This is a genomic window from Pseudomonas shirazensis, assembly GCF_050496565.1.
Classification (GTDB): Bacteria; Pseudomonadota; Gammaproteobacteria; order Pseudomonadales; family Pseudomonadaceae; genus Aquipseudomonas; species Aquipseudomonas shirazensis_A.
Genome location: NZ_JBNWAE010000009.1, coordinates 171919 through 227652, shown reverse-complemented (window position 1 = coordinate 227652; position 55734 = coordinate 171919). Strand labels below are relative to the sequence as shown.

Annotated in this window: 52 protein-coding genes, 2 tRNA genes and 2 pseudogenes (1 of these 56 only partly in view); 25 read left to right on the top strand and 31 right to left on the bottom strand. The window is 59.8% G+C overall.

The features are described 5' to 3' along the window. The first annotated feature begins 61 nt into the window (after nt 1-61). On the top strand, nt 62-502 hold the full coding sequence (lysM, locus tag ACQZ2L_RS15460; RefSeq protein WP_430326843.1) for a peptidoglycan-binding protein LysM: 441 nt from the start codon (nt 62-64) through the stop codon (nt 500-502). Between the two features lie 165 nt (nt 503-667). On the opposite strand, the gene ACQZ2L_RS15455 is transcribed toward lysM, so the two are convergent. The 3 genes from ACQZ2L_RS15455 to yrfG all read right to left on the bottom strand — a co-directional run bounded on the left by ACQZ2L_RS15455 (nt 668) and on the right by yrfG (nt 2343). Beyond that, nucleotides 668-940, bottom strand: coding sequence for a DUF3077 domain-containing protein (locus ACQZ2L_RS15455; protein ID WP_314876439.1), 273 nt, complete (start codon nt 938-940; stop codon nt 668-670). Further along, nucleotides 937-1200, bottom strand: a complete 264-nt coding sequence (locus ACQZ2L_RS15450) for a hypothetical protein (protein ID WP_430326842.1) — start codon at nt 1198-1200, stop codon at nt 937-939. Before ACQZ2L_RS15450 ends, ACQZ2L_RS15455 begins: the two co-directional genes overlap by 4 nt. 480 nt (nt 1201-1680) lie before the next feature. Beyond that, on the bottom strand, nt 1681-2343 hold the full coding sequence (yrfG, locus tag ACQZ2L_RS15445) for a GMP/IMP nucleotidase (RefSeq protein ID WP_186700522.1): 663 nt from the start codon (nt 2341-2343) through the stop codon (nt 1681-1683). 64 nt (nt 2344-2407) lie between these two features. Between yrfG and nudE the strand changes: the two genes are divergently transcribed. Together nudE and cysQ are read left to right on the top strand one after the other, a co-directional pair. Continuing rightward, on the top strand, nt 2408-2974 hold the full coding sequence (gene nudE, locus ACQZ2L_RS15440) for an ADP compounds hydrolase NudE (protein WP_430326841.1): 567 nt from the start codon (nt 2408-2410) through the stop codon (nt 2972-2974). Continuing rightward, nucleotides 2971-3798: a 3'(2'),5'-bisphosphate nucleotidase CysQ gene (gene cysQ, locus ACQZ2L_RS15435; RefSeq protein ID WP_430326840.1), complete on the top strand. Its 828-nt coding sequence runs from the start codon at nt 2971-2973 to the stop codon at nt 3796-3798. Before nudE ends, cysQ begins: the two co-directional genes overlap by 4 nt. Here the strand turns inward: cysQ and ACQZ2L_RS15430 are convergent. Genes ACQZ2L_RS15430 through ACQZ2L_RS15420 form a run of 3 tightly spaced genes read right to left on the bottom strand, consistent with a single transcriptional unit; the run spans nt 3787 to nt 7462 of the window. Then, the gene (locus ACQZ2L_RS15430; RefSeq protein ID WP_430326839.1) at nt 3787-4242 is read right to left on the bottom strand and encodes a YiiD C-terminal domain-containing protein; all 456 of its coding nucleotides are present in this window, start codon (nt 4240-4242) and stop codon (nt 3787-3789) included. The genes cysQ and ACQZ2L_RS15430 overlap by 12 nt on opposite strands. Further along, on the bottom strand, nt 4239-5651 hold the full coding sequence (locus ACQZ2L_RS15425; RefSeq protein WP_430326838.1) for a sigma-54-dependent transcriptional regulator: 1413 nt from the start codon (nt 5649-5651) through the stop codon (nt 4239-4241). Before ACQZ2L_RS15425 ends, ACQZ2L_RS15430 begins: the two co-directional genes overlap by 4 nt. Further along, nucleotides 5648-7462 (bottom strand): sensor histidine kinase, encoded by a 1815-nt coding sequence (locus tag ACQZ2L_RS15420; protein ID WP_430326837.1) that lies wholly within the window; start codon nt 7460-7462, stop codon nt 5648-5650. The genes ACQZ2L_RS15425 and ACQZ2L_RS15420 overlap by 4 nt, the downstream gene beginning before the upstream one ends. A 192-nt stretch (nt 7463-7654) precedes the next feature. On the opposite strand from ACQZ2L_RS15420, the gene ACQZ2L_RS15415 reads away from it, so the two are divergent. Both ACQZ2L_RS15415 and aguA read left to right on the top strand, forming a co-directional pair. Next, complete coding sequence (locus ACQZ2L_RS15415; RefSeq protein ID WP_430326836.1) at nt 7655-10555, top strand: aminotransferase; 2901 nt, start codon at nt 7655-7657, stop codon at nt 10553-10555. Between the two features lie 318 nt (nt 10556-10873). After that, on the top strand, nt 10874-11980 hold the full coding sequence (aguA, locus tag ACQZ2L_RS15410; protein WP_430326835.1) for an agmatine deiminase: 1107 nt from the start codon (nt 10874-10876) through the stop codon (nt 11978-11980). A gap of 456 nt (nt 11981-12436) precedes the next feature. On the opposite strand, the gene ACQZ2L_RS15405 is transcribed toward aguA, so the two are convergent. Continuing rightward, nucleotides 12437-14527 (bottom strand): TonB-dependent receptor, encoded by a 2091-nt coding sequence (locus ACQZ2L_RS15405; protein WP_430326834.1) that lies wholly within the window; start codon nt 14525-14527, stop codon nt 12437-12439. Nucleotides 14528-14999: 472 nt separating this feature from the next. On the opposite strand from ACQZ2L_RS15405, the gene ACQZ2L_RS15400 reads away from it, so the two are divergent. The 3 genes from ACQZ2L_RS15400 to ACQZ2L_RS15390 all read left to right on the top strand — a co-directional run bounded on the left by ACQZ2L_RS15400 (nt 15000) and on the right by ACQZ2L_RS15390 (nt 18366). Then, complete coding sequence (locus ACQZ2L_RS15400; protein ID WP_430326833.1) at nt 15000-16319, top strand: OprD family porin; 1320 nt, start codon at nt 15000-15002, stop codon at nt 16317-16319. A 107-nt stretch (nt 16320-16426) separates the two neighbouring features. Continuing rightward, entirely contained in the window at nt 16427-17779 is a 1353-nt protein-coding gene (locus ACQZ2L_RS15395) for a Fic family protein (RefSeq protein ID WP_430326875.1), read from the top strand. 335 nt (nt 17780-18114) lie between these two features. Next, a complete protein-coding gene (locus ACQZ2L_RS15390) occupies nt 18115-18366 on the top strand; it encodes a helix-turn-helix transcriptional regulator (RefSeq protein WP_430326832.1) in 252 nt (83 codons plus the stop codon). Nucleotides 18367-18380: 14 nt separating this feature from the next. Here the strand turns inward: ACQZ2L_RS15390 and ACQZ2L_RS15385 are convergent, their stop codons facing one another. The 3 genes from ACQZ2L_RS15385 to ACQZ2L_RS15375 all read right to left on the bottom strand — a co-directional run bounded on the left by ACQZ2L_RS15385 (nt 18381) and on the right by ACQZ2L_RS15375 (nt 19300). Beyond that, entirely contained in the window at nt 18381-18599 is a 219-nt protein-coding gene (locus tag ACQZ2L_RS15385; RefSeq protein WP_430326831.1) for a DUF3079 domain-containing protein, read from the bottom strand. Nucleotides 18600-18744: 145 nt separating this feature from the next. Then, complete coding sequence (locus ACQZ2L_RS15380) at nt 18745-19029, bottom strand: DUF3077 domain-containing protein (protein WP_430326830.1); 285 nt, start codon at nt 19027-19029, stop codon at nt 18745-18747. Nucleotide 19030: 1 nt separating this feature from the next. Then, complete coding sequence (locus ACQZ2L_RS15375; RefSeq protein WP_430326829.1) at nt 19031-19300, bottom strand: hypothetical protein; 270 nt, start codon at nt 19298-19300, stop codon at nt 19031-19033. 534 nt (nt 19301-19834) lie between these two features. On the opposite strand from ACQZ2L_RS15375, the gene ACQZ2L_RS15370 reads away from it, so the two are divergent. From ACQZ2L_RS15370 to ACQZ2L_RS15350, 5 genes are all read left to right on the top strand, one after another. Continuing rightward, a complete protein-coding gene (locus tag ACQZ2L_RS15370; protein ID WP_314874719.1) occupies nt 19835-20026 on the top strand; it encodes a type II toxin-antitoxin system HicA family toxin in 192 nt (63 codons plus the stop codon). Between the two features lie 15 nt (nt 20027-20041). Continuing rightward, complete coding sequence (locus ACQZ2L_RS15365; RefSeq protein ID WP_430326828.1) at nt 20042-20449, top strand: type II toxin-antitoxin system HicB family antitoxin; 408 nt, start codon at nt 20042-20044, stop codon at nt 20447-20449. Between the two features lie 849 nt (nt 20450-21298). Beyond that, the gene (locus tag ACQZ2L_RS15360; RefSeq protein ID WP_430326827.1) at nt 21299-21616 is read left to right on the top strand and encodes a type II toxin-antitoxin system MqsR family toxin; all 318 of its coding nucleotides are present in this window, start codon (nt 21299-21301) and stop codon (nt 21614-21616) included. A 2-nt stretch (nt 21617-21618) separates the two neighbouring features. Next, nucleotides 21619-22068, top strand: a complete 450-nt coding sequence (locus ACQZ2L_RS15355; protein WP_430326826.1) for a type II TA system antitoxin MqsA family protein — start codon at nt 21619-21621, stop codon at nt 22066-22068. A gap of 65 nt (nt 22069-22133) precedes the next feature. Continuing rightward, entirely contained in the window at nt 22134-22346 is a 213-nt protein-coding gene (locus tag ACQZ2L_RS15350) for a hypothetical protein (RefSeq protein ID WP_430326825.1), read from the top strand. A gap of 137 nt (nt 22347-22483) precedes the next feature. Here ACQZ2L_RS15350 and ACQZ2L_RS15345 read toward each other — a convergent pair. From ACQZ2L_RS15345 to ACQZ2L_RS15290, 12 genes and pseudogenes are all read right to left on the bottom strand, one after another. Further along, nucleotides 22484-22767: pseudogene (locus ACQZ2L_RS15345) on the bottom strand (IS5/IS1182 family transposase); the annotation flags it as partial. 175 nt (nt 22768-22942) lie between these two features. After that, the gene (gene drt3b, locus ACQZ2L_RS15340; protein WP_430326824.1) at nt 22943-24991 is read right to left on the bottom strand and encodes an antiviral reverse transcriptase Drt3b; all 2049 of its coding nucleotides are present in this window, start codon (nt 24989-24991) and stop codon (nt 22943-22945) included. Further along, the gene (gene drt3a / locus ACQZ2L_RS15335) at nt 24984-26330 is read right to left on the bottom strand and encodes an antiviral reverse transcriptase Drt3a (RefSeq protein WP_430326823.1); all 1347 of its coding nucleotides are present in this window, start codon (nt 26328-26330) and stop codon (nt 24984-24986) included. Before drt3a ends, drt3b begins: the two co-directional genes overlap by 8 nt. Before the next feature lie 212 nt (nt 26331-26542). Beyond that, entirely contained in the window at nt 26543-26818 is a 276-nt protein-coding gene (locus ACQZ2L_RS15330) for a hypothetical protein (RefSeq protein ID WP_430326822.1), read from the bottom strand. After that, nucleotides 26815-27796: pseudogene (locus ACQZ2L_RS15325) on the bottom strand (integrase domain-containing protein). The gene ACQZ2L_RS15330 and the pseudogene ACQZ2L_RS15325 overlap by 4 nt, the downstream one beginning before the upstream one ends. Before the next feature lie 1317 nt (nt 27797-29113). Continuing rightward, nucleotides 29114-29189, bottom strand: a tRNA-Thr gene (locus ACQZ2L_RS15320). Nucleotides 29190-29286: 97 nt separating this feature from the next. Beyond that, nucleotides 29287-29496: a hypothetical protein gene (locus tag ACQZ2L_RS15315; protein ID WP_430326874.1), complete on the bottom strand. Its 210-nt coding sequence runs from the start codon at nt 29494-29496 to the stop codon at nt 29287-29289. Nucleotides 29497-29837: 341 nt separating this feature from the next. After that, a complete protein-coding gene (locus tag ACQZ2L_RS15310; protein ID WP_430326821.1) occupies nt 29838-31037 on the bottom strand; it encodes a methyltransferase in 1200 nt (399 codons plus the stop codon). A 7-nt stretch (nt 31038-31044) separates the two neighbouring features. Further along, nucleotides 31045-31734 carry an ABC transporter permease gene (locus ACQZ2L_RS15305; protein ID WP_430326820.1) on the bottom strand — a complete coding sequence of 230 codons (690 nt, stop codon included), beginning with the start codon at nt 31732-31734 and terminating at the stop codon, nt 31045-31047. Beyond that, a complete protein-coding gene (locus ACQZ2L_RS15300) occupies nt 31734-32426 on the bottom strand; it encodes an ABC transporter permease (RefSeq protein ID WP_430326819.1) in 693 nt (230 codons plus the stop codon). Before ACQZ2L_RS15300 ends, ACQZ2L_RS15305 begins: the two co-directional genes overlap by 1 nt. A gap of 55 nt (nt 32427-32481) precedes the next feature. Continuing rightward, nucleotides 32482-33237: an ABC transporter substrate-binding protein gene (locus ACQZ2L_RS15295; protein WP_430326818.1), complete on the bottom strand. Its 756-nt coding sequence runs from the start codon at nt 33235-33237 to the stop codon at nt 32482-32484. 11 nt (nt 33238-33248) lie between these two features. After that, complete coding sequence (locus ACQZ2L_RS15290; protein ID WP_103435287.1) at nt 33249-34022, bottom strand: ABC transporter ATP-binding protein; 774 nt, start codon at nt 34020-34022, stop codon at nt 33249-33251. A gap of 603 nt (nt 34023-34625) precedes the next feature. Between ACQZ2L_RS15290 and gabP the strand changes: the two genes are divergently transcribed. Continuing rightward, nucleotides 34626-36023: a GABA permease gene (gabP, locus tag ACQZ2L_RS15285; RefSeq protein ID WP_430326817.1), complete on the top strand. Its 1398-nt coding sequence runs from the start codon at nt 34626-34628 to the stop codon at nt 36021-36023. A gap of 216 nt (nt 36024-36239) precedes the next feature. Here gabP and ACQZ2L_RS15280 read toward each other — a convergent pair whose 3' ends face one another. From ACQZ2L_RS15280 to ACQZ2L_RS15255, 6 genes are all read right to left on the bottom strand, one after another. Next, complete coding sequence (locus ACQZ2L_RS15280; RefSeq protein WP_101322508.1) at nt 36240-36683, bottom strand: hypothetical protein; 444 nt, start codon at nt 36681-36683, stop codon at nt 36240-36242. An 81-nt stretch (nt 36684-36764) separates the two neighbouring features. Then, nucleotides 36765-37784: a polyphosphate kinase 2 gene (gene ppk2, locus ACQZ2L_RS15275; protein WP_430326816.1), complete on the bottom strand. Its 1020-nt coding sequence runs from the start codon at nt 37782-37784 to the stop codon at nt 36765-36767. A gap of 147 nt (nt 37785-37931) precedes the next feature. Further along, nucleotides 37932-38007 (bottom strand) — tRNA-Phe (locus ACQZ2L_RS15270). Nucleotides 38008-38098: 91 nt separating this feature from the next. Then, complete coding sequence (locus ACQZ2L_RS15265) at nt 38099-38371, bottom strand: oxidative damage protection protein (RefSeq protein ID WP_430326815.1); 273 nt, start codon at nt 38369-38371, stop codon at nt 38099-38101. After that, nucleotides 38368-39435 carry an A/G-specific adenine glycosylase gene (mutY, locus tag ACQZ2L_RS15260; protein WP_401183995.1) on the bottom strand — a complete coding sequence of 356 codons (1068 nt, stop codon included), beginning with the start codon at nt 39433-39435 and terminating at the stop codon, nt 38368-38370. Before mutY ends, ACQZ2L_RS15265 begins: the two co-directional genes overlap by 4 nt. Then, nucleotides 39432-41678 carry an AsmA family protein gene (locus ACQZ2L_RS15255; RefSeq protein WP_430326814.1) on the bottom strand — a complete coding sequence of 749 codons (2247 nt, stop codon included), beginning with the start codon at nt 41676-41678 and terminating at the stop codon, nt 39432-39434. The genes mutY and ACQZ2L_RS15255 overlap by 4 nt, the downstream gene beginning before the upstream one ends. Nucleotides 41679-42057: 379 nt before the next feature. On the opposite strand from ACQZ2L_RS15255, the gene ACQZ2L_RS15250 reads away from it, so the two are divergent. The 6 genes from ACQZ2L_RS15250 to hisF all read left to right on the top strand — a co-directional run bounded on the left by ACQZ2L_RS15250 (nt 42058) and on the right by hisF (nt 46962). Then, complete coding sequence (locus ACQZ2L_RS15250; RefSeq protein ID WP_430326813.1) at nt 42058-43713, top strand: OFA family MFS transporter; 1656 nt, start codon at nt 42058-42060, stop codon at nt 43711-43713. A gap of 209 nt (nt 43714-43922) precedes the next feature. Then, nucleotides 43923-44516 carry an imidazoleglycerol-phosphate dehydratase HisB gene (hisB, locus tag ACQZ2L_RS15245; RefSeq protein ID WP_101323128.1) on the top strand — a complete coding sequence of 198 codons (594 nt, stop codon included), beginning with the start codon at nt 43923-43925 and terminating at the stop codon, nt 44514-44516. Continuing rightward, complete coding sequence (gene hisH, locus ACQZ2L_RS15240) at nt 44517-45155, top strand: imidazole glycerol phosphate synthase subunit HisH (protein WP_101322501.1); 639 nt, start codon at nt 44517-44519, stop codon at nt 45153-45155. Next, on the top strand, nt 45156-45416 hold the full coding sequence (locus ACQZ2L_RS15235) for a DUF2164 domain-containing protein (RefSeq protein ID WP_101322500.1): 261 nt from the start codon (nt 45156-45158) through the stop codon (nt 45414-45416). A 27-nt stretch (nt 45417-45443) separates the two neighbouring features. Then, on the top strand, nt 45444-46181 hold the full coding sequence (gene hisA, locus ACQZ2L_RS15230) for a 1-(5-phosphoribosyl)-5-[(5-phosphoribosylamino)methylideneamino]imidazole-4-carboxamide isomerase (protein ID WP_314874655.1): 738 nt from the start codon (nt 45444-45446) through the stop codon (nt 46179-46181). Between the two features lie 10 nt (nt 46182-46191). Continuing rightward, nucleotides 46192-46962: an imidazole glycerol phosphate synthase subunit HisF gene (gene hisF / locus ACQZ2L_RS15225; RefSeq protein ID WP_101322498.1), complete on the top strand. Its 771-nt coding sequence runs from the start codon at nt 46192-46194 to the stop codon at nt 46960-46962. Nucleotides 46963-47148: 186 nt separating this feature from the next. On the opposite strand, the gene choV is transcribed toward hisF, so the two are convergent. From choV to ACQZ2L_RS15210, 3 genes are all read right to left on the bottom strand, one after another. Then, on the bottom strand, nt 47149-48327 hold the full coding sequence (choV, locus tag ACQZ2L_RS15220) for a choline ABC transporter ATP-binding protein (RefSeq protein ID WP_430326812.1): 1179 nt from the start codon (nt 48325-48327) through the stop codon (nt 47149-47151). Next, nucleotides 48324-49172 (bottom strand): choline ABC transporter permease subunit, encoded by an 849-nt coding sequence (gene choW / locus ACQZ2L_RS15215; protein WP_178080849.1) that lies wholly within the window; start codon nt 49170-49172, stop codon nt 48324-48326. The genes choV and choW overlap by 4 nt, the downstream gene beginning before the upstream one ends. An 81-nt stretch (nt 49173-49253) precedes the next feature. Then, nucleotides 49254-50201 carry a choline ABC transporter substrate-binding protein gene (locus ACQZ2L_RS15210; RefSeq protein WP_430326810.1) on the bottom strand — a complete coding sequence of 316 codons (948 nt, stop codon included), beginning with the start codon at nt 50199-50201 and terminating at the stop codon, nt 49254-49256. 452 nt (nt 50202-50653) lie between these two features. Between ACQZ2L_RS15210 and ACQZ2L_RS15205 the strand changes: the two genes are divergently transcribed. From ACQZ2L_RS15205 to ACQZ2L_RS15185, 5 genes are all read left to right on the top strand, one after another. Then, nucleotides 50654-52030 carry an L-serine ammonia-lyase gene (locus ACQZ2L_RS15205; RefSeq protein ID WP_430326809.1) on the top strand — a complete coding sequence of 459 codons (1377 nt, stop codon included), beginning with the start codon at nt 50654-50656 and terminating at the stop codon, nt 52028-52030. A 605-nt stretch (nt 52031-52635) separates the two neighbouring features. After that, complete coding sequence (locus tag ACQZ2L_RS15200; RefSeq protein ID WP_101322493.1) at nt 52636-53742, top strand: GlxA family transcriptional regulator; 1107 nt, start codon at nt 52636-52638, stop codon at nt 53740-53742. A 120-nt stretch (nt 53743-53862) separates the two neighbouring features. Beyond that, nucleotides 53863-54363, top strand: a complete 501-nt coding sequence (locus ACQZ2L_RS15195; RefSeq protein ID WP_430326808.1) for a sigma-70 family RNA polymerase sigma factor — start codon at nt 53863-53865, stop codon at nt 54361-54363. 100 nt (nt 54364-54463) lie between these two features. Beyond that, a complete protein-coding gene (locus tag ACQZ2L_RS15190; protein WP_430326806.1) occupies nt 54464-55441 on the top strand; it encodes a FecR family protein in 978 nt (325 codons plus the stop codon). 166 nt (nt 55442-55607) lie between these two features. Next, nucleotides 55608-55734 carry the 5' end (the start) of a TonB-dependent receptor plug domain-containing protein gene (locus ACQZ2L_RS15185; RefSeq protein WP_430326805.1) on the top strand. It continues 2714 nt past the right edge of the window, so 127 of the gene's 2841 nt are visible here — the first part of the coding sequence; it begins with the start codon at nt 55608-55610; its stop codon lies beyond the right edge, outside the window.

Sequence of the window (55734 nt, the reverse complement as noted above, 5' to 3'; positions counted from 1 at the left end):
CGGGTTGGGCAAACCTGTCCTAGACTTGCCGTTCCGAGGATTTATCAACAAGGAGCGCGCAATGAGCCTATTCAGTTTCGTGAAGGAAGCCGGCGAGAAGTTGATCGACCTGCTCACGCCTGGCAATGCCAATGCCGAAGAGCAGATCAAGGAGCACGTGAGCAAGGTGGGGCTGGGTAACCCCAACATCACCGCTACGGTTGATGGGGACAAGATCACGCTCAAGGGCGAAGTAACCAGCCAGGAGGAGAAGGAGAAGATTATTCTGGCGGCGGGCAATATCCATGGCGTGGCTAGCGTTGACGACCAGATTACCGTGACCGGGCCGGTGGTTAAGGCGGCTGTTTTCGTAACGGTCGTGAGCGGCGATACGCTGAGCGCGATTTCCAAGCGGGTTTATGGTGACCCGAACAAGTACAACAAGATTTTTGAGGCTAACAAGCCGATGTTGTCGCATCCGGACAAGATTTATGTTGGGCAGGTGTTGCGGATTCCGGAGTAAGGAATTCAGGTCGGCGTATTGGGGCTGCTTTGCAGCCCTTTCGCGACACAAGGCCGCTCCTACACCGACCGCGTCGTCTGGGAGTGCGCGGTCCCCTGTAGGAGCGGCCTTGTGTCGCGAAAGGGGCGCAAAGCGCCCCCAGGATGTCAAATACCAGTGCTCCCGTCAGTGCACCCGATTCCGCGCTATCTCAATGTCATCCATGATCGCCTTGGCAAACGCACTCAAATAATCCGCCGCCCCCAGCAGCTTGTGATCATTCTCCATATCGCCCTCGCGAACCAGGTGCTTGATATAGCCAAGCAGCACCGACACTTGCTCATAGGCATGCTCGAACGGCACCCCCGGCATCACCCGAAAAATATGACAGGGCTTTTCGCCCGCCTCGAAAAACGTCTCGACGCCGACAGTGACGTCTGTGCGTGGGTGATCGCTCATGGCAGTGCCTCCTGGCGTGCCTGCAGCCGGTGGAATACGTGCTCGACCAAAGCGCGTGCGGTGTCGGTGCAATGGCTGGCGTTGGCCAGCATGCAGGTGCCCGGCTGGCCCGGGTGGTTGCGGCAGTGTTGTTCCAGGGTCGCCGACACGCCGCGCAGCAGTTCGCTGGTGTGGGCGAGAGCGTCAGGTGGGTACAGGTCGGGGTGGATGGAGGCGTAGAAGAGGGTTGTAGTGGGTGGGTCGGGTACGATTTTCTTCATGGCTGAGGTCCTTAGCTTCTCGAGGAAACCACCACCTGAACCTTTCTCACGAGTTTGGGTGGCAGCCGTGCGTGGGGTGAGAAAACCGAGGAAGCAAGGAAACTCGGCCAGACCGAAGTCTGCCCGCGCACGGCCGCCATTACTGACTTGCCAATTTGCTTTCGAATCGGGTTTCTCACACCCGGTCACCTTGGAACGGCGACCCAAGGACGTTATCCCTGAGGCATTTCCCCGACAACAGCGAAGGTTCGGCAAGGCGCGTAGGATAGTTCCGAAGCGACGCCGATTTGAAGCATTTGGTTGCAGTTTGGGAAATGTCTTACGGGGTTGGATCGGTGGATTGGGGCCGCTTTGCGGCCCTTTCGCGACACAAGGCCGCTCCTACAGGGGACCGCGCAAGTCAACACGACGCGGTCGGTGTAGGAGCGGCCTTGTGTCGCGAAAGGGGCGCAAAGCGCCCCCGGCAATCTCGCGCCAGGCTCAGAGCCCAGCCAACAACTCCCGATAATCCTCAACCGCCGCAAACTCCTGAGTATCCCGCGGCGCCGCCTTGCTGTCCGGCTGCCGCACCGCCAGCAGATGCCCCACCCCATACCGCTGCGCACTGCGCAAAATCGCCAGAGTGTCATCAATGAACAAGCTGCGCGCCGGATCAAAACCAATATCGGCCTGCAGCGCATCCCAGAACAGCGGGCTTTCCTTGGGGTAACCGTAATCATGCGAGCTGATCAATCGCTCGAAATACCCCGCCAACTCCACCCGCTCCAACTTCAACGACAACGAGTCACGGTGGGCATTGGTAATCATCACCACCCGCTTGCCCGCCTTGCGAATCGCCGCCAGAAACGTATCGGCATCCGGTCGCAGGGCAATCAGGTCGGCGATCTCTTGCTTCAGCTCGCGGATCGGCAGGTTCAGCTCCTGGCTCCAGAAGTCCAGGCAGTACCAGTTCAGTGTGCCCGCATTGCGCTCGAACAGCGGTTGCAGCTCGAGCTCGGCCATCGCCCGGCTGATACCGTGCAGCTCGGCGTAGCGCTGGGGCAGGTGCTGCAGCCAGAACTGGTTGTCGTAGTGCAGGTCGAGCAGGGTGCCGTCCATGTCGAGCAGAACGGTGTCGATGGCAGACCAGGGAAGAACAGGCATGGGAAACTCTCGATCAGTCGGCTAGCCACGGTATAGTAACCCGTTCACGCCAAGGAGCTGCCCCATGCGCCAGAAACCCACCGTCCTCAGCCGCGAAATCGTCGCCAGTAGCCGTTTGTTCCGGGTCGAATCCGTCGAGCTGCGCTTTTCCAACGGTGTCGAGCGGACCTACGAACGGTTGGTCGGGCGCGGTAATGGCTATGGCGCGGTGATGATCGTGGCGATGCTCGACGCCGAGCATGCAGTGCTGGTCGAGGAATACTGCGGCGGCACCGACGAATACGAGCTGTCGCTGCCCAAGGGCCTGATCGAACCGGGCGAGGATGTGCTGGCAGCGGCCAACCGCGAGCTCAAGGAAGAAGCCGGTTTTGGCGCACGTCAGTTGGAACATTTGACCGAGCTGTCGCTGTCGCCGGGCTACATGAGCCAGAAGATCCAGGTGGTGCTGGCCACCGACCTCTTTGAGGAACGCCTGGAAGGCGACGAGCCGGAGCCGATGGGGGTGGACAAGGTCAACCTGCGCGAGCTGTCGGCCCTGGCGATGCACCCGCAGTTCAGCGAAGGCCGCGCCCTGGCGGCGCTGTACCTGGTACGTGACATGCTCACCCAGCGCGGGTTGCTCAGCGTATGAATGATCAACAACTGATGCACGAAGTGGTCAAGCTGGCGCTGGCTGCCGGCGAAGCGATCCTGCCGCACTGGCGCGCTGATGTGGCGGTGATGTCCAAGGCGGATGATTCGCCGGTCACCGCTGCCGATCTGGCAGCCCATCACGTCATCGCTGCAGGCTTGCAGGCGCTGGCGCCGCAAATCCCGGTGCTGTCGGAAGAAGACTGCGACATTGCCCTGGCCGAACGCGCCGGCTGGAGCCGCTGGTGGCTGGTCGATCCGCTGGACGGGACCAAGGAATTCATTGCTGGCAGCGAAGAGTTCACCGTCAACATTGCCCTGATCGAGCAGGGCGAAGTGGTGTTTGGCGTGGTCAGCATGCCGACCAACAACCGCTGCTACTTTGGTGGTCACGAGTTGGGCGCCTGGCGTGCCGATCAGGACGCGCCAGCTGAGCCAATTCAGGTGCGCACTGCGCCACCTGCCGACGCCCAATTCACGGTGGTCGCCAGCCGCCGTCACTCCAGCCCAGAGCAGGAAGCACTGTTGGCTGGCTTGAGCGGTGCGGTGGGTGAGCTGGACCTGGTCAGCGTCGGCAGCTCGCTGAAGTTCTGCCTGCTGGCCGAAGGTGCGGCCGATTGTTATCCGCGCCTGGCGCCGACCTCGCAGTGGGACACCGCTGCCGCGCAAGGCGTGCTCGAAGGCGCTGGCGGTGAGGTGATCGGCCTGGATGGCCAGCCGTTCCGTTACCCGGCGCGGGAGTCGCTGCTCAACCCATTTTTCCTGGCCTTGCCCAGCGCCGCCCCATGGCGCCAGGCACTGATCAAACTCGCCTCAACGATGTAACACGTACTGCCCGCTGAACGTGACGGCGGGCTCAATGCTGCCGCTGTTGCTGACCACCGTATCCAGCGTCAGGCGCGCACGGCCGCGGCGCTGGTACATCGTCACGAAGCGCTCCCAGGCTTTGTCTTCAGGCGGCTGACAACGGGCAACCGCAGCGCCGGTGACCGGCAGCGGATAGCTGATCTGGCCTTCCTGAATGACGATATGACCGTCAGCAATACCCGCCTCGCGCAAGCGCAGGTGCAACCAGCCCCAACCGACCAGCACCGCTGCGCAATACAGGCTGCCACCAAACATGGTGCTCTTGTGGTTGACGTTGGCCTCCAGCGGCAGCTGCAGTTGCAGGCACTGGTCTTGCCAACTGAGCACTTGCAGGCCCATCTCGCGGGTCAGCGGGATGTCGCTGTGCAGTACGTCTTGCAGGTATTGGCGGTCGTCGCTCATGGGCGCGAGTCCTCGTGATCGTCAGCGCCGCCGGCATGATCAGCAAAGCTCAGGCCGTGCTTGCGCAGCTTGTCGTGCAGGGTTTTGCGCGGCACGCCCAGCGCTTCGGCGAGGCTGCGCATGGAACTGTGTGGCTGGGTCAGTTCGGCGGCAATCAATGACCGCTCGAACTGCTCGACCTGATCGCTGAGGTTGCCGCTGAGCAGCGGCTCGGCGCTGGCCGTGGCGGGTGCCTGCTGGCCGTCGAGAGCAAGTTCCAGGCCGAGGGCAAAGCGTTCTGCGGCGTTTTGCAGCTCGCGGACGTTACCGGGCCAGTCATGGCGCAGCAGCAGCGCCCGTTGCGCCGGTTGCAGGCTGTGCGGGGCCAGGCCGTGGCGCTGGCTGGCGGCATCGGCAAAGTGCTGGAACAACACCAGAATATCGTCGCCGCGCTCGCGTAGTGCCGGGATACGTAGCGGCGCGACGTTCAGGCGGTAATACAGGTCAGCACGGAAGCGGCCCTGGTCAGCGGCCTGGCGCAGGTCTTCCTTGGTGGCGGCAATGACGCGGATATCCAGCGGGATCAGCTGATTGCCACCGAGGCGTTCGACCACCCGCTCCTGCAGCATGCGCAGCAGTTTTACCTGCACATCCAGGCTCATGCTCTCGATCTCGTCGAGGAACAGCGTGCCGCCATTGGCGAATTCGAACTTGCCGATGCGGCGCTTCTGCGCGCCGGTAAACGCGCCGGGCTCGTGGCCAAACAGTTCGCTCTCGACCACTGATTCGGCCAAAGCGCCGGCGTTGATCGCCACAAATGGGCCATCGCGGCGGCTGGACAGATCATGCAGGGCGCGGGCGACGACCTCTTTGCCGGCGCCGGTTTCACCCAGAATCAGCACATCGGCGCGGGTGCCGGCGAGAGCGCCGATCTGGTCGCGCAGGCGCTGCATCGACGGCGACTGGCCCACCAGACGGGTCGACAGTTGCTGGCGGTCACTCAAGGCCAGGCGCAGGCTGCGGTTGTCCAGCACCAGCCGGCGCAGGGCCAGGGCGCGGCGCACGCTGTCGAGTAGGGCGTCGCTGGCGAAGGGTTTTTCGAGGAAGTCGTAAGCCCCGGCGCGCATCGCCTGCACCGCCAGCGGCACGTCGCCGTGGCCGGTGATCAGCAAGACCGGCAGCTCCTGATCGCGGCCGCGCAGGTGTTCGAGCAGTTGCAGGCCGTCGATCCCGGGCATGCGGATATCGCTGACGACCACGCCCGGCCAGTCTGGCTCGATGCGCTCGGCCAGGCCCTGGGCGTCGGCCAGGGTGACCACCTTGAGCCCGGCCAGGTCGAGGGTCTGGCCCAGGGCCTGACGCAGGTGCGGGTCATCGTCGACCAGGATCACCTGGGTACGGCTGTCGATCAGTGTCGTCTCGGGCGTCATGCCGAGGGGTCCTCCGAAGTGGGCAGGGTCGCGCCGGGCTTGGCCACGCGCATGCGCAAGGTCAGCAGGGCGCCACCTTCAGGGTGGTTGCCGAGCAGCAGTTCACCGTCCAGCGCGAGCATCAGGCTCTCGCAGATCGCCAGGCCCAGGCCGAGGCCTTGGGTGCGGGTCTTGGTGGTGAAGAACGGCTCTTTGGCGCGCTCCAACGCCTGGCGGGTAAAGCCTGGGCCGTTGTCGCGAATGTACAGGTAGACGTGCTCGTCGCGCCGTTCGGCACTCAGCCACAACTTGCGTGGGTTGGCTTTTTCGGTGAGCGCATCGAGGGCGTTGGCGAGCAGGTTGCCGAGCACCTGGCGCAGGCGCGTTTCGCCGGCCTGAACCCACAGCGGCGCGTCCGGCAGGTCGCGGATCAGCTCCACCGCCATCGCCCGGCGACGCTTGGCCAGCAGGGCCAGGGCGTCGTCCAGCGCGGGCTGCAGGGCGACGCTTTCCGGCGCATGGCGATCACGCCGGGCAAAGGCGCGCAGGTGGGCGATGATCGAGGCCATGCGCCCGGTCAGCTCGCCGATCAGCTTGAGGTTGCCCCGAGCGTCTTCGGTGCGCTCATGATCGAGCAGCACTTCGGCGTTTTCGGCGTAGCTGCGGATCGCCGCCAGCGGCTGGTTGAGCTCGTGGCTGATGCTTGCCGACATGGTGCCGAGCACCGACAGCTTGCCGGCCTGGACCAACTCGTCCTGAGCGCGGACCAGCTCCTGCTGGGCGCTCTCGCGCTCGAGCACGGCGCTTTTCAGCAGGGCGTTAAGGCCTTCGAGGTCGGCGGTCCGGGCCACCACGCGGTTTTCCAGGTCTTGCCGGCCGCGGGCTTCGAGATCGATGCGGTCGATATAGTGGCGCCGGCGCTGCATCACCAAACCGGTCAGCAGGATCAACACCAGCAGCGCGCCGGCGCCAATCGCCATGACCGTCTGCACCGAGCGGTCGATGAGGATGTGCGGGGCAAGGATGCTCACCTGCCAGCCGGTTTCCTGGATGTCACGGGTCTGGATCAGCCAGGCCTCGGGGTTGAGGTTGAGCGGCTGCGGTGCCTGGGTCGGGTAGGGTTGAATGGCGAGCATGGCCGAGCGCTCGGCCGGGGTCAGCGGGCGGGTGGCACGGAAGCGCCAGTCGGGGCGCGAGGTCAGCACCACCACGCCGTTCTGGTCGGTCAGCAGCAGTTGCTCGGGGGTATTGCCCCAGAGGGTTTCGGTGTGGTCGAGGTCGACCTTGACCACCAGCACGCCGATCACCCGCTCGCCATCGCGCACCGCAGCCGCGAAGAAGTAGCCGCGCTTGGCCGAGGTGGTGCCCTGGCCAAAGAAGCGCCCCAGGCGACCCTGCATGGCTTCGATGAAATAGGGGCGGAAGGCGAAGTTGCGACCGACGAAACTGTCGCGTTTATCCCAGTTGGAACCAGCCAGGGTGTTGCCGCTGACGTCCATCAGGTACATCACCTCGGCGCCGGTCTGGCGGGTGATGTCCTTGAGCACGCGGTTGGCGTTAGTGATCGCCTCGATCTTGAACGGATCGGCCAGTGCCTGGCGCAGCGCCGGCAGCTCGCCGAGGATCTGCGGCAAGGTTTCGTAGCGGTGCAGGGTGCCGAGCAGGTTGGCCACGTACAGGTCGAGGGTCTGGCGATTCTGCGAGGCGAGCTGGTCCTGGTAATAGCGTTCGGCCAGGTGATGCAGCGGCCACAGCAGCGGCGCCAGGCACACTGCCAGAAGGGCCAGGCTGCGCCAGCGGGGGCGTCGCGGGGAGGTCGGGGTGTGCATCATGTGCCAACTGCGCCAGAAGAGTCTGGCGCAATTATGCGCTAGTTCTGACGCTCAATCAGCGTGGTTGCTCATGGCAACAGCTCGCGCAAGTGCAGCCCTGCTGATCTTTTGTCGTGTTGTTGCAGCTGCCCCTTGTATATCCGCCGCAGCAGTGGCGATATAAGCGACAAAAAAACCGAGGTCACACGCAAAATGCCCCTCAGCACCCTGATTCAGCGTTCCAGCCAGCCAAGCCCTTCGCTCAGCGAAGCGCAGGCGCATGCTTTGCTCAGGGCGCATTTTGACCTCGGCGGTGAGCTGCAGGCGCTGGGCAGCCAACAGGACCTGAACCTGCTGCTGGACAGCGACCAGGGCCGCTTCGTGCTCAAGGCCTGCCACGGCAGCTATGCCGAGGTCGAGCTGCAGGCGCAGCACGCGGCGCTGGCCTATCTGGCCGAGCAGGGCGTGCCGGTGCCGGGTGTGCGCGCTGCGCGCAACGGCGAGACGCTGCTGGCACTGGACGTCGACGGCCAGCCACTGCGCGTACGCGTGCTCGACTATATCGAAGGGCAATCGCTGACCCGCCTCAAGCATATGCCGGCCAGCCTGATGGCCGAACTCGGCGCCCTGTGCGCACGGGTTGACGTGGCCCTGGCCGACTTCGACCACCCGGGCCTTGCGCGCACCCTGCAGTGGGACCCGCAACATGCCCAGGCGTTGATCGAGCACCTGTTGCCGGTGCTGGGCGATACGCCGCGCCGCGCACAACTGCAGGCGGTGGTTGCGCAGGCAGTTGAGGTATTGGCCAAGGTGCAGGCGCAACTGCCGAGCCAGGCGGTGCATCTGGATATCACCGATGACAATGTGGTCTGGCAGCGCGATGCCCAGCGCGAGTGGCAGTTGCAGGGTGTGATCGACTTTGGCGACCTGGTCCGCACCTGGCGCATCGCTGACTTGTCGGTGACCTGTGCCGCGCTGCTGCACCACGCCGAGGGCGACCCGCTGCGGATTTTGCCGGTGGTCAGTGCCTATCACGAGGTCAATCTGCTCAGCGAGGCAGAGTTGCTGGCGCTGTGGCCGCTGGTGTTGATGCGTGCTGCGGTGCTGGTGCTGAGCAGCGAGCAGCAACTGACGGTCGATCCGGACAATCAATACATCCGCGACAACATCGCCCACGAGTGGGAGATCTTCGAAACCGCCACCCGTGTGCCAGCAGCGTTGATGGAGGCGGCGATTCTGCAAGCTGCTGGTCAGCAATTGCCGGCGCTGCAATTGACCGACTGCGCGCCTTTGCTACCGGCGCTGGCAGGCCAGGCGGTTACCCGGGTCGACCTTGGCGTGCTCAGCCGGCATTGCGAGGCAGGCAACTGGCAGCAGCCTGGCTTCGATCAGGCGGTACTGGCCGCAGAACCGGGCGCGGCGTGCAGCCTGCATGGGCAATATCGGCTGTCGCAAACCCATATTGATCGCCCCGACGAGCCGGCCACCTGTGCCCTGGGTGTTGAACTCAAGCTGCCTGAAGGCAGCCAGCTGCAAGCGCCGCATGCCGGTGTATGGCAGCGTGTGAGCGGCAACCATGGCTGCCTGCGCTGCGAGCATTTCAGCCTGTGGCTGCAGGGCTTGCAGAGCATGCCGGAGGATGGCCAAGCGCTGAATCTGGGTGAGGCGCTCGGCACTGCCGGCAGCCTGCTCAGCGTGCAGCTGTGCCGTGATAGCAGTGTGCAGCCGCCGTTCTTTGCCACGCCTTCTGCGGCGGCCGCCTGGCTGGCGCTGTGCCCGTCGCCGCAAGCCTTGCTTGGCTTTGCCTGCGACGCCGAGCCGCTGCCCGATGCGCAGGCGTTGCTGGCGCGCCGCGACGCCAGCTTCGCCCGCTCGCAAAAGCACTATTACGCACAGCCGCCGCATATCGAGCGCGGCTGGCGCAACTACCTGATCGACATGCAGGGCCGCTCGTATCTGGACATGCTCAACAACGTCGCGGTGCTTGGCCACGGTCACCCGCGCATGGCCGCCGAGTCGGCGCGGCAGTGGTCGCTGCTCAACACCAACTCGCGCTTCCACTACGCCGCTGTCGCGGAGTTCTCCGAGCGCTTGCTGGAGCTGGCGCCGGAAGGCTTTGATCGAGTGTTTCTGGTCAACAGCGGCACCGAGGCCAATGACCTCGCCATCCGCCTGGCCTGGGCCTACAGCGGCGGGCGTGACCTGATCAGCGTGCTGGAGGCTTATCACGGCTGGTCGGTGGCTACCGATGCGATTTCCACCTCGATCGCCGACAACCCGCAAGCGCTGCAAACCCGCCCTGACTGGGTGCATCCGGTCGAGGCGCCGAACACTTTCCGCGGTCGCTATCGCGGTGATGACAGCACGGCCGACTACCTGCGTGACGTCGATGCCAAACTGGCCGACCTCGACGCCCGCGGCCGTCAGCTGGCGGGGATGATCTGCGAGCCGGTGTACGGCAACGCCGGCGGTATTTCGCTGCCGCCGGGCTACCTGCGCGAGGCATACGCCAAGGTCCGTGCCCGTGGTGGGGTGTGCATCGCCGATGAAGTGCAGGTCGGTTATGGTCGCCTGGGCGATTACTTCTGGGGCTTCGAGCAACAGGGCGTTGCCCCGGACATCATCACCATGGCCAAAGGCATGGGCAACGGCCAGCCGTTGGGTGCAGTGATCACCCGTCGTGAGATCGCCGAGGCGCTGGAAGCCGAGGGTTACTTCTTCTCGTCCGCTGGCGGCAGCCCGGTCAGTTGCCGGATCGGCCTGGCCGTGCTCGACGTGATGCAGGAGGAGGGCCTGTGGGACAACACCCGCAAGGTCGGCGGCTACTTCAAGGCGCGCTTGCAGGCATTGGTCGATAAACATCCGCTGGCGGGTGCTATCCATGGCTCGGGGTTCTATCTGGGGCTGGAGCTGGTGCGTGATCGTCATACCCTTGAACCGGCCACTGAAGAGACCACCACCTTGTGCAATCGCCTGCGCGATCTGGGCATCTTCATGCAGCCAACCGGCGATTACCTGAACATTCTCAAGATCAAACCGCCGATGTGCACTACCCGGGCCAGCGTTGATTATTTTGTCGATTGTGTGGATCGGATTCTGCAAGAGGGGCTCTAGCGGTCAACCCTTCAAGAGCTTGGGCCCGCTGCGCGGGCCTTTCGCGACACAAGGCCGCTCCTACCCTGACCGCGTACGGCAAGACTGACGCGGTCCCTGTAGGAGCGGCCTTGTGTCGCGAAAGGGCTGCACAGCAGCCCCAACGCACTCATACACGACGCAAATCAACGAATTTAGTTACCGATTATTATCGGTATTAATGCCCACCATCTGTCTTGAATTTTATGTTACTCACTATATTTATAGATAATTATCGATTATAACTATTCCCAGTGCACGCCACCCGCACATACCTCAACCGTACCGCAGAGGACACCGATGAAAACCCTCACCTCGACTCCCCGCGCCGATGGCTTCCATATGCCTGCCGAGTGGGCGCCACAGACCCAGGCCTGGATGATCTGGCCCGAGCGCCCGGACAACTGGCGCCTGGGCGGCAAGCCGGTGCAGGCAGCGCATGTGACCCTGGCCAAGGCGATCGCCCGCTTTGAGCCGGTGACGGTTGGGGTGTCTGCTGCTCAGTACCAGAACGCCCGACGCCAGCTCGACGTACCCAACATCCGCGTGGTCGAGCTGAGCAACGACGACGCCTGGGTGCGTGACACCGGCCCGACCTTCGTGATCAACGACCACGGCGAAGTCCGCGGCGTCGACTGGGCCTTCAACGCCTGGGGCGGTTTTGATGGCGGCCTGTATGCGCCGTGGAACCGCGACGAAGACGTCGCCACCAAAATCCTGGAAATGGAACGCTGCCAGCGTTACCAGACCGAGGGCTTCGTGCTTGAGGGCGGCTCGATCCACGTAGACGGTGAGGGCACCCTGATCACCACCGAAGAGTGCCTGCTCAATCGCAACCGCAACCCGCACCTGAGCCGCGAGCAGATCGAACAGATCCTGCGCGACCAGTTGGCGGTCGACACCATCGTCTGGCTGCCGGATGGCCTGTTCAACGACGAGACCGATGGCCACGTCGATAACTTCTGCTGTTACGTCGCCCCGGGTGAGGTGTTACTGGCCTGGACCGATGATTCCAACGACCCCAACTACGCGCGCTGCCACGCCGCATTGGAAGTGCTGGAAAACACCCGTGACGCCAAAGGCCGCACCTTTGTAGTGCACAAGATGCCGATCCCAGGCCCGCTGTACGCAACCGAAGAAGAGTGCGCAGGCGTCGACCAGGTGGCCGGTAGCCAGGAGCGCAGCCCTGCCGAGCGCCTGGCAGGGTCGTACGTGAATTTCCTGATCGTCAACGGCGGCATCATCGCGCCGAGCTTCGATGACCCGGCAGATGCCGAAGCTAGAGCCATTCTGGCGAAGATCTTCCCCAACCATGAGGTGGTGATGATCCCAGGCCGCGAGCTGCTGCTGGGTGGCGGCAATATACACTGCCTGACTCAGCAACAACCGGCGCCGTATAAGCGCTAACGCCCTGATAAAAAACAAGCCCGTCGATTGACGGGCTTTTTTATGCGCGGCTGACGACAAACGCACTAAATGGCACACCTCTTGTATCGTTTCCCATTGTGTTTCAAACAGATAGGTATAAACCAATCTGTCACAAACTCAACGTAAGTTAGCCGCTCACGGGCCCAGGGAGTACGTGTTGAAATGAATGCAGCAAGTGAGTTGGTTTTGCGCCCATCGGCAGTAAATCACCAATCGCTCAAAATGCTGACGCAGTGGTTGAAGCACCATGGAAGCAAGCGGGTCAGGACGACCGATACCCGACGTCTGTTGCATGAGCGCTACCCACGAGGACTGATCAGCGATGCTGAGCTAGAGGCGCTGGTAGCCATCTGGCATTGAGCAGGCAGTGCTCCCCGAGCAGTTGAACAAGAACGCCACCGCTGACCGCGGTGGCGTTTTTATTGGGCGGGTGAATCAGAAGTTGTAGGTGCCGGTCACGACCAGGCTGCGCGGGTCCCCGAACTGGATCTGTGCGGCGCTGGTGGCGGAGGCGTAGTAAGTCTTGTCGGTCAGGTTGTTCAGGGCGGCGCGCACATCCCAGTCCGTGGTGCGCAGGCCGACCAGCGCGTCCCAGCGGCCATAGCCTGGCAGCAGGGTGGTGTTCTGGTTGTCGGCGTAGCGCTCGCCAACCATGGTCAGGCCGGTCTCGGCGTACCAGCCCAGTTGCGGCTTCCAGCTGATAAACAGGCTGCCGTTGCGCTTGGCCACATCGTTGATGCGGTTGCCTTCCAGGCCATTGTTGTCTTTGACGATAGTTGCATCCTGCAGGCCGATGCCACCGCGCACATACCAGTTGCCGACGATGTTGCCGGTTGCGGTCAGCTCTATCCCTCGCGAGCGTTGCAGGCCGCTGAGCTGGATCAGCTCGGGGTTGATTGGGTCGCGGGTGCGGCGGTTGTACAGCTCCAGTTCATAAATGGCCAGGGTGGTGCTCAGGCGTTCGTCGAACCAGTCGCTCTTGACCCCGATCTCCTTCTGCCGGCTCAGCTCAGGGTCGGTGTCGTTGGTGTTGCCGGCGGCGTCCGGGGTGATGCCGATCAGGCCACCGCCGACTGGCGAAAAGGTCTTGCTCCACGACGCGTAGAACGAGTGCTCGCGCCACGGTGAGTACACCACGCCGATGCGCGGGCTGGTGCTGGTACTGGTTTGTGGCTCGCTGCGGTTGGTCAGGCGGTTGGTGGTCTCGACTTCGAAGCGATCGAAGCGCAAGCCTGCGAGGATCTGCCATTGCTCGTTCAGGCGGATCTGGTCTTGCAGGTACAGGCCGCGGCTGTCGACCACGGTGTGGTTGTTGCTCGACACGCGCATGCGGCCATTGTGTTGCAGGCCGCGGTCAGGATTGTCCAGGTCCAGACGCGGTACTGAGTTGGGCACCGCAGCGGTTCGCAACAGCGGGTCGCGGCGCTGGTGGCCCAGTTCCAGGCCGACCAGTACAGTGTGGTGCAGTCCCCAGGTGGCGAACTCGCCTTCGGCTTCGAGGTTGTTGAACAGGTTGCGGGTTTTCAGATCCTGCTGCCAACGCTGGCGAGTCACCGTGTTGCTGGCGGCGTTGTAGCCGGTGGCGTAGGTGTTGTCGAACTGGCTGTCGAGCTGGAACAGGCCCAGCGTGTGACGCAGCTGCCAGTTATCGCTGAGCTGGTAGTTCAAGCGCGAGCGCAGCGACTGCGCCTGGTCGTCGATGAAGTCGCGCTGGGTGTCGCTGTAAGTCGTGCCGCGGTCAACGTCGGCCGGGCGGCCATTGACGCCGGGGATGCCGCGATCCGGGGTGCGGTTGAAGCGGCTGTATTCGTACTGCACCAGCCAGTTCAGGTCTGGCGTCAGCTGCCAGCTCATCGACGGCGCGAACAGCTGGCGGTTGCCATCGATGCCATCGCGAAAGCTGTTGTAGTCGAGGTTACCCATGTTCAGGCGCAGGCTGACGGTGTCACTCGGGTCGGCACTGAGGTCGGCGTACAGGCTGCGCATATCTTCGCTGCCCGCCTGGACTTCGATGCTCGAACGCCGGCCCTGCTCTGGCGCCTTGCTCACCCGGTTGACGATCCCGCCCTGGCCGCCACGGCCATACAACACCGCAGCCGGCCCCTTGAGCACCTCGACCCGCTCAATGTTGTGCAGATCGCGTATGTATTGGCTGTCGTCGCGAATGCCGTCCAGATAGAAGTCGTTGCTGCTCTCGAAGCCGCGGATACGCACGCTGTCGAAACGCGTGTCGGCGCCGCTGCTGACGTTGGGGATGCCCTCCAGCGCCTTGCCCAGGTTGTTACTGCCGTAATCCAGCAGGTTACTGGTTTTAACCGTGTCGATGGCTTGCGGTACGTCGCGCACCGGGGTGGAGGTGCGAGTTGCCGTGCTGACTTCCTTGACCCGGGGGTTGTCCCGTTCACGCTCGCCATCGGCGGTGACTGAAAGCTCTGGCAGGGTGGTGGTGGCGGCAGTGGCAACGCCCGCGCTGCATAGCAGCGACAGGCTCAGGGACAGGGGCGAAAGGCGGCGAGGCACACGCATGACGGCATCCAAACAAGCGGTTAATGAAAAATGGATGCGGATGGTAATGCTTGCTATTAACGCCTGCTTGGCTAATTTGTAAAGCCCTGTCTTTACATGTGTATCTGGATGTAACAGAGTCGGCGGCGCTGCCCGTTGGGGCCTTTTATTGCTGTACGCAGGTTGAATTAGTGCTCGTGCGAGACAAAATGCCCCACACAACGGCAGATACGCATTGAAATGCACTATTGCGAGGTGTTTTTTTGGTTATATACACCTGCCTTTCACGATTTTTTGACATTTAGAAGCAGGGGCGGCTAGGATTCGCCATCGCTTGCTGGCCATAACATGGCCATGCGGCTGCGAAAGCCCGCCAGTTGAGCATCGGCACGGCTTGTCAGTTGGATCCGCATAACGTCGAACCTACGAAGGGGCGTTGGTTTCCGGGCGTAAAAATGCACAGTGTTTTTGATTAAAAATAAAGGAAAAGAAAATGTTGAAAACCAGGATCAGCCTGATCGCCCTGGCACTCGTTGCCGCGACCCAGGCCCAGGCCAATGACCAGGCCGAGAGCAAGGGCTTTGTTGAAGACAGCCACGCCAACATCCTGCTGCGCAACGGTTTCATCAACCGTGACAAGAAACACGGCACCAACGACCAGTCCCAGTGGGGCCAGGCCTTCATCGGTAACTTCTCCTCCGGCTTCACCCAAGGCACCGTCGGCGTAGGCGTTGACGCCTTCGGCCTGTACGCACTGCGCCTGGACGGCGGCAAAGGCCGCAACGGCGGCGGCGGTATCGACTTCTTCAAGCGGGAAAACACCGTTGACACAGATGGCCAGAGCGCTGCTGCCAACGACCTCGCCCGTGCTGGCGCTGCGGTCAAGTTCCGCATCTCCAACACCGTGCTGAAGTACGGCGACCAGATGCCGGCCCTGCCAGTTCTGCAGTACGACGATTCGCGCCTGCTGCCAGAAAGCTACACCGGCACCATGATCACCTCCAAGGAGATCGAAGGCCTCGAGCTGAACGCCGGTCGTTTCACCCAGGAAGCCCGCAAGAGCGCCCAGGGCCGCGATAGCGGTGGCCTGAAGTCGATCAACGTGTTGGGTGGTAGCTACAAATTCACCGACAACTTCACCGCGTCGCTGTACAGCGCCGACACCGAAGACGTCATGAAGAAGCACTACCTGGGCTTGAACTACGTCTTCCCGATCGCTGCTGACCAGTCGCTGACCCTCGATTTCAACGGCTACAAGTCCGACATCGACAAGAAGTACGTCCAGGCTGCAGGCCTGAACGGCGACTCCAACACCATCTGGAGCCTGGCCGCTACCTACGCCTACGGCGCGCACTCGTTCACCCTGGCGCACCAGCGCAGCACTGGCAGCACCGGCTACAACTACGGCTGGTACCAGAACGAAGGCGGCGTGGGTGACGGTGGTTCGACCATCTACCTGGCCAACTCGTACTGGTCTGACTTCAACGCTGAAGACGAACGCTCCTGGCAGCTCGGCTACGGCCTGGACTTCAGCACCTTCGGCGTGCCTGGCCTGACCTACAAGCTGGCCTACGTTGTCGGCGACAACATCAACACCCGCAACGTCGATAACCCACAAGGCTTCGGCGAAGGCAAAGAGCGCGAGATCTTCAGCCAGGTCCGTTACGTCGTTCAAGACGGCCCGGCCAAGGACCTGTCGGTCAAACTGCGTGGCTCGTTCCTGCGTACCAATAACGCGGTACAGCAGAACGGCTACAACGACGACGGCAACGAAGTACGTGTGTTCGTTGAGTATCCGATCAGCATCTTCTGATTCTGGTTGGGTGACGGAAAGGGCCGCTTAGCGGCCCTTTTTGCGTTTTTAGGGAGTTGGATTAGTGCTGTAGTCTCATTCCAAATCGAGGGACATCTGGAATGAGCATGATCAAGCGCCCACCCGAGGTCATCGCGGACCCGCTCGCGCTCATTAGCGCACAGCACCAGGACCAGGCCGCGCAATATTTTGCGCTGGCCCATCCGCTCGATCCGAAAGGCAGTTATCTGCACTTTGACGAGTGGCGGTTTCGGCTTCCTGCTGGGCTGGATGCCACATTGGCTTGGTCCCTCATAAAGCATGCGAGAAGCGATCATCTCACCCCAGCGCTGATTCTCGGCGAGCCTGCTTATCAGTGCTGTTATCTGCACACGCCTGCCATGCATATGGCCGTTTCAGAATGCGACCGACACACAACCAGAAGTCAGCTGGAGTTGATGGGCTCGAAGGTTGGCGAAGGCAATCACCTCCAGTATTTGCTCACTGACCTGATTGAAGATGAGGCGATCAGCAGTAGTCAGCTTGAAGGTGCGGCCATCGCTACAAAGGCTGCGAAGGACTTGCTGAAGAGAAGCAGGGTGCCACGCTCCGCCGATGAGAAAATGATCATCGGTAACTACAAGATGATGAGTTTCGCTTGGGAGAACAGGGACAAGGAGCTAAGTGAGGAGCTGATCACCGAGCTGCACAAGATCGGTGTCGAGGGCATCGATGATGACAAATACCATCCCGGTGCATTCAAGAATACCGACGACGTCGTAGTTGGGGATGGCGGCGAAGTGGTGCATCAGCCGCCTCCGGTCGCCGGGCTGCCTCAACGGATTGGCCAGTTGTGTGACTGGATCAACACCGACCACACCGACGGGCTGAGCAAGGCCTACATGCATCCGTTGATCAAAGCGATCATTCTGCATTTCGCTATTGGCTACGAACACCCGTTTCACGACGGCAACGGCCGGGTTGCCCGATCGCTGTTCTACTGGTTCATGTTCAAAAAAGGCTTCAGCGCGTTCCGCTACATCGCCATCAGCACCCTGCTGAAAAAAGCCCCGATCCAGTACGGCAAAAGCTATCTGTATACCGAAACCGACGGTATGGACCTCACCTATTTTCTCGACTACCAGTGCCGAGTGCTGGCCAGAGCGATCAGCAAATTTACCGAGACCTATGAGAAGACGGCCCAGTCGATCATGGAATTCAACGCGTTCCTGTTTCAGTCCGGGCTTTATAACAAGCTCAGCGAAAAGCAACGGGTTGTGCTCAATGTCGCCAAGCAAGGCGTGGCTACCGAATTTACGGTTAGTCAGGTCAAGGACAATCTTGGGTGCGCTTACAACACCGCAGCGACTGTGCTGAATGGCTTGGTTGAGCTAGGGATCTTTCAGAAGCAGAAGGTGGGCAGTGAGTGGGTCTACTGCATGTATGACAGCGACCGGATCATGAAGACCTGGAAGGGGTGATCTGCGGCTTCGATACTGGTTTGAGATCGCTGGGTCCGCTCCCACAGGCATAGGCCATGATTGTTGCGCTACACGCGAAAAATTCTGCACGGCACCGTCCATGTAGGAGCGGCCTTGTGTCGCGAAAGGGTCGCGCAGCGGCCCCCGACGATCCAACGACAAGTGCAATTCCTAACACCTCGAAAGGGATGACGCTCAGGGCGAGGATCGCCGTCTCAGCAACCCGAAAAACGCTCCGGCATAAAGCCGAGGCCATCCATTGACTCCAGATCGTTTGATTTATGAGCTGGTCGCGTATACGTTACATTTCAATCAAATTGTCGCGTATTCGAAACATGGACTATGAGTTACTGACCCAACGCCTAGGGCAACAAATACGCACGCGGCGCCGTCATCGAGGGCTCACCCAGCAGCAGCTCGCAAAGCTGGCCAACCTCACTCGGCAAAAGATCATCGCTGTGGAAAAAGGTAGCCTGTCCGTTGCTATCGCTGCCTACGCCAAGGCCCTTGGAGCAATGGATTGCGAGTTGCAAGTGATTACTGCGGTCATGCCTACCCTGGAAGAGGTCCAGGGTATGTTTGAATGAGCTATACGGCACGGTCAGGTGCTTGAATTTTGCGTCAGATTCTCACCGCTCTGAACGTCCGTCTCTCGCGACCACGCCTCATGCTCGTACCAATCCTCACCAAACAACTCAGCTGGGTGCATCGTCCGATCTGCACCATTTCCGCAGGCCAGCGCTTTGGCCGGGCAGTACAGGTCGCATCCCCAGCAAATGCGTTCGGGATGGCTTGGGTTGAGGGGGAATTTCTTGGCCATGGAGCGCTCTCGTTGTAGCGGTCATTGCGCTTAGGTTACTGCTGCGGTGAGTACGGCTTTTGATCGGCATCAACTTGATGCTGCTTACCCTGTGCCTCGTCTAACTGCGCAGTGTGAGGGCCGCCGAGCGACCCTTGCTGCGCGCCTATGGCGTTGTGCGTTGAGCTCGGTTTCGCGCGATCTCGATGTCGTCCATGATCGCCTTGGCGAAGGTGCTCAGGTAGTCCGCTGCGCCGAGTAGCTTGTGGTCATTCTCCATATCGCCCTCGCGGACCAGATGCTTGATGTAGCCCAGCAGCACTGACACGTGTTCATAGGCATGCTCGAACGGCACTCCGGGCATGACCCGGAATATGTGAGAGGACTCCGCTCCCGATTCGAAGAACGTTTCGACACCGGCCGTGACGTTGGTTTTTTGATCATCGCTCATTTCAGCATTCCTCCGGCTTGGCGGGCAGGCAGGTCACTGCGTAGTCAATCAGCGCGCGTGAGGCATCGGCGGTATGGGCAGCGTTCGCCAGCATGTTCAGCCCTGCCTGGTAAGGATGGGCGCGGCGGTGTTGGTCGATGGTTTCGGCTACGCCGAGCAGCAGTTCGCTGGCATGGGCAAGGATTTCAGAAGTAGTGACGTTTGGATGGAGGCTGAAGGAAGACAGCCGGGTGAAGTCTTGGCGGGGAGGATCGGGGACGAGTTTCTTCATGGTGGATCTCTCATTTCGTGACAGGAGCCACCAGCTCGACCTTTCTCACGGATCAAGGTGGCAGCCGTACGCAGGGTGAGAAACCGAGGAAACGAGCAAAACCCGGCCAGACCGAAGTCTGCCCGCGCACGGCTGCCATAACGACTTGCCGCTGCATTTCATGCGGGTTCTCACACCCGGTCACCGGAAACTGGCGACCCAGAGACGTTATCCCTGAGGCATTTCCCCGACAACAGCGAAGGTTCGGCAAGGTGCGTAGGATAGTTCCGAAGAGGGCTTGGCTGAAGCATTTGGTTGCAGGTTGGGAAATTTCCTACCTGAGCGTTGCAGCTGGAATGTGCGTCTCATGGCTAGTACTCAAGCGCATTAGCTTCTCTGTAGTCATGCAAGATCCGGTATCACATCGAGCCCTGCACTCATCCAGCTACCGGCCTAGGCTTGGCCAAGCCCCTGCCAGCTAAAGGTGGGTATAGTGTTGATTGATGATGCGCTGGTGGTTATAGTCTCTACCGGCGCAGCGACCAAGGAAAGGTCATGCAGAGCCGCGAATTGATATCGGTAATCGAAGCGGATGGTTGGTACCTCGTGCGCACGCGTGGCAGCCACCACCACTTCAAGCATCCTCAGAAACCAGGGCTGGTCACTGTCCCGCACCCGAAGAAGGATCTGCTGCCCAAAACTGCGGCAAGCATCCTGAGGCAGGCGAGGATTGGCTACGTCAGCTAAACACGGAGAACGCCCATGCTGTTCCCAATCGCAATCCTCCCCGGCGACGACACCCATGCCTGGTGTGTGGAAGTGCCGGATATCCCCGGCTGCTACTCGGCTGGAGATGACCTCGACGACGCCATGGCAATGGCGCGCGAAGCTATCGAGGGCCACCTTGAGTTGCTTGCTCAGGATCAGCAGGAAATACCCAAAGCCAGCAAAGTGACCGTGCATGCTGCCAATCCAGACTACCTCGGCTGCACCTGGGCACTGATCGACATCGACATCACTCGCTATCTAGGCAAGGCGGAGAAGCTGAACATTACCTTGCCGGCATATCTGCTGAGCCGGATCGATGCGTTTGTGAAAAACCATCCAGAGCACAAGAGCCGCTCCGGATTTTTAGCTGAGGCGGCGCTGAAGGTTCTCCAAGGCAACTAAGGGGGGCGTTTCCGAGAAAAAATACATGTGGTGAACCGAAAGTATTTCAGGGCAGCTAAGGTGCGGTGTTTGCGAGGAGATGTGCATGCGGTGATTGCGGGTTCTGCGGTTTAGGTTGAGATTTCCGGGGCCGCTTTGCGGCCCTTTCGCGACACAAGGCCGCTCCACAGGGGGGAGGTGGTGTTGCTGAGGGTAGAAACGAAAAAACCCGCCAGAAGGCGGGTTTTTCGTGTGTGTATGGTGCGGCACCAGGAGTCGAAAAAACGTACAACTACCTGAATTTTCTGAATATTGATACTAACAAGCACACCTGATATCTCTAAAAATACCTTTTTGGCCTCTCGGTGCGTCGTTAACTAAGATTCCATCTAATGCGGCCTAGCTGCCTATGCTGCCAAGCGTTGGGGGGCGGCATCTGCCTCCTAGGTCATCATTGTCCCCAATGCCAATCCGTTATGGCACAGCCACCGTCGCTTTGCCACACCCACGATCTTTCAGTCGGGTAACGATGACCATGCGCAGTTGCTAGGCTGACGGATGTGATCTTGGCGGCTCTCCCGCAATCTGGAGGCTTGAATCCCTCAGGTCTTCCCCTCAGGTCATCCTTTCGACCAGCGCTGGTAGCGCAGCCTACCTAGCATCCTGCTATTGCCGATTGCGCCAGAGCGCTGATCACTGGGCAGCATCGAGCATCGAGCATGAAAGCTTCGCCTGCCCATGGTTGTGGGCCGATTACCCTTTCTGGGTAATTTTTTGCTTGACCAGATTACCCAAAAAGGGTAATTTTGAGTCTCTAATCTATTTAGCTGAGGTGACTTATGGAAATTCTAATGACTAGGAGCGCGGTGCATGAGCATGAAAAGCAAGCCATCTCACGATTTGGACGATGTTAAACAGCGGGTTTCAGTAAATAAGGCACCTGCGTTTACCAAGTCTGCTCTGGATGGCATTAAAGACTTGGATATGGTGTTAAGCACTGCGATCGATATAATTTGTGGTCTTTCTATTCGGCAAAATTTTTATAAGTCCATGAGTACTTATACAAATTCTGCTGTTTGGCAAGACGTGTACTACGCGAAGGCTGCTGATGGCACCCCGCTGTACATTAAGTTCACTTTGCACAATGATCGCACTGTTACTGTTATCTCCTTCAAGAGAAGAGAGTAAACATGAGCGAAAAAGTTTGTCATTGCTGTGGTGCAGCTAGTCTGCACCCCTTCAAAGACAGGAGCTATGAAATAGGCCGGGGGTCCCTCAAAAGGGACCTTCAGGGGCTTTCTGGCTTTGAATGCCTTGAATGTGGCGAAATTGAGTTTGATGCTGATAGTGCAACGCGCTATTCAAATGCTTCCGATGAATCTGTTATAGATACGCAAAAAGCAGTAGGCGCCTATATAAGACATGTCAGAAGTAATTTGAAAATCACACAGAGAGTTGCAGCGGAAAAGATTTCCGGCGGTGGGCATAACGCATTTTCTAGATATGAAAAAGCTGAGGTGGCTCCGGCAAAATCTTTAATCTTATTAATATACCTGCTTGATAAGTATCCGAATCTAATTAACGATATAAATTCTTTTTCATTAGACGAATTAGTCGCTGGAGTTAGATCTAAGACTTGATCTAGTACTCATGCTAGTAAGTCTTAGTGGTTAATTGGATTTGCGGTTATTTGGAGGAGTTTTTAATGGGTAGTGAGGAAGCTGTTAATAACCTTATTAAGATTATGCAAGATGGACTCAAGCCGAAACTTCTTCGAGCAAGTGCTGCTGAAGGATTGGGTTATGCTGGAGGGCCAGTGGCTCGTAAAGCGCTATCTAAAATTATGAATGATGGATTGAAACCTGACTTAATTCGGATTGCTGCGGCTAAAGCGCTTGGGTTTGCTAGCAAAGAATAATCTTCTTTAGACAAGATTTGTCGATTTTTGTCTACTGAATGCTATCTTCTAATGTATGCAGTTAGCCCGCTTTGGCGGGCCTTCTGTATTCTTTGGAATGCCAGGTCCTTGGCGACTAATCTATGCTAGGCTCTGTGCTAAAAGGCATGTCGCAAACGCCGCATGGAACAAGCCAGTGAGAACTTGGCGGCATAGCTTTTTGCGAGCTTGTCGAAGCGTGTCACGATGCGGCGGTTCTCTTTCATCTAGCCAAACATGCGCTCGATGATGTTGCTCTGTCGGTACTTGGGTCGACCAAAAAGTCTGGGTAAGCCAGGCTTGGGTTTGCGCTTCATTGAGCGCATCGGGATGACGGGCTTAATTCGATATTGGTCGCAGTAGCGGCATAGCCCTTGTCAGCAAGCAACCATTTGCAGCGTTTAATCGAGCATCCTTCACTTTCCTGGTAGGCCTTAAGCTAAGAGGAAAGTGAAGGAGTCAAGACCGGAGAACTCACGAGGATTCAACGAGGCAAAGCTTTCGTGCATAGAACAACCTTGCCATGATGCTGGTGTGTGCGACCGCAAACGGTCTTCAATGTGCGTGAAGCATCCGAATCAGTATACTTCCTGACTGACCTTAGCGTCTAGCTCCTTAGAGAAATCAAAATCGCCCCATTTGGTGAACCAGTACTCGCTATATTTTTGAACTCTTAGCAGATAGTTTTTGGGCAAGCCATATTGTTCCAGGATTCTGATTTTAGTTTCATTGCTTACGAAGGGACACGCTGTAAGGTCCAATGCCATATGAAGCATTTCAGAATCACCGATCAACGAATCTTGCTTCAACCTGAATCTCTCTAATATATGCTTTTCCAAAGCAGTTCTTAAAAGCGAGTAACGGGTCTTTTTCTCTATGTAGAAAAAAAGAGTGACTATGGAGAAATAGTCGAGGCTAGATTTTGTTTGAAACTGTCCATCTGAAAAGTCAAAGCCAAAGCTGTATCCGAGAACTTTTTCATCTATGCGATAGTTTTTGCCAAGTTGACGCATTAACACCAGTAAATACATCGTCTCGATTTTTGCGCTTTTGCCATCGGAGTTGCGATCCATGATGCTTCGGCATCTCTCATAAATTACCTGTGAGATTGATGCCTCATAACTTAAGCCGATTGGGTCGGACTTATAAAATGACAAGATACGTTGGCATATACGGCAAAGTTTAATAGTTGTGTTTACTTTTGGCGATACGGCATAGATAAAAAAGACAAAGCCTAGGAGGGCTTCTATTGACTTTGAAAAGCTCTTGTCGGTACCGCTAAGATTTTCTATCTTCTTATAAGCTTCAATCAAGGAGCCTACTTTGCGCTCTACCACGGAAAGAGAATAATTTAATAGTTCCCCGTAATTAACTCCTGAGGTCGCCAGGATTGACTTAAAGTCCGTGATTAATGAAGATCTTCCAATGTAAATTTCTCCCCTTGGAAGTTTCTCTCCATCCTTGATTTCTGAAGAAATTTCATAAGCTAACGTACGATCAAAAAGATCAGAGATACGCTTCTTTGCAATGGATATAGGCGTAATTATAGGGCGTTGTAGTGTTTCTTCTTTGCCCTTGTTTAAAGATAGCTTGTATAACTTCAGGCTTTCTTGCAATATCATTTTTATCTGATGGCAGACTTCTTCGTTATTGTAAAAGACAAAATAGTCATCTACATATCGATAAATCTTGAAATCTGAATTGTGTACATACCCTTTCTCAAGTAGTTTTCCAGAGATTTCAGTATCAACAGCTTGGAGTATTATTTCCGCGAAAATCCTTGAAACTTCAGGGCCGATCAAAATTCCGTTTGTTTCGTTATGATTCAACTTTTGCATCAGCGAGTCAAATTTCCCCGCAAATGAGCCTAGTATGGTTTTAAGGTTTTGCTTTGCGAAGTCCTTTCCATATATTGCCCACGCTAGGGAGTGCGTGTAAATGCTATCAAAACAACCTGACACGTCAAACTTTGTAAGGTTCTTGAAATCGCGCTCGCTACGCAGGTGCTCCCTCGATTCGTAAAACTTAAAAACATTGCTAAATCGTTCATATACAAAAAACGACTTTAAATTCTCATAGTTTTCGCCGTCTACTTCTACCAAAGCATCAGATTTATCTTGTCTTTCTATTTGCGAGCGATAATCTATATAAGTACATCCAGCAACTCTCTTGGGTGATCGCAGGCTGAACTCACTTCTGCCAGTGTAATAAATCATCAGGTCTTTATATTGATCATAGAAATCTACTACGAGCACTTGACCTTTGGGGTGCATTAGCGACAATTGTCTTAACTGGTCCTGCTTATGTGTCGTCGAAAAAATGAAGGGGACAGTGTGGGCGAAATCCGATTTTTCCAGAATAATTAGAGATTTAGATTCGCTGTCCTCGGTGACATGTTTGACAACTTTACTTGGTTGAATGCCAAGAATCATTCTTACAAGATTATCTAGAACTTCATCTTTTGTAGTCCATGAGATTGTATTTCCATTGATTTTTATGTTGTGTTCGCATAAGAATCTGTAGAAGTACCTATTTGAGAAAACTATAGGCACTTCGTAGGGAAGTACATCTGATAATACAACTCGCTCTATTGGGAAATTTATGGATAGTGCTTTTTTTCTAGACATGCTTCCAACCTCGCGAAAGCTCTGAAAGCTGTTTTGGGTCAAAATTTCTAAACAATTTGTCTTTGAAACCTTGCGCGAAAGATAGTTTCGAGAGCTTTCTCGATAGTGATGGGCTGGTAATGCTCTTGATTTTATTGATGTAATAGTTATCAAGCCCAGAAAGCTGAGCGGTCTCAGTTATGAACTTGTTACTAAAGTAGACTCCAATGAATGCGTCGCTTTTTCTATTGAATAAGCGCATGTTTCCGGTTAAGAACAGACATCTGAGCATTAGTTCTTGCTCAGATTTCTTGGGGATAAATAAAGATTTTGAAGCATAGTCGGAAAATGCTTTGTCGATGCGTGATTTATATTTGTCAAATTTTCTTTGGCTCAGTCTTACGGCCGGACTGCTCTTAGAAACATCAAATGTATATCCGAGGTAGTCAAATTTACCTTTTTGCTCAACCAGTAAATCAATAACTTTTGTTTTGGCGTTAAATTTCAGTCCCTTTGCCTCAAGTATTTTACTGAGAGTAGGTAGGTACTGATCTGCGAGTTCTTTTCGCTGGGGGGCATACATGAGAACCATGTCGTCAACGTATCTTGCATAATAAAATATATCTTCTTGCCGTTTGATTTCGGCATCAATGCTTGAGAGATATATTTCGGATAGATACGCACTTATACCTATGCCGCGCGGTAGTCCGTTCACGTCCCCAGATACAACGACATAATCTTTCATGAGTCGTGTTATAATTCTTTTAATTAGCACCGATAGCTCAGGAGCTTGGTGAATTCCATCGAGCAGCTCCTTATGCCTTACAGACTCATAAAATGATTCTACATCTGATCTAATGATGTACTTGGGTACGCCATCTAAAGCCAGTGATTTTATTTGGCTGACTAGAATGTCACGCGGAGGCATACGAAGCTCATATAAAGTCTTTAGCGCTTGCTGAACAAACCTCATCGCGAGTATTTGACCTAAGCAATTCCCTGCGCCGTAAACATTTTTACCTCCAACCGGAGCCGGTAGAAGCGTGATATTTATTCTGAAGTCTTTGCTGCTAACTGCTTTGCTAACCCTCTCTAACTCAGACTCAATCAAAGTTACATGCTGAGACTTGCGTTTTTCTATAACAGTAGTCAATCGTGACATGCGTTTTTCGTAGAACGCGAGCGTAGTTTTCCCCGTGCGCAAGCGGTAGCGTGCAAATGATCTTAGCTTGTTCAGCTTGTAGAGTTTTACTCTTATAGCGAAAGCGCTTGGGATATACCGCTCTTCTAAATCCCCACCCTTTTCTCTATCAGCCTTTAGTAGCTTATTAAGATTTTTTATCGAGAAGGACTGATCCATAGTTAAGGTTAACCTTCCATGTTTTTCTAGGTGTGTGCTAAGTATGGCTAATAAGCGATTTTACCCGATTTTCGAGCAAGGCTACGCTCCAGTGACAGATTTTGCGTAAAGATGTTTTTTCTATTTCTGCGAACGTTTTGTAATTCTTTATTGATCCAATGGCCGTTTTTAGTCGATCACTGTTCGTCCAGACCACTAGGACCAGATCCCATTCAGCGCTTGAATGCCCATGACGTTTCTAAGCGCCGCGTGATCAGTCGGATGGTTAACACGTAATAGTACCGTGTCGCCTCACTCCGCCGGCTAATGCAATGTTCGAAAAACCAGTCCACGTGCTTTTTCTGCCAACCCCACGGTGTTTCTCTCTGCCAGCGTTCTGCAATTTCAGCCTGAATGATTTTGGCCTGGCGAACGTGGTGTTGCCGCGTTGCGTGTGAGCCGGTCAGAACGCCAGCTAAAAACAGCTCCATATCGAATGGTTTACTCATACCCGACCACCAATGTAGGCGGCGACCACGTCGATCCGCCCGTGCCCCAGTTCGCAGCTGATTTGCCACCGGGCCTCAAGATCAAGGTTTCCTATCTACCTGGCAACATTGGCCGCCGTTGATTGGCGCGGGGTATTGGGTGATCTGCTCGTAGCGCTTACATGCGTACGCCGCTCGTAGCTCATGGAAGCCCTTGAGGTTGTGTGCATGAAGGATGACACGCGCAGGGTGGATGATTTCTTGCAGAAATGTCAGGTAGCTTTCGTGTCGCGCAATCAGATTGCGGCTACCCATAGGTGATACCTGCCGTGCAAACTCAAGCGCCTCGCGAACATGATCGTCCACTGTAATCCATCGCGGCGCCGAGGCTCCGGAGCGACCGCCTTTGGTGCCATCCTGAATGTTGATCCTGCCAAATTCGTTAGCCTCACGGCTCAGCCGTGGCAGGTCAGCCAAGATGGCCTCACGCAAGCGCATGCCGGTGGCTCGCGCCAACAGAACGATCGCGGCGGCCCGCTGCTGATCATGGCGGCAAAGCGCATCAACGATTTTCTTAAGCTGTTCGCGGTCCTGGCCTTGTGGGGCCAATTGACGAACCCCGATGCGCTGCATACCCAATGCCATGCTCGGACTAGGCAATTTCACGTACTGATCACCGCGAAGCGCTGCCATAGTTCTGTTAACGCTGGATAGCCGGTTTTGTGCGGTGCTGACAGCGAGGTCACCGCGCCTAACCACGTCGCGCAGATACGCCGCATAGTCGGCCAATACCTTCCGATCAATCTGCCGCGCATCACTAATACCGGGCCCCTGTTCGGAGCGGCACCACTTCACGAAGGCCTGCCACTGATCGCACTGCGCCTTGACCGTGCCGTAGTGGCCACCGCCGAACATGTTTTTTAGCGCCTGCGGCTCTGCATAGCTCAATTGTCTGCCGTAACCGAAATTGCGGCCATCGCGTCTACCTATCAATGCCATGTCGATCACCTCATCTGCCGTTCTCTGATCCTCGCCCCACGTCATCCCGCCAAGAATGCTGAGTGTTATCAGGGATCAAGGTCCCTGCGACCTGTGGGGATGTCCTCTAACGCGGGACTGGCGGCTCCTTACGTCCGGGGGCAAGGGCATCTCATGATCTGGCCTCCTGAGCACCGTTACCGGTGGGCGGGTGGAGGCTGCATTGGCTGACGAGACCAGTGCCGCGAGATCCTGAGCCGGGTGAACGCAGCGAGGCGATGACCGGGGCATACCTGACTGTCAGTCAGGTGCAGTCCATTCCCTGGTCTGCGGCACCATCATCTGCATGGCTGTTGCTGGTGACATCGGCGTTTGTCACGCCGATTGTCACGAGGGGAGTTGCCGCTGAGCCATGTGCGATCAGGGCTGCAGCAGTGTCAGGAGCGCCCGTCTCTTTCCGGTGAAAGAGACGGGCGCAGGTTGGCGCACGCGAAATGGCCAAGCGGATAGGTTGCTGCTGAGCAGATGGGTAGGGTGGTTGCCGCAGGGGCAACGATATTGAGTTGGCATCCATCACATGGGTAGTGACCGTACGAGCTGCCGGACGCGAATCGTACTTGCGGGTGATCCACCGCCATCTCGGCATGCCGATAGAGCGCACCGCCTTCAAAGGACTCCTTGGACTGCTTGATTACTGAGGCCGGCCAAGTCACGGCGCATTCCACCATCCGGGTAATCTCGGTTGCGCTTGGGTAGTGAGCGATATCGATATCACTCTCTATGCGGGCAGGGTGGAGAACTCAACATCACCTTGCCGGTGTATTTGCTGAGTCAGATTGGTGCTTTTGTAAAAAGCCATCCGGAACACAAAAGCCGATCTGGTTTGTTGGCTGAGGTTGCTCTGAAAGTTCTTCAGAACAGCTGAGGTGGGGTGTTTGCGAAAAGATGTGTATGCGGTGGTCGTGGCAGTAGGGGGGGGCTATTTGGCGGGCTCTGCGGTTGGGGTTGGGATTGCTGGGGCCGCTTTGCGGCCCTTTCGCGACGCAAGGCCGCTCCTACGCCGATCGTGTTTGGGCTGGATTAAGTGGGTGGGCTTGGGGCGTTTTGAGAGAAGTGTAGGGATCTCACGTTGGGCGTGATTATGAGCGGGATGGGCGGAGCGGCGGGATGGTTGGGAAGGGGGGGCGTAGTGGGCTTGCAGTTTTGGCATTGTTGCTGAAACCGCTGGGGCCGCTTTGCGGCCCTTTCGCGACACGAGGCCGCTCCTACAGCGGGGCGGCGGTGTTGCTGGGGTGGAAACGAAAAAACCCGCCAGAAGGCGGGTTTTTCGTGTGTGTGTGGTGCCGGCACCAGGAATCGAACCCGGGACCTACTGATTACAAGTCAGTTGCTCTACCATCTGAGCTATACCGGCACAGGGGCGCATTATAGCTATCCGAGCAGCCGTGTAAACCACTTCCTTGCAATCAATGCAAAAAGCCGTAACTCACCGGCCTGAAAGGAGAAATTTCCTACCAGCCGCGGTGGATGGTGTTTATGCCTGGCTCGGCCTTGGCGGGGTTGAAAAACAGCTTGTCGTTGTCGCAGCCGCGCTTGCGGCAGGGCTGTTCGACGTGCAGCGGCAGGCCGCGGTCGCCGCCGAGTTGCATGGCGGGGGTGTCCCAGCCCAGGGCTTTGTCGGGGGTGTGGCTGGTGGTGTTGGTGCAGCCGGTTAGGGCCATGGCGAAGCTGAGCAGGGCTGTGGATTTGATCGGGATCACGATGTCGAAGTCCGTTCGGTGACAGTCTTTGTTGCGGGCAATTGTAACTCAGTAGGCGCGGGCGAAGGCGGGTGGCCATCACGCTTTCGGACAATTCTGAAAATGCTTATGCACAAGCGGCATGCCAGGATTGCCGTTCGGGCATACCGTTGGTCGTAACCGCCGGTCTTTGCGCAAAGTGCTGTTTTTGCTGGGCTTGAAGGTTTAAGCGAATAAGCAGGCGGCCCTAAATAGCCAGTTGGATCCACCAATCCGGCAATTTCATCAAAAGCTTGTGCACAGACTTATCCACAGGTTGCTCATCACGCGCGCTCGGCCAAAAGTAGCAAATTGCGGGGTGTAAGGGCGTAGTCGCAGAACAGTCCAAGGCGCACGTTGTAGCCTTGTTCCTGCATGTATAGCGCTCGATCGAGCACCAGCCATAACTCCAGCGGGCGGCGGAACAGGTTGCGTACGCGCTCGAGGTTGCGCACCTGGGCGAGGCGTTGCCAGCCGGCGGCTTCGAGTGCCTCCCAATCGGGGTTGCCTGTTAGGCGCACCTGTTTGAGCGCGGCGAGGTCCTGGCAGTACTCGGAGAAGGTCTTGTCCAGCCAGCTGACGGGCAGCGATGGCGTCGGCAGATAGCTGTCGCTCTGGCGTTGCTCGCGTTGCAGCAGGTCGAAGCCGAGGCGGCGGGCCATCGAGGTGTCGCGCTGACGGCGGACGCGGGCGCCGGCGGTGACGGTTTCGCTCAAAGGGAGGCCGAGATCGTCGAGGTCGAGTTGCAGGGTTGAAGCGCGGGCTGGGCTGGACAGGGCCTGGTAGGTGTCAGCCTGGATACGGTTGTAGCAGCAGGGTGCCAGTGCGATGTGTTGGCAGCCTTGGCTGGCGGCTAACTGCAGCAGGCGCACGTGCAGATCGCCGCAGGCGTGCAGGGCGACCACGCTTTTGCTCTGGTCGAGGCAGCGAGCGCTGTCGGCGGCCATGACGTCTTGGTGCAGGTGCTGGGCGGGCAGCTTGTGGTGGTCGCTGAGGGCCTGGCCGGCGGCGACCAGTTCGGGGTTGTACTCGAGGCAGGTCAGTTGCTGGCCGGGCTGCAGCAGGCGGCGGCCGAGGTGGCCTTTGCCGGCGCACCAGTCGAGCCAGTGGTGGGTCTGTTGACGAAAGCCGAGGCGGCGGCTGAAGGCTTCGATCTGCTGCCACTTGCGCCCGGGCACGTTGACGTCGAGGCGGTGGCCGGCGGGTGGCAGGCCTGCGTCGGGCAATTCATCCAGTGCGGTCAGTTGTTGGGCTTGGGTGGCCAGCTGTGGATAAGGTGCGGGCGCGAGGTGCGGGTCGAGGCTGGCTTCGGCGTCTTCGAGGGAGCGTTGGCGCAGCCAGCTGGCGAGTTCTGGGTAATGCTGTTCCCAGTCGATCTGCAAGGCGGTGAAGGGCCTGGGCTTCCACAGCGCTTGATGCTCGACCAGAAACTGGTCGAGGGCGTGGAAGCGGGCGAGTAGCTGTTCGGTTTCGAGGATGGCCATGGACGCCTTAGCGCCCTTGGCAGGCGTCCACCCGCAACCAGCGTTCTAGCAGCTTGAAGCCTTGCACCAGCAGGAACGAGATGACCAGGTAGAACAAACCGGCCGCGAAGAAGATCTCCACCGGCAGGTAGGTGCGGGCGATGATCGTGCGGGCCATGCCGGTCAGTTCGAGGAGGGTAACGGTGCTGGCCAGGGCGCTGGCCTTGAGCATCAGGATCACTTCGTTGCTGTAGGCCGGCAGGCCGATGCGCGAGGCGCGTGGCAGCATGATGTAGAACAAGGTCTTGGCGCGGGACATGCCCAGCGCCCGCGCTGCTTCGATTTCACCCTTGGGGATCGCCTGCAGTGCGCCACGCAGGATCTCTGCGATGTAGGCGGCGGTGTGCAGGGTCATGGTCAGCACGGTGCACCAGAACGGATCGCGCAGGTACGGCCACAGCACACTGTTGCGCACGGCTTCGAACTGGGCGAGGCCGTAATACACCAGAAACAGCTGCACCAGCAGCGGCGTGCCGCGGAAGAAGAAGATGTAGCCGTAGGGCAGGGCGCGCACGTACCAGTGGCGCGAGGCGCGGGCGACGCCCAGCGGGATCGCCAGGATCAAGCCGGCGATCACGGCAATGGCCACCAGCTCCAGGGTCAGGGTCGCGCCCTGGGCCAGGCGTGGCAGCCATTTGATGATGACTTCCCAGTTCATTATTCAGCCCTCACGAAGCCGCGAGCGGCGCGTTTTTCCAGGAAGTACATGCCGGCCATCGCCACTACGGTGAGGCTCAGGTAGATGCACGCGGCAACCATGTAGAAGGTGAACGGCTCCTTGCTCACGGTCACGGCGATCTGCGAGTGACGCATGATTTCTTCAAGGCCGATCACCGACACCAGCGCGGTGTCCTTCATCAGGATCATGAACAGGTTGCCCAGGCCCGGCAGGGCGATGCGCCACATCTGCGGCAGGATGATCCGCGAGAGGATGCGGCCTTTGGACAGGCCCAGGGCCATGCCCGCTTCGCGGTGGCCCTTGGGGATCGCCAGGATCGCGCCGCGGAACACTTCGGTGGCGTAGGCGCCAAAGCACAGGCCCAGCGCAATCACGCCGGCGGCAAATGCGCTCAGCTCGAGGCCGGGCATGTTCAGGGCTTCGCCGAGGCTGTTGACCAGGCCGACAGTGCCGAAATAAATCAGCAACACCCACAGCAGCTCGGGAATCCCGCGCACCAGGGTCGAATAGAAGCCGCCAAGCCATTGTAGTGGCTTGATGGCAGAAGTCTTGGCAAGGGCGCCGAGCAGGCCCAGGATCAGCCCCAGCAGCAAGGCGCAGAGCGCCAGTTTTACCGTCATCAGGGTGCCAGCCATCAAGGCCGGACCGAATCCGTGCAGGTCAATATTCATTGATTAGGTGCGTTCTAGGGACCGACACGCCGCAAGGGCGTGCCGGTCGGGCGAATCATTCGATGCTGAACGGGAAGTACTTGTCGTTGATCTTCTTGTACGTACCGTCGGCTTTGATTTCTTTCAGGGCAGCGTTGAGCTGGTCGCGCAACTTGTCGTCACCCTTGCGCACGGCAATGCCGATCTTGTCGCTGTCCATCACTGGCTCGCCTTTGAACTCATAGGCTTTGCCGTCGTTGGATTTGAGCCACTCGTACTGCACGTACTTGTCGGCGAGGATGGCGTCGACGCGGCCGGAGATCAGGTCGAGGTAGGCGTTTTCCTGGGTGTCGTACAGCTTGATCGTGATGTCATCGCCGTAGTTGTCTTCCAGCCAGGTGCCGGCCAGAGTCGCGCGCTGGGTGCCGATGGTCTTGCCCTTGAGCGAGGCCTTGTCGGTCTTGAAGTCGACGTTCTTCGGCGCGATGAACTGCAGCTTGTTCGAGTAGTACGGGTCGGTGAATTCTACCGCTTGCTTGCGCTCGTCGGTGATCGACAGCGACGACACCAGGAAGTCGAACTTCTTCGCGTTCAGGGCAGGGATGATGCCGTCCCAGTCGGAGGTGACGACCGAGCAGTCGACTTTCATCTTGGCGCACAGGGCGTCGCCGATGTCCTTGTCGAAGCCGACCACGTTACCGCTGGCATCCTTGTTGTTGAACGGCGGGTAAGCCGCTTCGATACCCATGCGCAGTTTGTCTGCGGCCAGGGCATTGGCCGAGAACACCAAAGTGGCGGCAGCGGCCAGGAGAAACTTCTTGTAGGTCTGCATGTATTGCTCCGTTAGCGGTGGCTGGACATGAATTGCTTGCAACGCGCCGAGTTCGGGTTTTCGAAGACCTGCTGCGGCGTTCCTTGCTCTTCAACCAGGCCCTGGTGCAGGAAAACCACTTCACTGGACACCTGGCGGGCAAAGTTCATCTCGTGAGTTACCAGCAGCATGGTACGGCCTTCGTCGGCCAATGCGCGGATAACGTTAAGCACTTCCTGGACCATTTCCGGATCGAGCGCCGAAGTTGGCTCGTCGAACAGGATCACCTTGGGCTTCATGGCCAGGGTACGGGCAATGGCGGCACGCTGTTGCTGGCCACCGGAAAGCTGGGCGGGGTAGCTGTGGCGCTTGTCGAAGATGCCGACTTTGTTCAGCAGTGCTTCGGCATGTTCAGTGGCTTCGGCCTTGCTCTGGCCAAGCACGCGACGCGGCGCCTCGATGATGTTGTCGAGGATCGACATGTGCGGCCACAGATTGAAATTCTGGAAGACAAAACCGATTTCGCTGCGCAGGCGGTTGATCTGGCGGTTGTCCGACGGGATCAGGTCGCCGTTCTTGGCGGCCTTGAGCTTGAGCTCTTCACCGGCTACGAGGATCTGCCCTTGATGCGGGTTTTCCAGCAGGTTGATGCAGCGCAGCAGGGTGGACTTGCCGGAACCGGACGATCCGAGGATCGAGATCACGTCACCATCGCGCGCGGTCAGGGAAATGCCCTTGAGAATTTCCTGGGTGCCGTAGCGCTTGTGCAGATTGCGGATTTCCAGCGCGGGCGTGGCCTGGGCCATGTGCGGTCCTCTTCGGTTCGGGTGCGTTCCCAGCTGTTGGCGGCCTTCCTGGCGAGCGCCACGCTAGCATAGCGGCTCATTGACAGCCAACGGGGTCGCAAGGGGCTCGGGTCGCTGGCGGGGCAGTTTGTCGCATCGTTGCAGTGCAACGTCGCGAGGATGTCCGCCGGCCTTGTGCCCAGCACCAGAGCCTTGATGAAAAAAGGCGCGATGGTGCCAGTTTTGCACCGCACTGGGAAGCCGTTTTTAGCCGTAGTGGCTACTGCCGTCTTTCTCGCTTGAAAAGAGGTTGCGCTGATGGTTGCACCTGAGCGCTTCGATTTTGTGCGCGGGTGTTACCAAGGAGCACCTTTGGTGCATTTGTAAGTGGGTATTTCAGTAATCTGCTCAGCACAAGCCGATTTGATGAGCATTCGGCCAGGCCTTGGCCGAATGCTCTGCAGGCCGCGCTGTGATTGATGTTGGGGCTGGCGCTGGTGAGAGAAGCACTGAGATGGCGCGGTAATTGCGACAGGATATTTCCAGAATGCAGCGACGCCTACCTAAATCCCGGGTGCGCTGGCCAGTCATTCAGGTAGTCCACCTCCTTACAAAGGTAGTTTTATGAGCGGTAAGCACAATTCCAATGACCTCGCTCAGGGGCTCAAATCGCGTCACGTCACCATGTTGTCCATCGCCGGTGTGATCGGCGCCGGGCTGTTCGTTGGCTCCGGCCACGCCATTGCGGCGGCCGGCCCAGCCGTGCTGTTGGCCTACGCGGCAGCCGGTACCCTGGTGGTGCTGGTGATGCGTATGCTCGGCGAAATGGCGATCGCCTCGCCCGACACTGGTTCGTTCTCGACCTACGCTGATCGCTCGATCGGCCACTGGGCCGGCTTCACCATCGGCTGGCTGTACTGGTGGTTCTGGGTGCTGGTGATCCCGCTCGAAGCCAACGCCGCGGCCGCGATCCTCAATGCCTGGTTCCCGGCGGTTGATCTGTGGGCGTTCTCGCTGTTGATCACTCTGGCGCTGACCATCACCAACCTGTTCAGCGTGAAGAACTACGGCGAATTCGAGTTCTGGTTCGCGCTGCTCAAGGTGCTGGCGATCATCGGCTTCATCGTGGTCGGTTGCGCGGCCATGTTCGGTATGGTGCCGGGCAGCCAGGTCAGCGGCGTCAGCCACCTGTTCGACACTCAAGGCTTCATGCCCAATGGCCTCGGCGCAGTGCTGGCAGCCATGCTGACCACCATGTTCTCGTTCATGGGTACTGAAATCGTCACCATCGCCGCCGCCGAATCGAAAGACCCGGGCAAACAGATCAGCAAGGCCACCAACTCGGTGATCTGGCGGATCTGCCTGTTCTACCTGGTGTCGATCTTCCTGGTCGTGGCCCTGGTGCCGTGGAACGACCCAGCCCTGGCGGCCACCGGTTCGTACCAGACCGTGCTGAGCATGATCGGCGTGCCGAATGCCAAGCTGATCGTCGACATCGTCGTGCTGATCGCCGTGACCAGCTGCCTCAACTCGGCGCTGTACACCTCCTCGCGCATGCTCTTCTCGCTGAGCAAGCGTGGCGATGCCCCGGCTGTAGCCCAGCGCACCACCAAGGCGGGTACGCCGCACTGGGCGGTGCTGCTGTCGACCGCTGCGGCGTTCCTCTGTGTGTTCGCCAACTTCGTCGCGCCGGCGCAGGTGTTCGAGTTCCTGCTCGCCAGCTCCGGCGCGATCGCTTTGCTGGTGTACCTGGTGATTGCCGTGTCGCAACTGCGCATGCGCAGCCAGCGTGAAGCCCGCGGCGAGAAGATCGAGTTCAAGATGTGGCTGTTCCCGGGCCTGACCTGGGTGACCATCGCCTTCATCGTCGCCGTGCTGGTGGTGATGGCGATTCGTCCAGACCACCGCATTGAGATCATCGCCACCGCGTTGCTGAGCCTGGCTGTGGTCGCTGCCGGCCTGCTGGTGCAGCGCAAGCGCAAGGCGGCTGTGGCAGCCGGGCGGGTTGTGCTGAGTAACTGACCTGCCGGCTCGTTGAACTGAATGCAAAAAGGCCGCGCTCTGGATCAGGGCGCGGCCTTTTTACTGTCGCGACGCAGCCGGTGTAGGAGCGGCCTTGTGTCGCGAAAGGCCCGCAAAGCGGGCCCAACGATTTGCGGTGCTGCACAATTCCTGGGGCCGCTACGCGACCCTTTCGCGACGCAAGGCCGCTCCTACAGGGAGGGCGTTGTGGCGGGCTTAGCCGAACTGCTTCTGTTGCAGTTGCTGCTTGGCTACCACTTCAGAAGCCGCTACGTAGGCTTCCTGGAACTCGTCGCTCTCCAGCCAGGCCATGGTGGTTTCTTCGTCGGCACCGTCCAGCCAGGTGCGGTAGGCGGTGAACACCAGCACGATGTAGTCGGTGGCGTGCTCTTCCTTGTGGCCTTTGAGCACCAGGGTCAACAGCGGGTCGACCAGGAACACCGCAATCATCGCCACCAGGCCGGTCTCCTGGGCGGCTTTCATCTTGCTGAACAGCTCGCTGTAGCTGTCCGACTCCAGTGCCTTGTTGAAGATCTGCTCGACGCTGGCGCTGTCACCGGCGCTCGCCTTGACTGCCTGGCCGCTACGCACCATGCGGTTTTGCTTGGCTTTGCTGGCGGCGCGCTTGGCGCGTTTTTGCTGCTTGGTGTTGGAAGCCATGGGGCCTGAAATCCTTGGAGGGGCAAAAGTGCGCGTATTGAATCGCACTTGCCCGACAAACCCAAGAGGCACGCGTCGCGATCAGGCGGCCGGCGCCTCATCTTCTTCAAAGCCGCGCGATGCCCGGCCGACCAGCAGCGGGTCGGGCGCATGGGCCACGCGCAGGTCCTTGCCGGGATACTCCAGCGAATGCAGGAAGTGGCGGATGCAGTTGATCCGCGCGCGCTTCTTGTCATCCGACTTGATCACCGTCCACGGCGCATCGCCGGTGTCGGTATGGAAGAACATCGCCTCTTTGGCGCCGGTGTAGTCGTCCCACTTGTCCAGCGACTTGATGTCGATCGGCGACAGCTTCCAGTGCTTGAGCGGGTCGTCCCGGCGTGAGACGAAGCGGCGCAGCTGCTCTTCGCGGTTGACCGAGAACCAGTACTTGAACAGCAGGATGCCGCTGTTGGTGAGCATCCGCTCAAGGTCCGGCGCCTGGCGCATGAACTCCAGGTATTGCATCGGGGTGCAGAAATCCATGACCCGCTCGACCCCGGCGCGGTTGTACCAGGAGCGGTCGAAGAAGACCATTTCCCCGGCGGTCGGCAGGTGCTGGATGTAACGCTGGAAGTACCACTGGCCCTGTTCCTGCTCGGAAGGCTTCTCCAGCGCCACGATGCGCGCGCCACGCGGGTTCAGGTGCTCCATGAAGCGTTTGATGGTGCCACCCTTGCCGGCCGCGTCACGGCCCTCGAACAGCACCACGATGCGCTGGCCGGTGTCCTTGGCCCAGCTCTGCACCTTGAGCAGCTCGATCTGCAGCTCGGTCTTGGCCTTCTCGTATTCGTTGCGGCGCAGCCGGGTGCGGTACGGGTAGTTGGCAGGCAGGCGGGCCGAGGTGCTGTCCTCGTTGCTGCCTTTGCGTGCGGTAGCTACCTGCAGCGCGGCGGGCTGCTGGCTGATGCTGAGGATCGCCGGTTCGGCGCTGACCTTGGCGGCCGGCTTGCGCTGGCGTGGGCGACGGCTGCGCGGGGCTGGTGTGGCGCTTGCGCTGAGGCTGGCGCTGGTGTCGGCAGCAGGGGTGGGGGAGAGAAGCGGGGTGGATTCGTCGCTCATGGAAATCCTTGCGGGTCGGTTCGAGTGTCCACCGATCATGCTAAGGAATGCTGGCAACGGGCCTGTTGATACGGATCAACAGCGGGGTATGAATAAAGTGCGGGCATAAAAAAACCCTGAATCTTTCGATTCAGGGTTTTAGTGTTTTGGTGCCCAGAGACGGAGTCGAACCGCCGACACGAGGATTTTCAATCCTCTGCTCTACCGACTGAGCTATCTGGGCAACGGGGCGCATTAAAAGACTTTTTCAGGTTTGCGTCAACGACTTTTTGAAAATTTTTTAAATTAATTCCGTCGCTTACGCTTTTACGGGGTCATTCGCTAGGCGGAACGTAGCCTTCGGCCTTGGCGTAGTCCTCGCCGGAGAAGTACTTGTCCATTTCCACCTGGAGGAATTTGCGGTCCTCGGCGTTCATCATGTTCAGGCGCTTCTCGTTGATCAGCAGGGTCTGGTGCTTGAGCCAATCAGCCCAGGCTTGCTGGGAGATGTTGTCGAAGATGTCCTGGCCCTTGGCACCCGGGTACGGTGGGCGCTCAAGGCCGGGCAGTTCCTGGTGGTATTTGCGGCACTTCACGGTGCGGGTCATTGCGGCTCTCCTGCAATCAATTCGTCGGCCGCGCGTTTCAGCAACTTCTTGACCGGGGCGGCGAGGCCCAGGCGCGGCGGGGTGGCGAGGTTATACCAGAGCCAGTCAGGCTCGGCCACGTGCGTGCCCAGTGGGTCGACGCGCACCAGCCAGGGCTCGATGGCCAACTGGAAATGGCTGAAGGTGTGGGTCAGGCCGTCCAGCGCCTGCGTGCCGTTCAGGCGCAGGCCGTGCTGATAGGCGAGGTCATCGAGCTGCTTGAGGTCATCCAGCTCAGGCAGGCTCCACAAGCCGCCCCACAGGCCCGTAGACGGGCGCCGGTAAAGCAGGATGGCGCCCTCGCGGTTGGCCAGCATCGGCATCAGCGTGCGCCGCTGTGGCAGCGCCTTGCGCGGCTTGGGCTCGGGGTAGTGGGTTTCCTGGCCGAGCAGGTGCGCTTCGCAGCCGCGCTGCAGCGGGCAGATCAGGCATTTGGGCTTGCTGCGGGTACACAGGGTTGCGCCAAGGTCCATCATCGCCTGGGTGTAATGGTTGGCCCGCGCCTGTGGGGTATAGCGCTCGGCGGTCGCCCACAAGGCATTGGCAACCTTGGGTTCGCCCGGATAACCGCCCTGGGCGGTGAAACGGGCCAGCACACGCTTGACGTTGCCGTCGAGGATCGGCGCGCGGATACCCATGCTGATGCTGGCGATAGCGCCGGCAGTAGAGCGGCCAATGCCGGGCAGCTCGGTGAGCTGCTCGACACTGCGCGGGAACTCGCCACCGTGTTGGCTGACGACGATCTGCGCGGCTTTCTGCAGGTTGCGGGCGCGGGTGTAGTAACCGAGCCCGGTCCACAGGTGCAGCACTTCGTCTTCCGGCGCTTCAGCCAGCGCCTGCACGGTAGGCAGGGCCTGCATGAAGCGGTCGAAGTAGTTCAGCACGGTGCTGACCTGGGTCTGCTGCAGCATGATTTCCGAGACCCACACCCGGTACGGGTTGATGTCTTGCTGCCAGGGCAGGTCGTGGCGGCCGTGCTGGTCATACCAGGCCAGCACGGCGCCGGAGAATTGCTCGGGGCTCATCGTTTGAACAGCCCCTTGAGCGCGTCTTTGAGTTCCGGGCTGACTTTGTCGCCCAGCTTCTCATCGAGTTTCTCGTCGATCTTGTCCTTGAGGCGGTTGCCGGCCAGCTTGGCCGCGACCTTGCCCAGGCCGTCCTGATCCAGGCGGCAGGCTTTGGCACCCAGTTCCAGCGGGCCACGGCAACGCAGTGGCAGCTCGACGCCGACAAAGCGCTCGTTGACCTGGCAGGCAGGGTCCGGCATGGCGCGCTGGTCACCTTCGACCACCACGCCAACGCGGTAGTCCATGCCCAGCACGCGCAGGTCGAGATCGCCCTGGCCGTTGACGGTCAGGCCGGGGATGCGCGCCTTCAGGTCAGGGTTGCTGGCCACGCCGTTACGCACTACCAGGCTGCCGCGCAGCTCTTCGAACGGAGTGTCCTTGCCGCGCGGGTCGCCGCTCAACTGTTTGCGGTTGAGGGTGGCGATGGCCTGGCACAGCTGCTGCTCAAGGTTGGCATTGACCAGCACACCATCGTTGATGGTGAAGTTGGCGTTGCCGTTGAGGGTGTCGATCAGCGCTTTCTGGCTGTTGCCGCTGGCGGTGAGGTCGCTGCTCAGGGTCAGCAGGCCTTTGACTGGCGGCGCCTGTTCCGGGTTGTCGGACTTGATGAAGTGCTCGACCGGGACCCGGTTGATCTTGGTGTTGATACCGATCTGCGGCACGGCCGGGCGTACGTCGACGCTGCCGGTGGCTTCGAAGGTGCCGTTGTAGAGCTCGCCGCGCAGGCTTTGTAGAGTAATCAAACCGCCCTGGCCGCTGGCTTTGAGCTGGGCATCGTTGATCGGCAGCTTGTCCAGGGTCAGGGCGCCAAAGCTGAGGTCGGCCTGCAGGTCGAGGGCACGCAGGCGGTCGACCGGCAGCAGCTTGTCGGTGCTCCAGGCAACCTGGGTCGGTGCGCTTGGCAGCGGCGAGCTGCCGGCACCGGCAACGGCGGTTGCTTCCTGCTGCTGGACCTCGGCCTGACGCGCCGCCTTGGCGCCCTTGGCCTGCTCGCTTTTGGCCGGGAAGTAGCGATCGGCGTCGAACTTGTCGCCTTTGAGCTGAATGCGCAGGGCTTGCTTGGCGAAGTCTTCAACTGCAACACGGCCACTGAAGCTGCTGTCATCCAGTTTCACGGCCAGGCCTTCCAGCGCCAGGCTGGTCGGGCTGGCGCTGAGCCGGCTGACCAGTTCCAGTTTGCTGAATGCGGCCGGGTCGGCAGTGGCTGGCAATGGCTGGCCGATGCTGTCGAGGAAGGTGCGCAGGTCGAACTGGGCGATGGAAATACCGCCGCCGACCAGCGGCGTCTTGTCCAGCTCGCGCACGTTAAGCTCACCCAGTGCGCGCAACTGGTTGGCGGAAATCTTCAGCCCGTTCCAGGACGCGACGTTGGCCGCCATGTCGACCAGCAGTTGGCCTTGAGCGGCAAAGGTCATGGTCTTGCCGGCAAACGGCTCGCCCGAGGCTTCGCCAGACAGGCGCATGTCTTCGAGGTTGTAGCGCTTGAGCTTGCGATCAAAGCGCAGTTCGCCGGCCAGTTCGCTGCGCACCTTGATGTTCGGCTGCGCGGCGCTGATGAAGGCGCTGGCCTTGAGCGGGATGTTCGCCCCTTCGTGGACCGCGCCGGTGCTCAGCTGGATGCTCTCGGCGGTCAGGCTCTGGCCAGTCTTGGCATCGGTGTACTGCACGCGGGCGTTGTTCACGGTGAGGCTGTCGATATCCAGCTTGACCGAGCGCTCGCTGGCGCTGTCTTCGCTGCGCGGCGATTCGCTCGGCGCTGGCGCAGGCTGGCCAGGCGTGGTGCTGGCCTGGGTCGGCAGTGGCTTGCCGATGTCCTGCCAATTGCCGTGGCCGTTTTCGTCACGCACCAGGCTCAGGTTGAGGCCTTCGACGCGCACGTCGCTCATCTGCACTTCGCGGCGCAGCAGTGGCAGCACGCGCACCGACAGGCCGAGCATCTGCAGGTCGGCAAACGGTTCGGTCGGTTTGTTCAGGGTGGCGATGCTGGCTTCATGCAGCTCCAGGCCCAGCCACGGGAACAGGCTCCAGCCAATGTCACCGTTGAGGGTCAGCTCGACATGAGCCTTGTCCCGCGCCAGCTGGCGAATCTCGTCTTTATAGTCGTTGGGATCGAAGAGGTGGGTCAGGGCGAAGCCCAGTGCCACGATGATCAGCAGCAACCCGAGAAGCCCCAGCCCCAGGATTTTGCCGAACGCTTTCATGGGCGAGTCCTTGTAGTCCGAAATGAAAATTCAAGCGCCAGAGTATAGCGCCGTGGCTGGTTAGCCTGAGTACCCGCCGGTAGATATAGGTTATTTCCTACCTAAGTATCGGTTTCGCCGGGTTGCGCAGCCTGGTTCTACTCAGGCTGATCAGTTTCTGACCGCCAGCTACTCTACAGTTCAGCTGGCTTGCGCAGGTGGCAAGAAAATAACGATATCAGATTGCTTCCATTGAGCGTTTCAGCTGGTTAATCTTGCGCCGCTTTCGCCGCATTACGCGACCGATTGTCGCGGATGGCGTGAATATCCGATCGCAGCGTGCGTGCCGCCAACCCGGCCGAAGAGCCGAAGGCACCGTCTACTTATAAGAGGAAACACCATGAGCAGCAGTACTGCGGGAGAAGCGGCGCGCGCGCCGGGCTTCCTGTCCAAGGAGCGCATCATCGCCCGGCCGGGCTTCAACCGTTGGCTGGTGCCGCCAGCAGCCCTGGCAATCCACCTTTGCATCGGCATGGCGTACGGTTTCTCGGTGTTCTGGCTGCCGTTGTCGCAAGCCATCGGCATCACCGCACCGGTTGCCTGTTCGGCGGACATGGGCTTCATCGCGCGGATGTTCAGCGCCGAGTGTGACTGGCCGATCTCGATGCTGAGCTGGATCTACACGCTGTTCTTCGTCTTCCTCGGTTGCTCGGCGGCCGTACTCGGCGGCTGGCTGGAACACGCCGGCCCGCGCAAGGCTGGCCTGGTTTCGGCGCTGTGCTGGTGCGGTGGCCTGCTGATCTCGGCGATCGGCATCAAGACTCACCAGCTGTGGCTGATGTGGCTCGGCTCGGGGGTGATCGGTGGTATCGGCCTGGGTCTGGGCTATATCTCGCCAGTCTCGACTCTGATCAAATGGTTCCCGGACAAGCGCGGCATGGCGACCGGCATGGCGATCATGGGCTTTGGCGGCGGCGCGATGGTCGGTGCGCCTCTGGCCACTGCACTGATGGGCCATTTCGGCAGCTCGGTTGAAGTCGGCGTATGGCAGAGCTTTGTGGTCATGGCGGCGATCTACTTCGTGTTCATGACCGCTGGCGCTCTGACTTACCGCGTACCGCCAACCGGCTGGAAGCCTGAGGGCTGGACGCCACCGGCGAAAAAGGCCAACGCGATGGTCACCGACCGTCACGTGCATGTCAGCGTTGCCTGGAAAACCCCACAGTTCGCGCTGGTCTGGCTGGTGCTGTGCCTGAACGTTTCGGCCGGTATCGGCATCCTCGGCATGGCTTCGCCACTGCTGCAGGAAGTGTTCGCCGGCAAGCTGATCGGCAATGAGCTGAGCTTCAACGAGCTGAACAGCGCGCAACTGGCGCAGATCGCGGCAATTGCCGCTGGCTTCACCGGCCTGCTCAGCCTGTTCAACATTGGTGGGCGGTTCTTCTGGGCGTCGTTCTCCGACTATATTGGCCGCAAGAACACCTACTTCGCCTTCTTCGCCCTCGGCGTCGGCCTCTACAGCCTGGTGCCGAACATGGGCCATCTGGGCAACGTGGCGCTGTTCGTGGCGGCGTTCTGCATCATCCTGTCGATGTACGGTGGTGGTTTCGCGACGGTGCCGGCCTACCTGGCTGACCTGTTCGGTACGCAGATGGTCGGTGCGATCCATGGTCGCCTGCTGACTGCCTGGGCTGCTGCTGGCGTGCTCGGCCCGGTGCTGATCACCTACCTGCGCGAGTCGCAGCTGGCGGCCGGGGTTGCCCGTGCGGCGGCCTACGACATGACCTTGTACATCCTCGCCGGCCTGCTGGTGCTGGGCTTCATCTGCAACGCCCTGGTGCGTCCGGTAGCCGACAAGTACTTCATGACCGATGCCGAACTGGCAGCCGAACGTGCGCTGAGCCACGACAAAGGCGTCGACAGTGCTCGTTCGCTGGAATGGCACGCCGCGCCGGGCAGCCTGCCGCTGGTGCTGCTGGCCTGGGCCGTGGTGGTGATCCCGCTGGCGTGGGGTATCTGGATTACCCTGCAAAAGACTGCCGTACTGTTCCACTGACAACCGTGCTGGCTGGCTTTAATGCCAGCCAAACCGGGCCAAACGCGGGTAAATTCGTTGTCGCAGGGTGCTGTTAGCCCGGCTGTCAGCGGGTTTACCCGCGTTTGCATTTGCCCCGGCGACTTGCCATATGTCATCCGCGTTTCAAGCTGGCGCGTTCTAGGCCTATAATGTCGGCCTTTTCGCCCAATGATTTTGCGGAGCTGGTGATGGTCGAACGTAAGGCTTCCGTCGAGCGCAATACCCTGGAAACCCAGGTGAAGGCCTCGATCAACCTCGATGGCAGTGGCAAGGCCCGATTCGATATCGGCGTGCCCTTCCTTGAACACATGCTCGACCAGATCGCCCGGCACGGGCTGATCGATCTGGACATCGAATGCAAGGGCGACCTGCATATCGATGATCACCACACCGTCGAAGACGTCGGCATCACCCTCGGCCAAGCGTTTGCCAAGGCCGTTGGCGACAAAAAAGGCATCTATCGCTACGGTCACGCCTATGTGCCGCTCGATGAAGCCTTGTCGCGTGTGGTCATCGACTTCTCCGGCCGCCCAGGCCTGTCGATGCACGTGCCTTACACCCGGGCTTCGGTCGGTGGCTTCGATGTCGACTTGTTCCAGGAGTTCTTCCAGGGCTTCGTCAACCATGCGCTGGTCACCCTGCACATCGACAACCTGCGCGGGCACAACACCCACCACCAGATCGAGACCGTGTTCAAAGCCTTCGGCCGTGCCCTGCGCATGGCGGTCGAGCAGGACGAGCGCATGGCCGGGCAAATGCCGTCGACCAAGGGATGCCTGTAAATGCAGACCGTAGCCGTAATCGACTATGGCATGGGCAACCTGCACTCGGTGGCCAAGGCGCTTGAGCATGTTGGCGCCGGCAAGGTGCTGGTCACCAGCGACGCCGCGGTGATCCGCGAGGCCGACCGCGTGGTGTTCCCCGGTGTAGGCGCGATCCGCGACTGCATGGCCGAGATTCGCCGGCTGGGCTTTGACAGCCTGGTCCGTGAAGTCAGCCAGGACCGGCCGTTTCTCGGCATCTGTGTCGGCATGCAAGCGCTGCTCGAGCACAGCGAAGAAAACGACGGTGTCGATTGCATCGGTTTGTTCCCCGGCCAGGTGCGCTTCTTCGGCAAGGACCTGCAAGAGCAGGGCGAGCACCTCAAGGTGCCGCACATGGGCTGGAACGAAGTCAGCCATGCCATCGAGCACCCGCTCTGGCATGACATCCCCGACCGTGCCCGCTTCTACTTCGTGCACAGCTACTACATCAATGCCGGCAAGCCTGGCCAGGTGGTCGGTCGCGGCCACTATGGCGTCGACTTCGCCGCAGCGCTGGCCGAAGGCTCGCGCTTTGCCGTGCAGTTCCACCCGGAGAAGAGCCATACCCATGGCCTGCAATTGCTGCAGAACTTCGCCGCCTGGGATGGCCGCTGGTAAATGAGCAAGTCGCGGACCAAGCCACCGATCCTGACCCTCGCCCCTGAACAGGAGCGCGAGGCCCTGGACAAGCTCAAGCGCTTTCTTGAAGACCGCTTCGAGCTTGAGCTGGGGTCGTTCGAGGTGGCCGAGGTCCTCGACCTGTTTTCCCGAGAAGTGGCTCCGTATTACTACAACAGGGCGATTGCCGATGTTCAGCTGCACCTCAAGGAGCGGTTCGAGAGCATCGAAAGCGACCTGTGGGCGCTCGAGAAGCCCTGAACCCCAACGATTAGACAGGTTGCCAAGATGCTGATTATTCCCGCTATCGATCTCAAGGACGGTGCTTGCGTGCGCCTGCGTCAGGGCCGTATGGAAGACTCCACGGTGTTCTCCGATGACCCGGTGAGCATGGCCGCCAAATGGGTCGAGGGTGGCTGCCGCCGCCTGCACCTGGTTGACCTCAACGGCGCCTTCGAAGGCCAGCCGGTCAACGGCGAAGTGGTCACGGCCATCGCCAAGCGCTACCCACAACTGCCGATCCAGATCGGCGGCGGTATCCGTTCGCTGGAAACCATCGAGCACTACATCAAGGCCGGCGTCAGCTACGTGATCATCGGCACCAAGGCAGTCAAGCAGCCGGAGTTCGTGGCCGAGGCGTGCAAGGCGTTCCCGGGCAAGGTCATCGTTGGCCTGGATGCCAAGGACGGCTTCGTCGCCACCGACGGCTGGGCTGAAGTCAGCTCGGTGCAGGTGATCGACCTGGCCAAGCGGTTCGAGGCTGATGGCGTGTCGGCAATCGTCTACACCGACATCGCCAAGGACGGCATGATGCAGGGCTGCAACGTGCCCTTCACCAAGGCTCTGGCCGAAGCCACGCGCATCCCGGTGATCGCCTCGGGCGGCATCCACAACCTGGGTGACATTCGTGCCCTGCTCGACGCCAAGGCGCCGGGTATCGTCGGCGCGATCACTGGCCGGGCGATCTACGAAGGCACCCTGGACGTCGCCGAGGCCCAGGCCTTCTGCGACACCTATAAAGGCTGAGGAGCAACCCATGGCACTGGCCAAGCGCATCATCCCTTGCCTGGACGTGGACAACGGCCGGGTGGTCAAGGGCGTCAAGTTCGAGAACATCCGCGATGCCGGTGACCCGGTAGAAATCGCCCGTCGTTACGACGAGCAGGGCGCTGACGAGATTACCTTTCTCGACATCACCGCCAGCGTCGATGGCCGTGACACGACCTTGCATACCGTCGAGCGCATGGCCAGCCAGGTGTTCATCCCGCTGACCGTGGGCGGTGGTGTGCGCACCGTGCAGGATATTCGCAACCTGCTCAATGCCGGTGCCGACAAGGTCTCGATCAACACTGCGGCGGTGTTCAACCCTGAGTTCGTCGGTGAGGCTGCGCAGCGTTTTGGCTCGCAGTGCATCGTTGTCGCGATCGACGCGAAGAAGGTCTCCGGGCCGGGCGAAACCCCGCGCTGGGAGATTTTCACCCACGGCGGGCGCAAGCCGACCGGGCTCGATGCAGTCGAGTGGGCGAAGAAGATGGAAGGCCTGGGTGCCGGTGAGATTTTGCTGACCAGCATGGATCAGGACGGCATGAAGAACGGCTTTGATCTGGGCGTGACCCGGGCCATCAGCGATGCGCTGGGGATCCCGGTGATTGCCTCGGGTGGTGTGGGCAATCTGCAGCACCTGGCAGACGGCATTCTGGAAGGGCATGCCAGCGCGGTGCTGGCAGCGAGTATCTTCCACTTTGGCGAATACACCGTGCCGGAAGCCAAGGCCTACATGGCGGCACGCGGTATCGTCGTTCGCTGAGCCATTGCAGGGGGCCGCTTTGCGGCCCTTCGCGGGTGAACCCGCTCCCACAGGGTTATGCGGTAGCCCCAGGTGAGCGTTGCCCCACTTGGACCGCCAGGCCCTCAAGCAACGCTATGCCTGTGGGAGCGGGCTTGCCGGGACGCCGGACCGCCGCGAAGGGCTGCGAAGCAGCCCCAATAACAATCAGCCGTGATTCTTGCCGAGCAACGCGTGGTACAGCTCGGTATCGCCGAGAATCCCGACCACCTTGTCGTTATCCTGCAGCACCAGCTTGTTCCCCGTCTGATAGCGAATCTGCAGCGCTTCGCGCATGCCGATATCAGCATGCACCACCGTCGGCCGACGGTCGAGCAACGCCACATCCTGCCCCGGCGCCCAGTTCTGCATGTCTATGCCAGTCTGGCCCTGGCGTGCGCGGGTCAACGAGTTGCCTTCGCCCAGGTCGAGCCAGGAATCGCCACTTGGGTCCAAACACACCGAGCCATTGACGCGTTTGCACTTGTCCAGCGTGCGCATCAGGCTGCGCCCGCACAGCACGTTGAGCGGGTTGGTGTGGGCAACGAAGGTGCGCACATATTCATCCGCCGGGTTCAGCACGATTTCTTCGGGCTTGCTGTACTGGATGATGCGGCCGTCTTTCATGATCGCGATGCGGCTGCCCAGCTTGAGCGCCTCGTCGAGGTCGTGGCTGACGAACACGATGGTCTTGTTCAGCTTGCTCTGCAGTGCCAGCAACTCGTCCTGCAGGCCCTGGCGGATCAGCGGGTCGAGGGCCGAGAACGGTTCGTCCATCAGCAGAATGTCGGCATCCATGGCCAGGGCGCGGGCCAGGCCGACGCGCTGCTGCATGCCGCCAGAGAGCTCGTCAGGCTTCTTGTTGCGCCATTGAGTCAGGCCGACCAGCTCGAGTTTCTCGTCCACCAGCTTGCGCCGGTCCTTCTCGGGCCGGCCTTGCATCTCCAGGCCAAAGCTGATGTTTTCGCGCACTGTCAGCCACGGCATCAGGGCGAACTTCTGGAACACCATGGCGATGCGCTTGGTGCGCATCATCTTCAGCTCGGCCGGGGTGCAGTGGGCGATGTCGATGTGCTTGCCTTCGTGCTCGACGAACAGCTTGCCGCGGCTGACCGTGTTAAGGCCGTTGATACAGCGCAGCAGGCTCGACTTGCCCGAGCCGGACAAGCCCATCAGCACGCAGATTTCGCCTTTCTGGATATCCAGGTTGGCCTTTTCGACGCCGACCACCAGGCCGGTCTGCTTGAGAATCTGCTCGCGGGTCTGGCCCTGGTCGAGCAACGACAGCGCCTCGCGCGGCTTGTTGGTGAAGATGACGTCGACGTCTTCGAATCGAATGATGCTCATGCCTCACTCCTTGCCGTAGCTTCAGGTTGCTTGCAGATACGGTCGAGCATGATTGCCAGCAGCACGATCGCCAGGCCTGCTTCGAAGCCCAGGGAGATATCAGCGGTGTTCAGTGCGTTGACCACAGGTTTGCCCAGGCCGTCAGCGCCGACCAGGGCGGCGATCACCACCATCGACAGCGACAGCATGATGCATTGGGTGACGCCAGCGGCAATGCTCGGCATTGCATGTGGCAGTTCGATGCGCGTCAGCAGTTGCCGGCGCGAGCAGCCAAAGGCCTTGCCGGCATCGAGCAGCTCTTGCGGTACGTCGCAGATGCCCAGGTAGGTCAGGCGAATCGGCGCGGCAATCGCAAACACCACGGTCGAGATCAGCCCCGGCACCACGCCCAGGCCGAACAGGGTCAGGGTTGGGATCAGGTAGACGAAGGTGGGTACCGTCTGCATCAGGTCGAGTACCGGGCGCAGGCCGGTGTAGAACATCGGTTTGTGCGCGGCGAGAATGCCCACTGGCACGCCGATGGCGACGCACACCACCGTGGCGAAGGTGACCTGGGCGAGGGTCTCCATGGTTTCCTGCCAGTAGCCCAGGTTGAGAATCAGCAGAAACGACAATGCGACAAAGGCCGTCAGCGACCATTTGCGCTGGATCAGATGCGCCAGCGCGGCGAACAGTGCGATCAGCACCAGTGGGTTGAACCAGGTCAGGGCGCTGGTCACCCCGTGAATCATGAATTCCAGGCCTTGAGCGATGGCATCGAAATAGTCGGCGCCGTTCTGCGTCAGCCATTCGACGAACGACGCGATGTACTGCCCCAGAGGTATTTTCTGATCGATAAGCATGATAGCGAGCTTCCACCTGCATAGATTGGAATCAGTCCGGGGCAGGCACGGTCCTGCCCCGAGAGAGTGCCGGTTGTGTGTCGGTTATTGCGCCAACTTGGCCTTGGCTGCCTCCAGCCCTGGTTTGCCATCTACGGTGGTGACTCCGGCGAGCCAGGTATCGAGCACTTGTGGGTTGTTTTTCAGCCACGCCTTGGCGGCTGCATCGGGCTTGACCTTGTCGTCAAGCACCTTGCCCATCAGCTCGCTTTCCATGTCGAGCGAGAACGACAGGTTCTTCAGCAACTGGCCGACGTTGCTGCACTCCTGGGTGTAGCCCTTGCGGGTATTGGTCAGCACGGTGGCCTTGCCAAAATCAGGGCCGAAGAACTCGTCGCCACCGGTCAGGTACTGCATCTTGAAGCGCTTGTTCATCGGGTGCGGTTCCCAGCCGAGGAACACCACCGCTTCACCGCGCTTCTGCGAGCGATCGACCTGCGAGAGCATGCCCGCTTCACTGGACTGGACGATCTTGAAACCGGCCGTCTTGAGGCCGAAGGCGTCCTTGTCGATCATGCTCTGGATGGTGCGGTTGCCATCGTTGCCAGGCTCGATGCCGTAGATCTTGCCGCCCAGTTCGTCTTTGAATTTGGCGATGTCGGCGAAGTCTTTCAGGCCCTTGTCATACAGCGCCTGGGGCACTGCCAGGGTGTACTTGGCGTTCTCCAGGTTGGCGCGCACGGTCTCGACGGTACCGGCGTCGCGGTACTGTTTGATGTCGTTTTCCATGGTCGGCATCCAGTTGCCGAGGAATACATCCAGATCCTTGCCTGCGGCCAGCGACTTGTAGGTCACCGGGACCGAGATCATGGTGGTGTGGGTCTTGTAGCCCAGCGCTTCGAGCACCGCACTGGTAACCGCCGTGGTTACCGTGATGTCGGTCCAGCCGACATCGGAAAAACGTACCGTCTGACACTGTTCCGGCTCTGCAGCCTGAGCCAGCAACGGTGCCGTGAGCATCGCAACCAGCAACAGCGAGGGTGAACCTTTCATAGGTGGACTCCTGTAGTTTTTTCTTCGGGTTCGCGTGGGTCGCCGGGGCTTCTCAGGGTCCGGTCGACCAGGCCTGCAGAGGGCAGGTTGCGGGGCCGTGCAATACGAGTCGCTTTCGATAATCCTCCAGCGCCGGGCAATCGCCTACTGCCTGAGTCGCATCCAGTACAGGATGGGTCGTATCCAGTACGGGCAATGTCGCATATGGATTTTTCCACCCGGTGCACCACCTCTTTGCGGCATTTGCCCAGCCGAAAACGGCTCGAACAGTACCGGAGCAGCGCCAGCACATCGCGGCGCGGCCGGACAAAAGTACGTCGGTTGCAGACGGCGAGTGGCGGCGCAAAAGGCTGATGATGCGGGTAATAGCGGCAGCTCGCAGGTTCAGCCTAGCAGTTGCCAGACGCGCCACATGGCGCGGCCAGACAAGCCCAGCAAGAGGTGTTCCGACCATGGCCATCAGCGTGTTCGACCTGTTCAAGATCGGTGTAGGGCCTTCCAGCTCGCACACTGTCGGCCCGATGCGCGCCGCAGCGCTGTTCGTCGAGGGGCTGCGCCAGCGCGGTGAGCTTGAGCAGGTGACGCGTATCGAGGTGCGCCTGTATGGCTCGCTGTCGGCCACCGGCATCGGCCATGGCACCGATCACGCCACCATCATGGGCCTGATGGGCGAATGGCCAGACGCCATCGACCCAAGCCAGATCGTCCCGCGTATCGCCGATCTGCGCGAAACCAACACCCTGCTGCTGGACAACCGCCTGCCGGTCGAATTTGTCTGGGCGCGCGACATGCTGCTGCTCGACGAGAACCTGCCGTACCACCCCAACGCCATGACACTGAAGGCCGAGGGCGCACACGGCGAGCTGCACCAGGACACCTATTACTCGGTTGGCGGCGGCTTTGTGGTCGACGCCAAGCAGGCTGCCAGCGGTGTGCTCGACGCTGACCAGACCGAGCTGCCGTACGATTTCAACAGCGCTGCCGAGTTGCTCCGGCTGTGCAAGCAAAACGACCTCAGCGTGTCGCAATTGATGATGGCCAACGAGAAGGTCTGGCGCAGCGAGGCAGAGATTCGCGCTGGCCTGATCAAGCTCTGGAGCGCCATGCAGGACTGCGTCAACAACGGCTTGAAGCACGAAGGGATCTTGCCCGGCGGGCTCAATGTGCGTCGCCGGGCAGCCAAGCTGCACCGCAGCCTGCAGGAGCTGGGCAAGCCCAACGTGATCGGCTCGACCCTCAGTGCGATGGAGTGGGTCAACCTGTTTGCCTTGGCCGTAAACGAAGAAAACGCCGCCGGCGGGCGCATGGTCACCGCGCCTACCAATGGCGCTGCCGGGATCATCCCGGCGGTGCTGCATTACTTCATGCGCTTCTCCGACGTGGTCGATGAAAGCCACGTCGTGGACTTCCTGCTGGCTGCAGCCGCGGTAGGCATTCTGTGCAAGAAGAACGCCTCGATCTCGGGCGCCGAAGTGGGCTGCCAGGGTGAAGTCGGCTCCGCCTGCGCAATGGCCGCCGCCGGCCTGGCTCAGGTGCTCGGGGCAACGCCGGCGCAACTGGAAAACGCCGCCGAAATTGCCCTGGAACACAACCTTGGGCTTACCTGCGACCCGGTCGGCGGGTTGGTTCAGGTGCCGTGCATCGAGCGCAATGCGATTGCCGCAGTGAAGGCCATCAACGCCGTGCAGATGGCCTTGCGCGGTGATGGCGAGCACTTTATTTCGCTCGATCAGGTGATTCGCACCATGCGCGATACTGGGGCTGACATGCATGACAAGTACAAGGAAACCTCTCGCGGAGGCCTTGCTGTCAGCGTCATCGAGTGCTGATCTTCTTCTGATATTTGCGTTTGATTTGGGTATGTCGGGGGCGCTTCGCGCCCCTTTCCGACCGGTCCGGCGCCCCGGCAAGGCCGCTCCTACAGGGACCGCGCAAGCAGGGAATACGCGGTCCCTGTAGGAGCGGCCTTGTGCCGCGATAGGGGTGCGAAGCGCCCCCAACAACGCCGCGAATGGCCCCTTAGAGCTCATCCCAACAGCCCCAAAATCCTCATTAACGACCACCGCGCCTCTTTTTGGTGCGCCGGTCATCTGCATTTTCAAACAAGTTGTTTAACAGGCTGATACTGGAGCGGTGACAGGGTTACATGTCGTTTAGAGACATGTTTCCCGGCACTGCTACTTAAATGCTCACTAATGATAAGGAAAAGCCCTACGGCGGGGCTTGCGGCTGGAGCCATAGCGGTAGCAGAAGCCCATGGCCGCTGGTGCGCAACGTCGTTTTTGGACTTTGTTGGCGGGCCATTCAATTTAGGCATGCCAATTGCGTTGTAATCGCTAGTGCTATCAACAGAGCCCCCGCAGACGAACTGGGGCCATGACAAGAACCAGTGCCCGCCTGAGGCACCCCTGTACTTGAGTGAGGAGAAATCGCGATGACGTCGTACACTTCCGGGACCCAAACCCAGAACCGCAGCGCACCCCAGTCCATCGGATTTCTTCTCCTGGACAACTTCACACTGATATCCCTGGCGTCGGCAGTAGAGCCGCTGCGCATGGCCAACCAGCTGTCGGGTCGCGAGCTGTATCGCTGGCATACCCTGACCGTCGATGGCGGCCAGGTGTGGGCCAGCGATGGCTTGCAGATCACCCCGGATGCCTCCATGCACGCCGCGCCGCAGATCGATACGGTGATTGTCTGCGGCGGTGTCGGCATCCAGCGCACGGTTACCCGCGAGCACGTCACCTGGCTGCAGGCGCAAGCGCGTCAATCGCGTCGCCTCGGGGCGGTGTGTACCGGCAGCTGGGCCCTGGCCTGTGCCGGCCTGCTCGACGGCTTTGATTGCAGCGTGCACTGGGAGTGCCTGGCATCGATGCAGGAGGCCTTCCCGCGGGCCAACATGAGCACCCGTCTGTTCACCCTCGACCGTAACCGCTTCACCAGCTCCGGTGGCACCGCGCCGCTGGACATGATGCTGCACCTGATCAGCCGTGATCACGGCCGTGAACTGTCGGCAGCCATCTCCGAGATGTTTGTCTACGAGCGCATCCGCAACGAGCAGGACCACCAGCGCGTGCCGCTCAAGCACATGCTCGGCACCAACCAGCCGAAGCTGCAGGAGATCGTCGCGCTGATGGAAGCCAACCTCGAAGAGCCGATCGATCTCGATGAGCTGGCAGTCTATGTCGCTGTCTCGCGTCGTCAGCTCGAGCGCTTGTTCCAGAAGTACCTGCATTGCTCGCCGTCGCGTTACTACCTCAAGCTGCGCCTGATCCGCGCCCGCCAGTTGCTCAAGCAAACGCCGATGTCGATCATCGAAGTGGCTTCGGTCTGCGGTTTCGTTTCCACGCCGCATTTCTCCAAGTGCTACCGCGAGTACTTCGGCATTCCGCCGCGCGATGAGCGTGTCGGTTCCAACACCACCCAGCAGGTGGCGATGATGCCGATTCCGCAGGCCATGACCCTGTCGCCGCACAGTGGGCCGTTGGCTGCACTGAGCCAGGCGCGCAACGAGTCGACGTTTGCCAGCGTAAGGCTGTAACTCTCAGCAGACCTTCGCGGGATTTGCCGCGAAGGCGGGGCGAGGTAGCGTGAACCTGTTGATAATGATTCTCGACTACGGGTAACATCGCCGCCCCGAGCATTGCTGGCATACCACCCCGTGGCGGACGACAAACTGCAGCTGTACCTGAGCCACCGGGCGGCGTTGCTTGATTACGCCGCGCCGATCGTGGGTTGCCGCGCCCGCGCCGAGGATGTTGTGCAGGAAGCCTGGTTGCGTTTCAGCCGCCAGGACGACAGCGCCGACATCCGCCACCCAGCCAGCTACCTGTATCGCATCGTGCGCAACCTGGCGCTCGATCAAACTCGCCGCAACGCCACCGAAAAGACTCAGCCCGGCGGCGATGAGCTGCTTGCCGACATACCCTCGAGTAGCGCCTCCCCGGAGCAATCGGTCAGCCAGCAGGATGAGCTGGCGGCCATCAGCCGCGCGCTGGAAGAGCTGCCCGAGCGCACGCGTCTGGCGTTCGAGATGCATCGTCTCGGCGGCTTCACCTTGCAGCAGGTGGCCAACCACCTGAACGTCTCGGTCAGCCTCGTCCATCAGCTGGTGCACGATGCCCTGCGCCATTGTCTGGAGCGGCTGGAGGGCGATCTTTGAACGCATCTGTGAAAAAACCACGCGCTGCTGCGTCTTTTGCTCAACGGGCCGACTCTGTGCGACCCTTCGCGCCCGCTAATCCACAGGAGACTGGCCGCACATGACGTCAGCAGATCCCGCTTGCAGCCGTCGTGGTCAGGCGCTGGACTGGCTCCTGCGTGTGCAGCAGGCGCCCGACGATATTCAGCTGCGGGCTGAGCTTGCGCAGTGGTGCGCCAGCGATGTGGCCAACGCCGAGGCCTATGGCAAGGCCGAGCGGGTCTGGCGCCTGACTGCTCAACTGGCGCCGACCAGCGCAGCGCAGTGGCCGCTGCCGGTAACCAGCAATCCCGTTTCACTGCCGCCAGCGGCTCGGCCAACGCGGCGTCGGCGGCGCTGGCTCGGCGCGGCAGTCGCTGCCTGCTTGCTGGTGGCGCTGGCACCTTCGCTCAGCCTGCGCATGCAGGCCGACTACCGCACCGGCCAAGGCGAAACCCGCGACGTCACCCTGGCAGATGGCAGCGTGGTGCAGATGGACAGCGACAGCGCCATCGCCGTCGAGTACGCCGGCACTCAACGCGATGTGCGTCTGCTCGCCGGGCAGGCCTTCTTCAAAGTCACTCCGGATGCCACCAGGCCGTTTCATGTCCGAGCCGACGCTGTGCAGGTGACGGTTACCGGTACGGCTTTCAATGTTGAGCTGCGCCCGCAGCAGGTGGACGTCGAGGTCGAGCACGGTTCGGTGCGCGTCGCTGACGCCAGCCAGGCGCGGGTGTTGTCCAGCGCGCTGACGGCAGGGGAGCGCCTGCGCTATATCGACGGCTTGGTCGAGGTGCGCACCTTCCAGCCGTCGCAGGCGGCCGCCTGGCGCAAGGGCCAGTTGATTGCCGATGACGTCTCGATAGCCGAGCTGATCGGCGAGCTTGAGCGTTACCTGCCGGGCAAGGTGCTGTTGCGTGACCAGAGCCTGGGCAGCAAACGCGTGACCGGCGTGTATGACCTGCGCAAACCTCAGGCGGCGCTCAACGCCGTGTTGCGGCCACATGGCGGCAAGGTCGAAAACTTTGGTCCCTGGTTGCTTGTTGTCAGCCGGCCTTGAGGCCTGTTCGGGGCTGAGCGACAGCCCTGAAGCCAGTCCCAGAAAAAATATTTCAAAATTGTCTGAAAAATCCGCGAACCACCCCGTCTTCTACCCCGCGCGCAATAACTGAGATCGATTCGTATTCTATTTGCTACCCGGACTGTGTCCGGGGCGGGGACGTGGGATGACTGTAGAAGCAAGCCGTAGGTCGCGCCCAGCGCGGGGTTGGTCGTTGCGCCTGAAGAACGCCGCAGGCAGCGGCATGCTTGGGTTGTGCTGCTTGTTTGGCGCGCTGCCAGCGCATGCCGAAG

Bases quoted from the DNA above. Each gene is read 5' to 3' on its own strand.
- lysM (WP_430326843.1), top strand. From the start codon at position 62: ATGAGCCTATTCAGTTTCGTGAAGGAAGCCGGCGAGAAGTTGATCGAC.
- ACQZ2L_RS15455 (WP_314876439.1), bottom strand. From the start codon at position 940: ATGAGCGATCACCCACGCACAGACGTCACTGTCGGCGTCGAGACGTTT.
- ACQZ2L_RS15450 (WP_430326842.1), bottom strand. From the start codon at position 1,200: ATGAAGAAAATCGTACCCGACCCACCCACTACAACCCTCTTCTACGCC.
- yrfG (WP_186700522.1), bottom strand. From the start codon at position 2,343: ATGCCTGTTCTTCCCTGGTCTGCCATCGACACCGTTCTGCTCGACATG.
- nudE (WP_430326841.1), top strand. From the start codon at position 2,408: ATGCGCCAGAAACCCACCGTCCTCAGCCGCGAAATCGTCGCCAGTAGC.
- cysQ (WP_430326840.1), top strand. From the start codon at position 2,971: ATGAATGATCAACAACTGATGCACGAAGTGGTCAAGCTGGCGCTGGCT.
- ACQZ2L_RS15430 (WP_430326839.1), bottom strand. From the start codon at position 4,242: ATGAGCGACGACCGCCAATACCTGCAAGACGTACTGCACAGCGACATC.
- ACQZ2L_RS15425 (WP_430326838.1), bottom strand. From the start codon at position 5,651: ATGACGCCCGAGACGACACTGATCGACAGCCGTACCCAGGTGATCCTG.
- ACQZ2L_RS15420 (WP_430326837.1), bottom strand. From the start codon at position 7,462: ATGATGCACACCCCGACCTCCCCGCGACGCCCCCGCTGGCGCAGCCTG.
- ACQZ2L_RS15415 (WP_430326836.1), top strand. From the start codon at position 7,655: ATGCCCCTCAGCACCCTGATTCAGCGTTCCAGCCAGCCAAGCCCTTCG.
- aguA (WP_430326835.1), top strand. From the start codon at position 10,874: ATGAAAACCCTCACCTCGACTCCCCGCGCCGATGGCTTCCATATGCCT.
- ACQZ2L_RS15405 (WP_430326834.1), bottom strand. From the start codon at position 14,527: ATGCGTGTGCCTCGCCGCCTTTCGCCCCTGTCCCTGAGCCTGTCGCTG.
- ACQZ2L_RS15400 (WP_430326833.1), top strand. From the start codon at position 15,000: ATGTTGAAAACCAGGATCAGCCTGATCGCCCTGGCACTCGTTGCCGCG.
- ACQZ2L_RS15395 (WP_430326875.1), top strand. From the start codon at position 16,427: ATGATCAAGCGCCCACCCGAGGTCATCGCGGACCCGCTCGCGCTCATT.
- ACQZ2L_RS15390 (WP_430326832.1), top strand. From the start codon at position 18,115: ATGGACTATGAGTTACTGACCCAACGCCTAGGGCAACAAATACGCACG.
- ACQZ2L_RS15385 (WP_430326831.1), bottom strand. From the start codon at position 18,599: ATGGCCAAGAAATTCCCCCTCAACCCAAGCCATCCCGAACGCATTTGC.
- ACQZ2L_RS15380 (WP_430326830.1), bottom strand. From the start codon at position 19,029: ATGAGCGATGATCAAAAAACCAACGTCACGGCCGGTGTCGAAACGTTC.
- ACQZ2L_RS15375 (WP_430326829.1), bottom strand. From the start codon at position 19,300: ATGAAGAAACTCGTCCCCGATCCTCCCCGCCAAGACTTCACCCGGCTG.
- ACQZ2L_RS15370 (WP_314874719.1), top strand. From the start codon at position 19,835: ATGCAGAGCCGCGAATTGATATCGGTAATCGAAGCGGATGGTTGGTAC.
- ACQZ2L_RS15365 (WP_430326828.1), top strand. From the start codon at position 20,042: ATGCTGTTCCCAATCGCAATCCTCCCCGGCGACGACACCCATGCCTGG.
- ACQZ2L_RS15360 (WP_430326827.1), top strand. From the start codon at position 21,299: ATGAGCATGAAAAGCAAGCCATCTCACGATTTGGACGATGTTAAACAG.
- ACQZ2L_RS15355 (WP_430326826.1), top strand. From the start codon at position 21,619: ATGAGCGAAAAAGTTTGTCATTGCTGTGGTGCAGCTAGTCTGCACCCC.
- ACQZ2L_RS15350 (WP_430326825.1), top strand. From the start codon at position 22,134: ATGGGTAGTGAGGAAGCTGTTAATAACCTTATTAAGATTATGCAAGAT.
- drt3b (WP_430326824.1), bottom strand. From the start codon at position 24,991: ATGTCTAGAAAAAAAGCACTATCCATAAATTTCCCAATAGAGCGAGTT.
- drt3a (WP_430326823.1), bottom strand. From the start codon at position 26,330: ATGGATCAGTCCTTCTCGATAAAAAATCTTAATAAGCTACTAAAGGCT.
- ACQZ2L_RS15330 (WP_430326822.1), bottom strand. From the start codon at position 26,818: ATGAGTAAACCATTCGATATGGAGCTGTTTTTAGCTGGCGTTCTGACC.
- ACQZ2L_RS15315 (WP_430326874.1), bottom strand. From the start codon at position 29,496: ATGGCCCTAACCGGCTGCACCAACACCACCAGCCACACCCCCGACAAA.
- ACQZ2L_RS15310 (WP_430326821.1), bottom strand. From the start codon at position 31,037: ATGGCCATCCTCGAAACCGAACAGCTACTCGCCCGCTTCCACGCCCTC.
- ACQZ2L_RS15305 (WP_430326820.1), bottom strand. From the start codon at position 31,734: ATGAACTGGGAAGTCATCATCAAATGGCTGCCACGCCTGGCCCAGGGC.
- ACQZ2L_RS15300 (WP_430326819.1), bottom strand. From the start codon at position 32,426: ATGAATATTGACCTGCACGGATTCGGTCCGGCCTTGATGGCTGGCACC.
- ACQZ2L_RS15295 (WP_430326818.1), bottom strand. From the start codon at position 33,237: ATGCAGACCTACAAGAAGTTTCTCCTGGCCGCTGCCGCCACTTTGGTG.
- ACQZ2L_RS15290 (WP_103435287.1), bottom strand. From the start codon at position 34,022: ATGGCCCAGGCCACGCCCGCGCTGGAAATCCGCAATCTGCACAAGCGC.
- gabP (WP_430326817.1), top strand. From the start codon at position 34,626: ATGAGCGGTAAGCACAATTCCAATGACCTCGCTCAGGGGCTCAAATCG.
- ACQZ2L_RS15280 (WP_101322508.1), bottom strand. From the start codon at position 36,683: ATGGCTTCCAACACCAAGCAGCAAAAACGCGCCAAGCGCGCCGCCAGC.
- ppk2 (WP_430326816.1), bottom strand. From the start codon at position 37,784: ATGAGCGACGAATCCACCCCGCTTCTCTCCCCCACCCCTGCTGCCGAC.
- ACQZ2L_RS15265 (WP_430326815.1), bottom strand. From the start codon at position 38,371: ATGACCCGCACCGTGAAGTGCCGCAAATACCACCAGGAACTGCCCGGC.
- mutY (WP_401183995.1), bottom strand. From the start codon at position 39,435: ATGAGCCCCGAGCAATTCTCCGGCGCCGTGCTGGCCTGGTATGACCAG.
- ACQZ2L_RS15255 (WP_430326814.1), bottom strand. From the start codon at position 41,678: ATGAAAGCGTTCGGCAAAATCCTGGGGCTGGGGCTTCTCGGGTTGCTG.
- ACQZ2L_RS15250 (WP_430326813.1), top strand. From the start codon at position 42,058: ATGAGCAGCAGTACTGCGGGAGAAGCGGCGCGCGCGCCGGGCTTCCTG.
- hisB (WP_101323128.1), top strand. From the start codon at position 43,923: ATGGTCGAACGTAAGGCTTCCGTCGAGCGCAATACCCTGGAAACCCAG.
- hisH (WP_101322501.1), top strand. From the start codon at position 44,517: ATGCAGACCGTAGCCGTAATCGACTATGGCATGGGCAACCTGCACTCG.
- ACQZ2L_RS15235 (WP_101322500.1), top strand. From the start codon at position 45,156: ATGAGCAAGTCGCGGACCAAGCCACCGATCCTGACCCTCGCCCCTGAA.
- hisA (WP_314874655.1), top strand. From the start codon at position 45,444: ATGCTGATTATTCCCGCTATCGATCTCAAGGACGGTGCTTGCGTGCGC.
- hisF (WP_101322498.1), top strand. From the start codon at position 46,192: ATGGCACTGGCCAAGCGCATCATCCCTTGCCTGGACGTGGACAACGGC.
- choV (WP_430326812.1), bottom strand. From the start codon at position 48,327: ATGAGCATCATTCGATTCGAAGACGTCGACGTCATCTTCACCAACAAG.
- ACQZ2L_RS15210 (WP_430326810.1), bottom strand. From the start codon at position 50,201: ATGAAAGGTTCACCCTCGCTGTTGCTGGTTGCGATGCTCACGGCACCG.
- ACQZ2L_RS15205 (WP_430326809.1), top strand. From the start codon at position 50,654: ATGGCCATCAGCGTGTTCGACCTGTTCAAGATCGGTGTAGGGCCTTCC.
- ACQZ2L_RS15200 (WP_101322493.1), top strand. From the start codon at position 52,636: ATGACGTCGTACACTTCCGGGACCCAAACCCAGAACCGCAGCGCACCC.
- ACQZ2L_RS15190 (WP_430326806.1), top strand. From the start codon at position 54,464: ATGACGTCAGCAGATCCCGCTTGCAGCCGTCGTGGTCAGGCGCTGGAC.